This window comes from Mycobacterium sp. (assembly GCF_052145595.1).
Taxonomy (GTDB): domain Bacteria; phylum Actinomycetota; class Actinomycetes; order Mycobacteriales; family Mycobacteriaceae; genus Mycobacterium.
In genome coordinates this window covers 1-56,662 of sequence record NZ_JBKQOI010000315.1, presented here as the reverse complement: position 1 = coordinate 56,662, position 56,662 = coordinate 1, and the positions used below count along the sequence as shown (strand labels likewise).

The window sequence follows — 56,662 nt, the reverse complement described above, 5'->3', positions numbered from 1 at the left end:
GGCCGAGACCGATGGCCAGGCTCCGCACGAAAGCGCATTCCAGCGGCTGCTTACCGGTGAGGGCGGTGACTCCGGCGAGTCGGCTGATGAGGCGGCGGCTCGCTACATGATCGACGAATACCGGCAATTCCCGACCCGCAACGGGGCGCAGCGCGCAGTGCGCCAGGTCATCACGCTGCTGGCCGCCGGGCGCCCAGTGCTCACGCACTGCTTCGCGGGCAAGGACCGCACCGGCTTCGTGATAGCGACGGTGCTGGAGACGGTCGGTGTCGATCTTGACACCATTGTCGCCGACTTTCTGCGCAGCAACGAAGCCGTATCCGAGCTTCGTTCCCGGATCTACGAGATGATCCAGCAACGCTCGGACACCGAACTGACCCCGGAGGTGGTGACCTTCACCGAGGCCCGGCTGTCCGACGGGGTCCTGGGTGTCCGCCCGGAGTACCTTGCCACCGCCCGCCAAGCGATCGACGAGGAGTTCGGGTCGCTGGCCGGCTACCTGAGCGACGCGGGCATCACCAAGGACGACCTGGATCGCCTGCGCAACGAACTGCTCGCCTGAACCGATTGCCCCGCAAGCGATCAAACCCTCACCGCCGGCATCGCGCTGATCCCCTAACGGTTCATCCGGGCACCCAGGCCCCGCGATGGAGCGAAAACGATTGGCACAAAATCCCGCGCACGCTCGGGCAGTCGCTCTAAGCTGGCTGGGTGCCGGCTTCAGCGATGCGCCGGGTCATCGGATTGGCAGCGCCGTCGGTACCAAGAGAACCCCTGCTTGGAAGGGACGGCCGATGACGAGCTTGCTTACGGAACCCCAGCTGATAGCGACGGCTGCATTAGACGCGGCAGGAATTGGTTCGACGATTCGCGCGGCCAAGGCGGCCGCCGCCGTCCCGACTACCGGCTTGGTGGCAGCGGCCGAAGACGAGGTGTCGACGGTCGCCGCGACGCTGTTTGGCGCGTACGGCCAGCAATACCAGGGCCTGCTGCAGCAGGCGGCCGCATTCCATGAGGAGTTTGTCGCGGCGTTGTCCGCCGCCGGGAACGCGTATGCGGGAGCGGAACTCGCGGCATCGAACCTGCTGGGCACCGTCGAAGCCGACGCCCAAGCGTTGCTGGGCGGCGGCGGTGCGGGCCCCGGTGGACTACCGTATGCGGACCCGCCATCGCCGCTGACGGCGCCGACCACCGGTTTGATCATGGGCGGCAGCGGCCTGCCCATACCTCCACCAAGCTACGTCAACGCCGTTCTCAACTACGTCAACCAGAACTTTGCGCCCATCGCCAACCCCCAAGCCCTGTTTACTCCCGAAGGCTACTATCCCCTTATTCTCAAGAGCTTGCCCATCGACACTTCGGTGTCGCAGGGCCTCCAGATTCTCGACAGCGCGATCAAACAGCAACTCACCACGCCCGGGGTAAACAGCGTTGCCGTTTTGGGCTACTCGCAGAGCGCCATCATCTCCTCGCTGGAAATGGAGAACCTCGCGAACCCCGTGCTCAACCCGAGCCCGCCGACTGCAACTCAACTCGGCTTCACCCTGCTGGGTGATCAGATGAATCCCAACGGTGGCTTTTGGGCGCGCTGGCCGGGCTTCCCGGCGGGTCAGCCTCTACAGATCCCGAGTCTGGGGATAACGTTCTACGGTGCGACGCCCCCGAACACCATCTACCCAACCCACATCTACACGCTTGAATACGACGGGTGGGCCGACTTCCCGCAATACCCAATCAACTTCATTTCCGACCTGAACGCCTTTGCGGGCATCGCCTTTGTGCACGGCACCTACCCGGATCTGAATCCGTCGGCGCTTCCCCCTGGCTACGCCATTCAGACATTGCCGACGTCGCCGGGTTACACCGGAGTTACTACCTACTCCATGATCACCACGCCGAACGGTCTGCCGCTGTTGGAGCCGGTGCGGGCGATACCGGTCATCGGCAACCCGATCGCCGATCTGCTGCAGCCGGATCTGACCACGATCGTCAACCTGGGCTACGGCAGCCCCAGCCAGGGCTGGTCGACAGGCTATGCGAATGTGCCCACCTATTTCGGGCTGTTCCCGCACGTCAGCCAAGCCCTCATCGCTCAGGATCTGGTCACCGGGGCCCAGCAGGGGGCCACCGCTTTCGTGAGCGATATGAGCGCAGAAGCCTCGGGTATGTCGATGGCCAGCCTTTCCCACTCGCTGACATCGATGGCGGGAACGGGCGCAGCGGACCTGTCCGCGCTGACGCCCGCGCTATCATCGCCCGACAGCATTATCGAGACCATCCAGGCGGCGAACACCAATATCGCCAACGAGATCTCGTCTACGGCCGCGCGTCTTTACGGAGCTGCGCTGCCGACGGCAGACATCGTGAATGCCGTGGTTACCGTGATCCCGGCCTATGACGTCAACCTGTTCCTGAGCGGGATCCAGCAAGCGCTCGACGGGAACGTTCTTGGCGGATTGGAATATGCACTCGTCGCTCCGTTTGCGGCCTCCACGGGATTGCTCACACTCGCAGGTGGTATCGAGCTTGAAGTGCTGTTGAACGCACTCGGATTGAGTCTTTAGCTCACTGGCACCAGCCCCGCGGTGGCCCGGTAAAAGCACGTGGTCGTGAAGGAATAGCCGATGCCGAGCTTGATCACGCGGCCGCAATTGATCGCAGCGGCCGCAGCAGATGTCGCAGAAGTCAGTTCGGCGATCAGCGCGGCCAGGACGGCCGCCTCGGGCCCGACAACCGGCCTCGCGGCAGCGGCTGCAGATGACGTGTCAGCGTTTACCGCGAAACTGTTTGGCGCATACGGCCAGGAGTAGCAGGCGCTCCTGCTGCAGGCGGCCGCGTTCCACGACCAGTTCGTTGCGACGTTGTCCGCCGCCGGGAACGCCTACGCGGGAGCCGAGGCCAGCGCGTCGAATGCACTGGGCACGCTCGAAACGGACGCCCTTGCGCTGCTGGGAGGCAACGCCGCCCCCGCCGCCAACACGCTGATGGGCATAACGTCAGCGGCCATGGGTCCAGCGATGTCGCCGGGGGACCCGATCTACACATTGGTGTTGGGTGCCAGCGGATACCCGATACCCTCGCAGGAGTACATAGACGGAATCCCGCCCTTATACGCCAACCCGTTTTGGGGGACCGGCACCAACATCGGCATAAACACGCCCGAGGGGTTATATCCGCTTACCGGTGTTATGAGCTTGCCCCTCAACACGTCGTTGAGCCAAGGCCTCACGATCTTGAATAACGCGATCCAGTCATTAGCCACTCCGGGTAACACCATTAACGTTTTCGGTTACTCGCAGAGCGCCATCATCTCATCACTGGAAATGCAGGCGCTCAACCCCACCAATACGCTGGGCGGGAGCTTGCTACCCAGCGGTGTAAACCTGAACTTCACTCTCGTCGGTGATCCGAGCAACCCCAACGGCGGCTTATTCGCGCGCTTCCCGGGTCTGAGCCTTCCCAGTCTGGGCCTGACGTTCGGCACCGCGACGCCTGACAATTCCTTCCCCACGCGCATTGATACGATCGAATACGATGGCTTCGCCGACTTCCCGCAATACCCGATCGACGTCCTGTCCGATCTCAACGCCTTTTTGGGCATCCTCACTTTGCACGGCCAATATCCGTTCCTCACGCCCACGGAGCTCACGAACGCTGTTTCATTGACGAATACGGCCGGCCCCACCCAGACCGAATACTTCATCATCCCAACCTCGGATCTTCTGGCTCCAGGCCTGCAGGGTCTGCCGCTTTTGGATCCGGTGCGTGCAATACCGGTCATCGGCAATCCAATCGCAGACCTGCTCCAACCGGACTTAACAGTGCTGGTCGACTTGGGCTACGGCAGCACCACCCAGGGTTGGTCAACCGGTCCGCCTAATGTTGCCACGCCGTTCGGGGTGCTCCCGCCGGTTCCCTTACACGACGTTCTCAGCGCTCTGGGCACTGGGGCCCAGCAAGGGGTGAGTGCTTTCTGGCACGACATCAGGTATGGGATCCCCAAGACCCTTTCACTGTCCGACGTGACGTCCACGATCGGAACTTTGGGGACGAATGCGTCCAGTTACCTGTCGGCGGGTGTGACGGGGCTGACGTCGGCCCTGTCCTCGCCCGACGGCTTTATCACGGCCCTGCAGTCGGCGAACACCAATATCAGTAATGCGATCTCGGGTTCAGCTTCGGCGGTGTACTCGACTCTGCTTCCGACAGCTGATGTCGTTAACGCGCTCGTGACCTCTGTGCCGTCCTATGACGTCAATTTGTTCCTGAGCGGGGTAGAGCAGATAGCTGAGGGGGATCCCGTTGGGGGCCTTATTTATGCATTCGGCGCTCCGCTGGCTGCGGACACGGCATTGGTGACGCTCTTCGGCGGGTTCGAGGCCCGAGTCTTCGAGCATGCAGCCACACAGATCATTGACGACATCAGGGGCACGGCACCGGCGCCGCCCGGGACGGTGTCGCTGTAGGTTCCTAAGGCTCGAGCACCAGCTTGCCTAGCACACCGCCATCGGCCAGACTCTGCAAAGCCGCCTGGCCTTCCGATAACGGATAGCGTTGCGGCGGAGGCGGTCTCAACCCCAAGAAAACCAATTGGCCTAGCCCAGGAGAACAGGGCCGCTGAACCCGGGACCTTGTTGAGGTACTCGCCCCACGCGACGCCTATCACGCTGACGTTGCGCAGCAGCAGCCGGTTGACCTTGACGGTGGGGATGCCGCCCGCGGCGAAGCCGATCACCAGCAGCTTGCCGTCGATCGCCAGGACGCGAATCGCGTCGTCGAAGGCCGGGCCCATTTCTCTGGCGATCTGGATGGCCGCCGTGCCCACCCACCGGCGGCACCGAGCACCAGCACGGTGTCGCCCGGCCGCATTGCGGCGCGGCGAGCAAGCGCGAAGTACATGGTGTTGTAGTCACCAACAGCGAAACCGCTTCAGCGTCATCGAGTTCCGCCGGGCTGCGGACCACGTGGCCACCGGAAAAGCCACCCGGCTCGGCGTAGCCGCCGAGAACCCCGAACGCCGAAACCCGCTCGCCCACCGGAATCCCGACGTAGCTGGCGCAGACCGGACGACGCCCGCGGTTTCCATCCCGCGAATAATAGGGCGGCAGCAACACGGAATGGGCGGTCGAGATAATCGAGAACAGAGGTAGATCGAAGACATATTAACGAGGTCGCTCTAAGCTACCTAGTGCAGGCACCGCGATGGCCGGGTTCGCCGCGTCATCGGTTTCACAGCGGCGTCGGTATCACAGACGAATACCCCTGGTCGCGAAGGGAACAGCCGATGACGGGCTTGCTCACCGAACCGCAATTGATCAACACGGCCGCCGGGAACGTAGCGGAAATTAGATCGGCGATCGGCGCGGCCAAAGCGGCCGCCGCGGGCCCGACAATCGGTGTGGCGGCAGCGGCCGCCGATGAGGTGTCAGCGGCGGCCGCAAAGCTGTTTGGCTCGTACGGCCAGCAATATCAGGGCCTGCTGCAGCAGGCAGCCGCATTCCACGATCAGTTCGTTTCGGCGTTGTCCGCTGCCGGGAACGCGTACGCCGGAGCCGAAGCCTCGGCGTCTAACCTGCTGGGCACCGTCGAAGCCGACGCCCAGGCATTGCTTGGCGGCGGCGGTGCGGGTAGCCCGGCGGTCACGGCAGTAACACAGGCGGCAGACCCGGCCGTCAATGCCATTTTGATCATGTCGGGGAGCGGCACTGCGACACCGAATTCGACCTTCATGAATAACGTTTTCAGCCGCTACCTGTCCGGTTTGTACGGCGGCCCGATTTTCTCCGGCCCGCTTCAAGCCGTGTCCACGCCCGAGGGTTTATATCCGTTTAGCGGTGTCAAGGACCTGACACTGGATATTTCCCTGGCCCGCGGCGTCACGCAGCTGGACAACGCGATTAACCTGGCGGTTCACCCCGGCACCAACCAGTCTGTTGCCGTCTTCGGTGTCTCGCAGAGCGCGATCCTCTCTTCACTGGAAATGCCGAAACTCCTGGCCGAGGGCTTTACCAATGGCCAAGGGGGGGCGCCGGTGCAGGTGTCCTTCGCCCTGACCGGTGATGAGCTCAATCCGAACGGCGGCCTGCTATCGCGTTTCCCCGGTCTGAGCTTTCCGAGTATAGGTGTCACATTCGGCGGCGCGACGCCTAGCAATGATTTCCCGACCACCATTTGGACGCTCGAATACGACGGCTTCGCCGACTTCCCGCAGTATCCGATCGATATTTTTGCCGACCTTAACGCGGTCCTGGGTATCGCATTCGTGCATGGCACCTACGCAACTCTGACGCCCCAACAGCTTGCTTTGGCTTTCCCGCTAACGCAGTCGGGGGCGCCCTCCATGACCACGTACGAGCTGATCCCCACTCAGAATCTCCCGTTGCTGGACCCGCTGCGCGCGATCCCGGTCATCGGGAACCCGCTCGCCGACCTGGTCCAACCCGATTTGAGGTACCTCGTCAACTGGGGCTACGGCAACCCGAACTTTGGTTACTCGACCGGACCGGCCGACGTGCCGACACCGTTCGGGTTCCTGCCGCCGCTGAGCGCAACCATGGCTCTGGGGCCCGACCTGATCAGCGGTACACAGCAGGGAATCGGCGCTTTCGTCGGCGACCTGTCTGCCCTGGCACCACCACTGCTGCCCGCCCAATCGCTGTCGAGCCTGACCAGCCTGCTTCCGGGAGCAGGATCACCGGGTGGCACCGCACTGACCCTGCCTGCCCCGGCGTCGATTCCGTCCACCATCACCGGCATCATTTCGGGCATCGAGTCGGCGAACACCAATATCTCCAACACCCTGGTGACCGATGTCTCGACCGCTTACGCGACGCTGCTGCCGACGGCAGACATCGGGACTGCGCTTGTAGTGTCACTTCCGTCTTATGACGTCAACCTGTTCCTGAACGGGATCACCCAAGCGGTCGATGGCCAACCAATTCAGGGACTGATCAATGCGTTCGGCGAACCGATCGCAGCTAACATTGGACTGACCACGGTCGCGGGCGGCATCGAATTCTTCGTCATCGAGAATGCGCTCACCACGATCTTGACAGGGACACCACATCCCGGTCCCTTCTGATCGACATGTTCTGCGGCTGAACGCCTCTGGTGGTACACATTGGGGCAGTCGAAGAAGCCATGCTGCGGACACGGCATTGTTCACGCTCTTCGGCGGGTTCGAAGCCCGAGTCTTCGAGCATGCAGCCACACAGATCATTGACGACATCGCGGATACGACACCGGCGCCGCCCGGGACGGTGTCGCTGTAGATTCCTAAGGCTCGAGCACGAGCTTCCCGAGCACGCCGCCGTCGGCCAGGCTCCGCAAAGCGGCCTGGCCCTCCGACAACGGATAGCGTTGCGGCGGAGGCGGTCTCAACCCCAAGAAAACCAATTGGCCCAGCCCCCAGGAGAACAGGGCCGCCGAACCCGGGACCTTGTTGAGGTACTCGCCCCACGCGACGCCTATCACGCTGACGTTGCGCAGCAGCAGCCGGTTGACCTTCAGGGTGGGGATGCCGCCCGCGGCGAAGCCGATCACCAGCAGCTTGCCGTCGATTGCCAGGACGCGTATCGCGTCGTCGAAGGCCGGGCCGCCGATGGGATCGACGACGATGTCCACGCCCCGACCGTGGGTGTACTCACGTACCCGCTCCGCCCAGCCGTCGGACAGCGGCACCACCAGGTCGGCGCCCACGGAAGAGACAAAGTCAGCCGCGGTCTCCCGGTGCACCACGCCTATCACCTTGCTGGCGCCCATTGCCCTGGCGACCTGGATCGCCGCCGTGCCCACCCCGCCTGCAGCACCGAGGACCAGTACCGTGTCGCCCGGCCGCATCGCGGCGCGACGGGCCAGGGCGAAATACATGGTGTTGTAATTCACCAATAACGAAACCGCTTCGGCGTCATCGAGTTCCGCGGGACTGCGGATCACGTTGGGCACCGGAACGGCCACCTGTTCGGCATAGCCGCCCAGGATCCCGAACGCCGAAACCCGCTCGCCCACATGGAAACCCGAGCCTGCCGGCGCCGAACGCACCACGCCCGCGGCTTCCATGCCCGGCACGAACGGCGGCGGCAATTTCAGTTGGTACTCGCCCTTGCTCAGCAGCAGGTCCGGAAAGCAAACCCCGGCGGCCCGAACGTCGATGACGACGTTGTTGCCGTCGCCGCTGACGTCGTCGATATCGGTGTACACCATGCCGTCCGGACCGGACAGCTCTTGTACCACACAGGCTTTCATGGCCCCTACAGCTTGAATCCAGCTTTTTGCGCTCCGGTCAGGTCGGTGATCTCGTTCCAGTGCGCGGCGACATCCTGCACCGACGGCGGCTTGTCGAAGTTGACGCCGTCGTTCTGGAACAGCGCGACGCGCTGTACCTTGCCGCCACCGACGACGAAAACCGATGCGTTGTCGGGGCATTCCTCCATGCACAGGTAGGACACCACCGGCGCGACGAACTCCGGCGTGAGCTTCTCCAGCACCTCGGGCGGCATAATGTCCTGAGTCATCCTGGTGGCCGCGATCGGCGCGACCGCGTTGGAGTGGATGTTGTACTTGGCTCCCTCCAGAGCCAGCGTGTTGATCATGCCGACCAGGCCGAGCTTGGCCGCCCCATAGTTGGTCTGGCCGAAGTTGCCGAACAGCCCGCTAGTGGAAGTGGCGACGACGACCCGGCCGTAACTCTGCTCACGGAAATGCGGCCACGCGGCGCGGATGATGTTGTACCCGCCGTAAAGATGCACCTTGAGCACGGCGTCCCAGTTCTCGAACGACATCTTGTGGAAGGTGCCGTCGCGCAGGATCCCGGCATTGCTCACCACACCGTGCACGGCGCCGAACTCGTCGAGCGCGGTCTTGACGATGTTGGCCGCGCCTTCTTCGGTGGCGACACTGTCGTAGTTGGCGGCCGCGCGGCCACCCGCGTCGCGAATCTCCGCGACCACGTGGTCGGCCATCGCCGATCCGGCGCCCGTGCCGTCGCGGGCTCCGCCGAGGTCATTGACGACGACGCTGGCGCCCTCCCGGGCGAGGGTAAGGGCGTATTCGCGGCCCAGCCCCCCTCCGGCTCCGGTGACGACGATGACACGATCCTGCACTCCGGGCATCAGGTTCCTCTCTAGCTCTTAGGTCTAGCTTTTAGGGAATTGGGCCGATTGTCAGAACAGCCTGCGAGCCAGCTTCAAGGCCCGCTCGGTGTAGGGCGGGTAGGTGAAGCTCGATAGGTCGGGCCGGGTCGGTTTGGTCAGCACCGACTTGCGGTGGCTGAACTCCTCGAAGCCCCACTTGCCGTGGTAGGCACCCATGCCCGACGCGCCGACCCCGCCGAATGGCAGCTTGGCCGTTGACACCTGGAAGGCGAGATGGTTGACCAGCATGCCGCCGGCCGGTACCTCTTTGATGACCCGCTCGCGGGTGTCGCGCGACTTGGTGAACAGATACGCCGACAACGGCTTGGGCCGCGAGTTCACGAAGCGTATTGCCTCGTCCAGGGATCCGACGGTGACCACCGGCAGGATCGGGCCGAAGATCTCGTTGCGCATCAGCGGCCCGTCCGGGTCGGGGTCGACGACGACCGTCGGCTGGATTCGCAGGTTCGACGCATCGCAGCCGCCCCCGACGGTGACCTTGCCGTCCGAGCTGGAAAGGTAACCGCTGAGCCGGTCGAATTGGCGCTGGTTAACGATCCGCATTCCGTTTTGTTCCTTCGAGCGGAACTTGGTGATGGCTGCGCCGATCTTGTTCACCAGTTCGTCGCGGATCTTCGCGTCGGCCAGCACGTAGTCGGGTGCGACGCACGTCTGGCCGGCGTTGAGCAACTTGATCCAGGCGATCCGCTTGGCCGCGACATCCACATCGGCGTCGGCGGCGACGATCACCGGGCTCTTACCGCCCAGCTCCAGCGTGACCGGGGTCAGATGCGGGGCCGCGCCTTCGTAGACCTTGCGGCCGATCTCGGTGCCGCCGGTGAACATCAGCCGGTCGAAGCCCTGCGCAATCAGCTCCTGACTGACCGCGCCGTCGCCTTCGATCACCACGATCGCATCGTTGTCCAGATAGCGGGGCACCAGCTCGGCCATCAGGTGTGAGGACGCCGCCGCGATTTCCGAGGGCTTGAGCACTACGGCATTTCCGGCGGCGATCGCCCCGACTGCCGGACCCAGCGTCAGGTAGAACGGGTAATTCCAGGCGCCGATGATCAGCACCGTGCCGTAGGGCTCGTACTCCACCCAACCGCGGCCGGGCAGCTGCGCCGCCTCGAGCAGCCGGTATTTGCGGCGAGTCCACTTGGCCACCCGCTTGGCCGCGTACTTCGCTTCGCCGGCGGTGGTGGCGATGTCGGCTATGTATGCCTCGAACCGGTTGCGGTCGAGGTCTTCGGCGAGGGCGGCGGAAATCGCGGCCTCATTCTCCTCCATCAACTTTTGCAGCTGCAGCAACTGCTGCTTGCGCCACTCGATGTCGCGGGTGCGCCCGGTGGCGAAGGTCTGGCGGACCCGGGCCACCGTAGCAGCGATATCGACCTGCGCAGCTGCCCCAGACTCCGGCGGGGCGCCGTTTGTGGATTCCGATGATTTCGGTGCAACCGATTCGGTGGTCATCATTGTCCTTCCCGAGCAGAGCTGCTCGCTGTATTGCGGGCGGCCGCTCATCGGTGATAACCGCGATCCTAACCATCCGGTTGGGAGAGCAGTTAGGAAGGATCCGCCCGGGTTCAACCCGCTACTTGACGCAGGGGATGCTCGTCGCGGTCAGCTGGCTCAGGTCGGTCGGTGCGGGCGCACGAGCACCGGTGCCGGTGGCGGCCACGGCGGTCACCTGTCCGGACCCCGACCCGTCGACCGTGGCACCGGGATGGGCGAGGTAGTCGCCCGCGGGGAACCGCGTTCCCACGGTCAGCCGAACGGTTCCGCGCGACAGGGCGTCGTTCGCGGTCGCGGGCAGCCGCAGCCGATCGGCCAACGTTTGCGCACCTTGGGAGCCACCGGGGCCGTATTCGATGACGCTGTCATCCGCGGGGGCCGCGGCGGTGGTGGCGCTGCCTCGGGTAAAGCCATGCCCGGCGAACGCGTCCTCGATCGCGGCGGCCAGTCCGTCGCGTGACGTGGCGTTGACGACGTCAAGGATCGCGGGTTCAGCCAACGGGGGCGGCGGCTGGGTGGTTGCCGGCTCGGCGTCGGGCGCGGCCGGTGTGTCCGAGGAGAAGCGCTCCTGAACGATCCGCCGGATGGTCGGAACATCGACGAGGTTGACGTCGGACCCATTCGCATCCCGGCCGAAATCGGAGATCGGCAGCGTGTAGAACGACAGCGGTCTGTCGGTCAGCTGTGACGCCCGGGCCGCGAAACCGCCAAGGTCCAACCCGGCGTCGACGGCGATATTGTCGTGGGCCACCTGAAGCAATTTGCGCAGCGCGCCAAGGTTGGATAGCACGCCGCCGCGCTGAACCGCTTTGAACAGCGACACCAGGAAAGCCTGCTGCCGCCGCGTCCGGTCAAAATCGGTGAATGAACCGTCGCTTTCATCGCGCCGCTGCCGCACGAAGGCCATCGCCTGCGCGGCATCGATCCGCTGCACACCTTGGTGGAATTCCGCACCCGAATAGCTGTCCACCGTGTCTCCGTTGAGGCACACCGTGATCGGCTCCACGAGCTTCGCGATTTGGAAGAATGCGCCCAACGTGACCTCGACGAAATGATCGACCGAGACACCCAACAATTCGTTCACGGTTCCGATTTCGGCCTTGCGACCGGCCTCGCGGGCGGTCTGCTCGCGAGCGGCCAGATCCGTCACGCCCGCACCGTCCCAATTGCCGCTGGCCTGGGCATTCAAGGCCTGCTGATACGCCAGCCCGTATGCCTGCTTGACCTTGCCCTTGCACACCGATCCCGGGCAGCCGGGCAACTCCACGTAGTCGTCGCGGGGAATCGACACCGCGCTGATGGGTCCGTCACCACCCGAAATGTGCACGAGGATCAACACATTGGCGTTGTAGCCGCCGGAGGTTTCATCGCCGGCGTGCAGCGCCTCATACATCTCCTTGGGCAGCGGCTGACCATTCTGATCCAAGCGACTGTCGAGGCCCATCAGGAGAATGTTTTGGTCGGCGCCGGCCGGGGTGAGTACATTCGGTAGCGCGTGGGAAATGATGATCTTGCCCAGTGCCGTGTGGTAGCCCGTCCACCCGACGCCGGTAATGGCCATCACGAAAGCCGAAGCCAGGCTGGCAATAAGCCGCCCCTTCAACACCACCAGGCGGCGCGGTTCACCAGATCCATAGCTGCTCATAACGACTCACCATTGTTCCCGACCACCCGGCGAATTCCGGGTAAGCGCAACAGCGAGCCACAGGCAAATGCGGCGCTAGGGCTTGGCCGCCGTCACAAAGCTGTTCGCAAACGGCCGATCATCCGAAGTCGGCTCGCGGCCCAATCGCGCCGCCTCGTCGCGAGCGCCGACCGTGCGGGTGGCCCAGCCGTGCGCGGCGAACCATTCCCCGCTGTCGGGGCGGTCCCCGTCCTCAAACCACAGGTCGAACGGGTTGAATGAGGTGTCCTGGCCGCGGGCCTCCCGCTTGGCCTTGAGCCTGGCCCACCTCTCCTCGGCCTCTCGGCGCTTCTCTGGGACCACCCCGAAGTTTTCCACGGCCACCCGGCTGCCCGACCCGCTCAGCGTGTCGACCGAGGCGAACAGCGCTTCCTGCGCCGCCGCCGGCAGGAACGGCAACAGACCTTCGGCCAGCCACGCGGTCGGCTTGTTCGCGTCAAAACCATTGTCGTGCAACGCTTGTGGCCAATCGTGGCGCAGGTCGACGGGCACGGCTCGCCGGTCGGCGATGGGGGCGGCGCCATGGCTGGCCAGCGTCTCGGTTTTGTATTGCAGGACTTTGGGCAGGTCGATCTCGTAGACGATGGTGCCGGCCGGCCAGTCCAACCGGTAAGCGCGCGAGTCCAGACCCGCAGCCAGAATCACGACCTGGCGGATACCGCCGGCAACCGCGTCGGCGAAGTACGCATCGAAGAAATGGGTGCGCACCGCCTGGTAGTTGATCATCTGCTGGGAGTCGACCCTGGAGTCGGGGTCATCGTCATCGGGCTCCGAAGCCCACCAGGCGTGCACCTGCTCGCGGACTCCCTCGAGCTCCGGCGTCGACACCAGGGGCTCGGCGAACTGATCCCGGATCAGCGGGGCGGCGCTGGCGGTCTCGGCGGCACGGGCCAGCGCCACCATCACCGCGGTCGCGCCGACGCTGGTTGCGATGTCCCAGGAGTCGTCCGCGGTGCGCGCCATTACAGCCGCTCCGCGATCACAAAGTCGGAGAACGCGTCCTTGTCGTCGGCCAGCGGGACATTCTCGATCCAGCGGTCCAGCCGGCGCATCTCGTCGATTGAGTGCTGCGCTTTGGCGCGCCAGCCGTGTTCGTTGAGCCAGTCCGCGACGTCCGCGCGGTCGTCGCCGCGATACATCAGCTCCCCGACGTCGACGGTCTGCTCAAAACCGATCTCGTCCGCCACCTTCTTGAACCGCTCGCGCATCTGCTGTCGCCGCTCGTCGGCGTGGTTGGGTGCGGTCTCGGCCGAGACCCGGCTTCCGGGCTGGCTCAGCTCGCCGATCAGGGTGAACAACCGGTCCTGGGCCTCGGCGGGCAGGTACATCAACAGGCCCTCGGCCAGCCACGCGGTGCGCGCCGACGGGTCAAAGCCGGCAGCACGCAGCGCGGCCGGCCAGTCCTGACGCAGGTCGATGGCCACCTCACGGCGATCGGCCGAGGGCGTCACGCCGTTTTCGGCCAACGTCGTGGACTTGTACGCCAAGACCTGGGGCTGGTCGATCTCGAACACCGTCGTTCCGGCCGGCCAGTCCAGGCGGTAGGCGCGGGAGTCCAGCCCCGACGCCAGAATCACCACCTGCCGGATCCCGTCGGCGACGGCATCGGTGAAGAAGGTGTCGAAGAAGTTCGTCCGCACCGCTTGGTAGCCGCGCATGTGGTGGAGATGGGCCGCGGATTCCTCGTCGAGGTCCTCTATCTTGGCCGCGATCTCCGGATCGAGCATGGCCTCCCACAGAACACCGGCCCCGGAGCTGGTGACCAGAAGCTTGGCGTAGGGGTCGCGAATGAGCGCGTCGGGCCGCTCGGTTTCGACGGCGCGGGCCGCGGCCACCATCACCGCGGTGGTGCCGACGCTGGTCTTGATGTCCCAGGTGTCGTCGTGGGTGCGCAGTGAGCTCATCGCGTTGCTCCTTGAATCAATACTTCGTTTGACGGTCCGCCGAGACGCGCCCGCAGCAACGTGCTGCGCACGGCCTCGTCGGCCAGATCTTCGGGCACCGGGCGGCCCAGCCGGGCCATCTCGTCGCGGTTGTTCACGCCGTGTACCTGCCAGCCGTGCTCGGCCAGCCACCCGGCGGCGTCCGAGCGGTCGGGCTCGTGGTAGGTCAACGCTTCGACGTTGACGTCCAGACCGAGTCGCTCCCGCATCCGCCGCCAGCGCTGCGTGTTGCCCCTCGAGTTCATGCCGAAGACCTCGATGGCAACCTGACTGCCCGGCGCGCTGAGGGCGGAGAACATCTCGAAGAGCCGGTCTTGAGCGTCGCTCGGCAGGTAGGGCAGCAGGCCCTCGGCCAGCCACGCGGTCGGCTTGGTGCGATCGAAGCCCGCGGCCGCCAGTGCCGCCGGCCAATCGTCGCGCAGGTCCACCGGGACCGGGCGCCGCCGGGCGGCGGGGACCGCGCCGTGGGATTCCAGAATGGCGGTCTTGTATTCCAGCACCTTGGGCTGGTCGATCTCGTAGACCGCGGTATCAGCCGGCCAATTCAGGCGGTAGGCGCGGGAGTCCAGGCCCGCGGCCAGGATCACCACTTGCCGGATCCCGGCGCCGACGGCGTTGCCGAAGTACTCGTCGAAGAAGTGAGTGCGCACCGCCTGGTAGTCCACGCCGAGCCGATGCACCCGTTGCCCGTGCTCATCGCCGTCGAGCCAGGCCAGCTCGGGATCGGTCAGCCGAGCCCACGCCGGACCTGCCGAGGACACCAGTAATCGGGCGAAATCGTCACGAATCAGCGGTTTGGATCCGGCCGTTTCCACCGCGCGCGACGCCGCGACCCCCAGCGCGGTGGCGCCGACGAGTTCGGTGATCGTCCAGCTGTCGCCGGCGGTCCGAACTGAGGGCGGTAACGAGGCGTCCAGATCAGTCATAGCGGGACCATGCTACCTGAGTAAGTTAGGCAAACTATGCGCTTTGTGCGCCACGTCACTGGCCGCAGACCGACCCCGGACGGGTTAGGCCCGGGGCCGCCAGAGCGCGCCTTCGAGTAACTGCCGCAGCATCTCGGTGACGGCCTCCATCTCTTGGTAGCTCCGCAGATACCCGGCATAGAAACCGACGCCGCAGAGCACGACCAGCAGCGTCTCGACCAACGCGCAGGCATCGACGTCGGGGGCGATCTCGCCCCGCTCGATCGCGTCATCGACGACCCGCGTCAGGAATTCTCTGCTGGTTCGCACCGCATCGTTTTCGGTTCGCTTCAATTCCGGATGCCGCTGCGATTCCAGCACGGCCGTAATCAAAAATGCCGATGCGGAAGGATTTTCGGCGTTCGCACGCATCGCGGCAGAGATGAACGCCGTCAGCCGCCCCATCAGGGTGCTCTCGCACCGGGCCTGTGCGACGCCGGCCGCCATGACCAGCTCGTTGGTTTGGTCCTCCACTTCCCGATACAGCACCCGTTTGCTGGAGAAGTAGTGGTTGATCGCCGGCCTGGTCAGGTCGGCGCGGACCGCGATCGCCTGGAAAGTCGCTCCGTCATAACCACGCTCGCCGAAAACCTGACGTGCCGCGTGCAAGATGCGCTTACGCGTGTGGTCTGCCTTCGCCGCGGGCGGACGGCCCGGCCGGCGACTCGCCGTTGGCGGCATTATTCAAGTGTGCCACCGCCGTGATGCGGCATTAACGCGTTCGGCGGAATACTGCCAAACTTTCCGGCCTGGTAGTCCTGCAGCGCCTCGATCAATTCCGCGCGGGTGTTCATCACGAAAGGTCCGTAATGGAACACGGGCTCGCGAATCGGCTGCCCGCCCAGAATCAGCACATCCATCGCCCCAAGCGACGAATCCCGGGTCCGACGGGCACCCACGGTGATCCGATCGCCGGGCCCGAGCACGGCCAACTGACGTGAGCGAATCGGGTGAGCGACCGGACCGACATATCCGCTTCCGGACAGCACATACACCAGCGCGTTGAAATCGCGCCGCCACGGAATGTCAAGCCGAGCACCATTTTCGATTGTGGCATGCGCCAGCGTGATCGGCGTGTGGGTGACCCCGGGTCCACGGTGACCGTCGATCTCACCGGCGATGATGCGGACCAGCGCCCCGCCGTCGTCGGACGCGAGCAACTTGGCGTCGCCGCCTTCGATGGCCTGGTATCGAGGCGGTGCGAACTTGTCTTTCTTCGGCAGGTTCACCCACAACTGGATGCCGTGGAAAATTCCGCCGCTTTCGACCAGTTCGGCGGGCGGGGTCTCGATGTGCAAGATGCCCGAACCGGCCGTCATCCATTGCGTCGCGCCGTCGGTGATCAGGCCGCCGCCGCCGTGGGAATCCTGATGCGCGAACTTGCCGTCGATCATGTAGGTGACCGTTTCGAAGCCGCGGTGCGGATGCCAATCGGTGCCCCTGGGCTCGCCCGGCTGGTACTCCACCTCACCCATCTGGTCCATGTGCACAAAGGGATCCAGGGCGGCGGTGCTGACCCCCGCGAACGCGCGAACCACCGGAAAGCCCTCGCCCTCGTAGCCTCGCGGGCCCGTGGTGATCGATCGGACCGGCCGCTCGGTGTCGTTGGGACCGGCGGGGCTCACCCGCGGCAACGTAAGCGTGTCTGCGGTAACAGCAGGCATGTTTACCTCCTTAATTGGCAACTACTCCTATAACCGGACCACGGTCCGGTTATTCCCCGGTGTCATAGGATGGCCTGGTGCTTGGGGGACCGCCGCCGCCGTCGCGACTCAGGCCCGCGTCGTGAGCAGGTCGACGGATGGCGAACCCCAGCCCCCGGTGGCCCCGGCTTCAGCGGCCGGCGGCCGGTTCGGGGCGACGATCAGGAAATCGGGCTACCTGCAAAAGTGGTTGCTGCTGGGCGTAACGATCGGTGTCGTCGCCGGCCTCGGAGCCGTCGTCTTCTATCTCGCGCTGAAATACACCGGCGAGTTTCTGCTCGGCTACCTGGCGGGCTACCACATCCCCGAACCCGTCGGGGAGGGCGGCGGCCACGGGTCCACCGGCTTTCACCGTGCGTGGGCGATTCCGTTGGTGACGACGGGCGGAGCGCTGCTGTCGGCATTGATCGTGGCCAAGCTCGCCCCGGAAGCCACCGGCCACGGCACCGACGAAGCCATCGAGGCGGTGCACAGCGATCCCCGCGCCATCCGCTTCCGGGTGGTGCTGGTGAAGATCGTGGCCAGCGCGCTGACGATAGGCTCGGGCGGTTCGGCCGGGCGCGAAGGCCCCACGGCGCAAATCTCGGCCGGCTTCTCGTCTTTGCTCACCCGACGGTTGAACCTGTCCGACGAGGACGGGCGGATCGCGGTGGCGCTGGGCATCGGCGCGGGCATCGGCGCGATCTTCGCCGCGCCGCTGGGTGGGGCGGTGCTGGCCGCTTCGATCCCCTATCGGGACGATTTTGACTATCGCTGCCTGCTGCCCGGTTTCATCACCTCGGGGACCGCGTACGCGGTGCTCGGGGCTTTCCTGGGCTTTGATCCCCTGTTCGGCTACATCGACGCCGAGTATCGCTTCGAAAAGGCCTGGCCGCTGCTGTGGTTCGTGGTGATCGGTGTGGTCGCGGCCGCGATCGGTTACCTGTACGCCCGGACCTTCCACGCCACGGTGCGGCTCACCCACCGGCTGCCGGGCGGGCCGGTGCTCAAGCCGGCGCTGGGCGGACTGCTGGTCGGCCTCCTCGGACTGCTGATCCCGCAGATCCTGAGCAGCGGCTACGGCTGGGCGCAGCTGGCGGCAGACCGCGGATCGCTGATGGCGATCCCGCTGTGGATCATCATCGTCCTGCCGATCGCCAAGATCGTCGCCACCTCATTGTCGATCGGCACCGGCGGGTCGGGCGGACTGTTCGGGCCCGGCATCGTCATCGGCGCGTTCGTGGGAGCCGCCATCTGGCGGCTGGGCGAGCTTTCCGGCCTGCCCGGAGTACCCCACGAGCCCGGCGTTTTTGTCGTCGTGGGAATGATGACGTGCTTCGGCAGCGTCGCGCGTGCGCCACTGGCGGTCATGATCATGGTCGCGGAGATGACCGGATCGTTCTCGGTGGTGCCGGGTGCGATTCTCTCCGTAGGGATTGCAGCGCTGCTGATCGCCCGCACCAACGTCACCATCTACGAGGCGCAGCGGCTCGATCGCGAAACCGCCGCGGCCGAGCGCGAACGTGAGGCGTCCGAAGCCCCTCCGGGCCCGTTCGAAGGGTGAGACAGGCGGGCTAAAGCCGGCTGATCCGCTGCACCGGCAGCCGGGCCCCCCGTCGCGGTTCGTAAGCCAGTCCGCTGGCTTCGAGCAGCCGAACCACCCGGTGGCGGTGCGGTCGCATCGGTTCGAGCAGCTCGAGCATCACCGCGTCATCGACCGGGTGGCCCAGCAGCGTCCAACCGATCATCTTTGGGATGTGGTAGTCGCCCACCGATACGGCATCGGCGTCGCCGAACGCCCGTTGCGCGGTCTCGGCGGCGGTCCACTCCCCCACGCCCGGCAGCGACGTCAACGCTTCGCGCGCCTGCGCCGCCGCCCGCGATACCAGCCGTTCCAGCGAGGTCGCCCGCCGCGCACAACTCACCACGGTCTGAGCCCGCCTCGGGTCGACGTTGGCGCGATGAAACTCCCACGACGGGATGTTCCGCCACGCCTCGGCCGACGGCGGCACCCGCATCCCGGCCGGCGCCGGTCTGGGCGCCGGCGTCCCGTACTTGGACACCAGCACACGCCACGACCAAAAAGCGTCGGCGCCGGGCACGCGCTGCTCGATGACCGCCGGGATCAGGGCTTCCAGCACCAGTCCGGTGCGGCCCAGCCGCAGGTGCGGAACCCGTCGGTGCGCGGCGGCGACCGTCGGGTCCCGCGGCACGAAGTCCGAGGCGTCGTCGTCGACGCCCAGCAACGCGGGCAGCATCTCGACGAACTCCGGCGCACCGCTGCCCCACGCCACGCAATGGGCGGCGTCGGGAGCCGCGCGGCTGATGAGGGCCGCGACGGGTCCGGAAGGCAGCAGGCTGGTGCGCCAGATGGTGCCGTCCCCGGGAACCTGAAAGCACGGGTCCCGGGGCCCTCGGCGCAGTGGCGCCAAGGTGTTCCCGAAGGCTCCCGCCCCGGGGAACGTGACCGTGCGCGCGCTCTTCACCCGATAACTTTCCATTTCCAGGGCCACCGAACCGGTTCAACGGACCGCGCCGATTGACCGCGAACTACCTGCCAAGACAATATTGCGGTGTGATGACGCCGTTCGATGCCCCGCAGGCCGAACTGGCCTGGATGTTCCTGCAGAGCATGACCGCAGACGGTGACCTGGACGAGGGCTTCACGCTGCTCAGCGACGACTTCACCTACTGGAGCCTGTTCACCGGTGTTTCCTTCGACAAAGCGACGCTGCGTCAAGCGCTCGAGCGACGCAGACCGGTCCTGTACCTCACCATCGATCTGCGGCGCTCCATCATCGAAGGGGACACGGTGGTCGTGGAGGCGAACGCCACCGGTGCCACCATCGAGGGTGTCCCGTATGACAGCCCGTTCGTCTGCATCTTCGAGACGCGCGACGGGCTCATCGTCTCGATGCGCGAATACAGTGACACCCGGGCGCAGGCGGCCGTGCTTCCCGCGGACGCCCTATTGGGGTGAGACGCTGATCTCGGCTTTGTTCGGGTAGAAGGCGACGTGCCCGGCGATCGCAGCCACGGCCGGATAGGGCTGCTCATAGGTCCAGATCACGTCGTCGACGATATCGCCGGCCGAGGTCGTCACGCTGTAGTAGCTGGCGTCACCCTTGAAGGGGCAGTGCGTACCGGTGTCCGTGCGGGTCAGCCGGTCCTGAACCACATCGCCCAGCGGAATGTATTGCACCGCAGGCAAAGTGGCCTCGCGCAATTCCAACGCCGCGGTTGTGTCCGCGACGAGCTCGCCGTTGACGCGAACCTGTACCCGTCCCCTCGTCGGCTCGATGGTGATCGGGTGCCCGGCGCTGGGTTCTTTGATTTCCGGGTGGCTCATGGTCGGTACCTCCTAGAGACGCAGATGCCGAGTGCAACGCAAGCCGGCGCTCAACGCTTCCCGATCAGGCCGGACCGAATGCGTAGCGGTGGTACTGGGACATCCCGGCCAGGGCCGGAACCACCGACATGACCCGGCCCGTCACTTGGTAGACGGGTGACAGCCGCTGGAGGGTGTCCGATTCGAGCCACCGCAGCCAGGACAGCAGCCGGGTACCGGGCACGGCCTCGAGGATCTCACCGGGCCCGTCGATGCCCCAGCGCAACGTCGATCCGGTTCGGCGCACCACCGTGTTGATCCACTGCGACCTGATGGCGAACCGGTTGAACGCGTCGAACTGCAACTCGCCGGACCGGAAGCGATCGACGATCCGTCGCAGTAGCGCAATGCCGTCCTTTTCGCTCAGGTACATGGTCAGGCCCTCGGCGATCATCAGCGTGGGCCGGTCGTCGGGTGTCTCCGCCAGCCAGGCCGGATCGGTCACCGACGCGGCCACCACATGGTAGTGGTCCGCGGCGGGGTACAGGCGGGTGCGCAGCTCGGCGACCTCGGGGTAGTCGACGTCATACCACTCGACCTGCGGACTCGGTTGGAGCCTCAAATACCGGCTGTCCAGGCCGCAACCTACGTCCAGGACGACGGCGCTGGAATGCGCGGCAAGAAATTGGCGAACCCAGATGTCGAAGTGCGCCGTTCGGATCGTCACCGACTGCGAATTGCGCGCCGCGATCGCCGTCTTCGTCCAGTCGTAGTCGATCCGCTCGTCGATCTCCTTGGCGTAGCGATCGCCCAGAATCGGATCCGGGAAGTCGGCGTCCAGGGCCTTGGCGTACAACGTCGCCAGCATGGTTTGCGGCGGTCCGTGGAGGTCGACCCGGATGCGTTCCACGTAGCCGAGCCTATTCGGCCTGGGCGGGGGTGCTGTTCTTCCTGACGGTGCGCATCGCGGCCCAGAACCGAGCGGCCTCGCGGATGGATTCCTCGACCGGGCGTGGCTGCCAACCCAATTCGCGGACGGCCTTGCTGTGGTCAACGCGGGCTTCGGCGCGCATCATGCGCACCGATGCCAGGCTGAGTTCGGCGTCCTTGCCGGTGAGCCGGGCCCTCAGGCTGCCCAGCGCGCCGAGCGCGAACAGCATCGGTACCGAAATCGAGCGTCGCGGCGCCGGTACGCCTGCCTCGTCGGCCGCGATCCGCACGACCTCCTTCAGCGCGATCATCCGTTCGGAGATGAGGTACCGCTCGCCGACGCGGCCCCGCTCGGCGGCGAGGATCATGGCCCGGGCGGCATCGTCGACGCCGACGACCTCCAGCTGGATGCCGTCCATGATGAAGGGCAGCTTGCCGAAGACCGCGCCGGCGATGAAGGCACCGTGCGGGGTGCGGCCCCAGTCGCCGCTGCCGTAAGTCGTTGAGACGCACATCGCGATGGCGGGCAATCCGGCCTCGGCCACGTAGCGCATCACCAAATCCTCGGCCTGAACCCGGGATTGGACATAGGTGCTCAGCCCGCGGGAGCCGACGATGACGTCGTCTTCGGTCGCCACGTGCCCGTGTCGCCGGCCCACCGTCGCGTAGGTGCTGGTGAAGATGAACCTGTGCAGGTCGGGCTCTTTGACGGCGACGTCGAGAACGTTGCGCAGGCCCTCGACGTTGGTGCGGAACAGCGGCGACGGGTCGCGCAGCCATGCGCGGGTGTCGACGACGCAGTAGTAGACGTCATCGACACCGTCCATCGCCTCACGCAAGGTGGCGGTATCGAAGACGTCGCCGTGGAACCGGGTGAGCTCGAGGTCATCGATGGCGCGGGTATTGGCGGTCGGCCGCACCATCGCCCGCACTTCTTCGCCGTCGGCGACCAGCTGACGGGTCACATGCGAACCCAAAAAGCCGTTGGCGCCGATAACCAGTTTCGGTTTGGTGCTCACTTACGATCCTCCGTATTGCTGCATCCATCGCGCGGCGTCTTCGTCGAGCGTGCCCAGGGCCTGGGCCTTTCGGCACCATTTCATCCCGGCCCGCAGGAAGCGCAGGGGGTTGTAAATGTCTTCCTGACGGCACCATTGACCGTTGCCGGCGTAGGTGACGATGGAGATGTTCGTCGCGCTGATGACGGTCCCGTCACCGGGGTCGGTCATCGGGTTGTCCAGTTCGCAGATGATCCGCCCGGTGGACTCGTCGATGACCGACCACAACGACGGGAACGCGACCATGTGGCTGCCCGGGAAGGTTGACATCGTTCGCTGAATCCACTCGCGCACCTGATCGCGGCCCCGCATGGTTCCCGCCGCGTGCTCGATGTACTCGACGTCCGGCGTGTACTGGGCGACCCACGCCTCCCAATCTCGTGTTTCGGCCGCCCGGGCGACCGTCTCCTCGAACTTCGCGAAGGCGGTTGACAGTTCGTCACGGGAGAACGTGGGGCGGGAAAGGGGGCCGGAAAAGGGGGTATTCACACGGGCTTCTTCGCGCCGTTACACGTCATCGGCGGAGTGTAGCCTGGGCATCGTTGTGTCCGTTAGGAGGACAAGCTATGACCACCACGCAGAAAGCGATACTCGCCGGCGGCTGTTTCTGGGGCATGCAGGACCTGATCCGCAAACTGCCCGGCGTGGTGTCGACCCGCGTCGGTTACACCGGCGGCGACGTGCCGCACGCGACCTACCGCAATCACGGCACGCATGCCGAGGCCATCGAAATCGTCTATGACCCGTCGCTCACCGAATACCGCACGCTGCTCGAGTTCTTCTTCCAGATCCACGACCCCACAACGAAGAACCGGCAGGGCAACGACCTCGGGGCCAGCTATCGGTCGGCCATCTTCTACCTCGACGACGAGCAGAAGCGAATCGCGCTGGACACGATTGCGGACGTCGACGCGTCCGGCCTGTGGCCGGGCAAGGTGGTGACGGAGGTCAGCCCCGCCGGTGAGTTCTGGGAGGCCGAGCCCGAGCATCAGGACTACCTGGAGCATTACCCCAACGGCTACACCTGTCACTACGTGCGCCCCGGCTGGAAGTTGCCCCGCCGGGCCACCGCCAACCAATAACGGGCCGCGCCCGTCAGCGCCGGCGCACCACCACGCGACCGCCGTCCTTCGGGGTGAACGCGACACCCCGGCAGTGCGCTCGCTCTCCCGGCGCCGTCGTGGTCTCGATGGTGAAGTGGCGCAACACCGTTCGAAGCACCACGTCCATCTCCATGTTGGCGAACGCAGCCCCCACACACCGGCGGGTGCCGCCGCCGAACGGGATCCACGCGAAAGCCGGCGGTTTGGCTCCTACGTACCGTTGCGGATCGAAGCGCTCCGGGTCGGGGAAAACGTCGGCATTGCGGTGTATCTGCGAGATGCAAACGAGGATCGAATCCCCTTGCGGAATCACCCATTCGCCGAGTTGGAAGACCGGTGGATAGACGTGGCGAGCGGCGAAATCGATGACCGTCCTGGCGCGCTGCACCTCCAGGATCGTCGCCTGGCGCAGCTCGTTGCCGCCATCCTCACCGGCGCTGTCGGCCTCCTCGACCAACGCCGCAAGCACATCGGGGTGCCGGCTCAGCCGCTCGAACGCCCACCCCAGCGTGGCGGCGGTCGTTTCGTGCCCGGCGGCCAGCAGCGTGAGTAGCTCATCACCAATGTCCTTGCGCGACATGGCCGAACCATCGTCGTAAGTGCTGCGCAGCATCAGCGCGAGCACGTCGGTGCGATCGGCGAAGTTCGGATCCGCCAGCTCCGCGTCGATCAGCGTGTCGACGACGACGTCGTACTGGCGCCGCCACTCGTCGAGCCGTCCGAACGGGCTGAAGCGGCCATAGTCCCGTTTGGGTTTCGGCAACGCCGCCAAACGCGAGCCCAGGGTGACCCACGGCGGGATGATCCGGCGCAGCTCGTCGAGTTCGGCGCCTTGGGCCCCGAAGACGGCACGGAGGATGGCGTTGAGGGTGATCCGCATCATCGACGACAAGGTCGCGAAAGGCTTGCCCTCAGGCCAGCCGGCGATCTCGCGGAGGGTCTCTTCTTCGATGATGCCCTCGTAGTTCTTCATGCTCTTGCCGTGGAACGGCGGCGCCAACAGCCGTCGCCGCCGGCGGTGATCTTCGCCCTCGAGCGCGAACACCGAGCCGGAGCCCAGCAGCCGGCTCAGGTTGGGCTGGATGTTGCCGAGCTCCTCGGGGCTGGTGGTGAACACCTGCCTGGCCAGTTGCGGATCGGTGACCACGGCGACGCGGCCAAAGACCGGGAGGTTCAGCGTGAAGGCGTTCCCGTGCCGGCGCACCATGCGTTGCATCAGCGAGCGTCGAGCCGTCGCGAAGGCGAGACCCTGGACCAGCTTGGGGACGCGCGCCTCCGGAGGCATCCGCACCGCAGGGGGCGCCGGTGGGGCGGTGACTACTTCGCTCATGGCGGTAATGCTCCCATTATCTGCCCCGGGTCGGGGGTGGTACGACCGTGTACCGCAGACCTTTGGGGGTACGGTACTCTGTAGTACCAAACCTGACAAGGGTGTCGTATTAACCAAAGGGGGTGCCGGCCTTGACATCAGCGCTGACGCCAACCGCTGGCGACGCGGTGCTCGGCGACCCACTGGCCGAACCGGAGCCGTTTCGGCTCAGGCTGCTCGGCGGCCTCGCCACCTCGATCGGCGAGCGCGGCTACCGCGCCAGCACGGTCGCCGACATCGTGCGGCACGCGCGCACGTCCAAGCGCACGTTCTACGACCAGTTCGCCAGCAAGGAAGAGTGCTTCCTGGAGCTGCTACGCACCGACATCGAGAAGCTCGGCGAGAGCATCGCCGCAGCGGTCGATCCCGAAGCCGATTGGCAGCGGCAGATTCGTCAGGCGGTCGAGGCCTACGTCGGATACATCGAGTCGCGGCGGGCCATCACGCTGAGCTGGATTCGTGAACTCCCGTCGCACGGCGCCGTCGCTCTTCCCGTCCAGCGCCGCGGGTTGCAGTTGTTGTCCAACTTGCTGATCGACCTCAGCGCCAGCCCGGGGTTTCGGCGTGCCGGGCTGCCGCCGCTCACCGCACCGCTGGCCGTGATCTTGGTGGGTGGTCTGCGTGAACTGACCGCGTTGGCCGTCGAAGACGGCAGGGCCGTCCGAGACGTCGTCGAGCCGGCGGTGGACGCATCCGTAGCCCTGCTGGGCCCTCGACACTAGGCTCATCGCAGACCCTAGACACGGAGGAGTGCGATGCGGCTATCGACTCGGAACCAGCTCAAAGGAACGATCACCGAGGTCGATCTCGGCGCCGTGATGGCAATCGTGAAAGTGAAGCTCGACGGCGGCGATCAGATCGTCACGTCGTCGGTCACCAAGGACGCCGCGTCGGACCTCGGCCTCAAAGTCGGACAGCCCGCGACGGTGTTCATCAAGTCCACGGAAGTCACCATCGGCGTCGAGTGAGCGCGCCTGCCGCGACACTTGCACTACGCACACGACACGCCGAAAATCACCGTGCACCAGCATCACCGCCGGGCCGTCGGCGGGTCCCGCGTCGGCGACGTGGATGGTGACGCCGACGCCGAGATCCACATACCTGTGTTCCACACCGTCCAGGGCGGGCATAGTGACCATGTTTGAAAAGGTAGTGGAGCCTGCCTAATTCAGGAACCTCTCGACATAGGGCGCGAAGCGCGCCCGCAGATCGTCCGCCTTCAGCCCGAACATCTCGTACGACGTTTCGACATTCCCCAGTCGGCCGCGCTGATGGCCCGCCAGGTAGCCGGTGATCGCCGCGCGCACTTGGTCGGTGAACGGTTCACCGGCCAGCGCGTATACCTTCTCGGCAACCCCGGGTTCGTCGGCCATGAAGCCGTCGAAGCGGATGTCGATCGAACGGTCCGGACCGACGGTGTCACGGTCGCGGACGAGTGCGTTGAGCATCCGCTCGAGCCGGTCGATCCAGTAATCCGCGATCCGTTTCACCGGCACCGGCGAGCGGTGCATCCGGGCGGAGTAGGTGATCATCGCGATCATCGACAGCGCCACCGGCACCGGGTCGCGATGTGTGAACACGACGATACTGCCCGGGAAAACCCGATCCAAAACCGGCACCTGCTCGAGATGCTGGGGTGACTTGAGCAGCCAGCGCCGCGCGCCGCGCAGAAACTGCATCGCCTTGAGCTGCCCGGCGAGATATTCGTAGTGGGGCGTCTGGTCGTGGGCCTGGTAGTAGTCGCGCCAGCGGGGCACGTCGGCGAGGGTCTCGAACAGCATCGTCGAAAAGTCGTTGGCGAGCAGCTGGATTTCCTCGTGGACGTGATCGGTGGTCATCTCGTGCATCAGTGGGAAATAGGGCATCACGGTGTTGATCAACCCGACCGCGACCTCCATCCGCATCCGACGTGGATCCGGTTCGACCCCGGCCTCCTGCGGCAACGGAAACGGCTCGACGCTTTCCCAGTACGGCATGCTGCGGAAGGTCGGCGGCGCCGCCAGCAGGTTGTGCAGGTGGGTGGTGCCGGTGCGGGGCAGGCCGGCGATCACCACCGGTGGTGGCAGTTCGATGTCGTCGATCTCGGGATGCCGGCTTAGCAGGTCGGTGAACAGGAGCCGGTTCTTGAGCAATTGCAGTAGTTGCCCATAGAAGTTGACCACTCCGGCCGGGTGCAGCCCGTCGATTTCACGCAGCGCGGCGAGGTAGACGTCGAGTCGCTCGCGGTAGTCCTGCGCGCCGAAATCATGCAGGCCCGTGTCGGCACTGGCGTGCGCGTGCAGCGCGTCGGCATCCAACGGACAGCTGGGCGCCATCGTGGCCATCATGTCGAGGAGCTGCTGCGCCTCCGCGCTGAACCGCGGCTCGGCCAGGTCGTCAAGGCGAACGAGAGTCACGGCGACTTATGTTACTCTGAGTTACGTAATGGTAGTTGATTTTGGCCGGCCCCGTGACCCACGTATCGACGCCGCGGTGCTTAGCGCGACGGTGGAACTCCTCGCCGAAACCGGTTATCCCGGGCTCCTGGTCTCCGCCATCGCCGAGCGGGCCGGCACCAGCAAGCCCGCGATCTACCGGCGCTGGCCGAGCAAAGCGCACCTCGTGCACGAGGCGGTGTTCCCGATCGGTGCCGCGACGGCCATTCCCGATACCGGGTCGCTGCCCGAGGACCTCCGCGAAATGGTGCGCCGCACAATGGCTTTCCTGACGACACCGGCCGCCCGCGCGGCGCTGCCAGGGCTGGTCGGCGAGATGGCGGCTGATCCGACCCTGCATTCGGCGCTCTTGGAGCGGTTCGCCGACATCATCGGCGGTGGGCTCGCTGAGTTGCTGCAAAGAGCCGCGGCGCGGGGCGACGTCCGGGCCGACGTGACCGCCGCCGAACTAACGGAAGCCCTGGCCGGCATCACGCTGCTCGGCCTACTCACCCGCGTCGCCGAACTCGACGATGCGTGGGTCGACCGCACCACCACGTTGCTCCTGAAAGGAATCAGCGCATGACCGAGCACGAGTCGACGGCCGCCTGGCGAGAGCTGCTCGCGACCATCGGGGAACTCGACCGCTGTTTCCTCGAGGGCGACCGTGCGGTCACCGACGACCGGCACATCGCCGACGGCTACCGCATGCTCGCCGCCACGCTGGGCGTGGCGTTCGACGCCTATCTGTTCCCCGAGCCCGGCCGGCCGCAGTTCGTCGCGGTGAACGCGCCGTTCCGGCGCGACCGCCGGTGGGGCGGCGACAACACCGACGCCTATTACTTCATGTGCCCGGTCGATCCGAAGCGGCGCTACCGCATCAGCGGCAACAGGGGCGACAGCGTGTACTTCTCGGTGACCGCCTACAACGAACCATCGCCCGGCGCGTGGTCGGACCGCGTCGTCGCGATCGTCCGGGACACCGACCTCGACGTCGATGCCGACGGCAACTTCTGCTTCGAATTCCCTGCGACGCCCGACGCCGCCGTGCTGATGACCCGTGACTACCAGGCCGACCCGCTGACCGGCCGCCCGATCGTCTGGCGCATCGAGGCGCTCGACGAGCCGGACCCGATACGACACGGCGACACCGAGACCGCCGCAAGTCTGCGGGCGACCGCCACCTGGTTGCGCACCATGTTCGCCATCGTGCCGCTGGCCGTCGGGAAACGGATCGACGATAAGCACGCGCTCGGGCACGAGACCGCACACGCCGCAAATCAATTCGCGGATCCCTACCAGGTCCCCGACGCCAACTTCGGCTGGTCGGCGCGCGATGCGTGCTATTCCTACGGCAGTTTCGTGCTCGACGACGACGAGGCGCTGGTGATCACGCATACGCCTCCGTCGTGCAGGTTCTGGAACCTGGTGGTGTGGAACCAATTCATGGCCACCTACGGTGCCTCTGAGGGTCCCGATGCCCGTTGCTCCATCAACGGCCACAGCGCCGTGCCCAACGGCGACGGCTCCGTGACGATCGTCTTGTCCCGCGGGATGACGGCCCACCCGAATTCGCTGACGACGCTGGACTATCCGCGCGGCAACCTCGCCTTCCGGTGGTTCCTCCCCGACGGCGTGCCGCCGCGGCCCGAGGTGAAACTGGTGAAGATCTCGGACGCGCCGACGGACGTGTACTAGCACCGCGAGTCGGGCCGCCGAGTGTGGGCCCTATGCACGGAAACCGTCGTGAATTCGTGCATAAGCCCCACACTCGGGCCGCTCAGACCGGTCAGCCAACCTCGCGCACCAGCTCGATGGCCCGGCCCAGGGTGGCGAGCTTGGCGTCCAGCGTGTCGCCGGCGGGATACAGCCGCACGGTGTTCACCCCAGCGTCGCGCCAGACCGCAAGCCGTGAGCGGACCATCTCCTCGGTCCCGACGAGCGTGGTGGCCAGCACCATGTCGTCGGTCACCAGCCCGGCCGCGCCCTCGCGGTCACCCCGCTGCCAGCGCCCCCGCACCTCGGCGGCAACATTGGCCCAACCCTGCCGGCTGTAGGCCCGGTTGTAGAAGTTGGTGCTCGACGATCCCATGCCACCGAGGCTGAAGGCGAGCTCCTTTTTGCGTCCGGCAACCATGCTGCGCAACTCGTCTTCGTCGGAGGCGAACGCGACTTCGGCGCCCTGACAGACGTCGATATCGGCGCGGGTGCGACCAGCCTCCGCCAGCCCGTCGTCGAGGTGGGCGAAGTAGGCGCCGCCGGCACCTTCCGGAACAAAGCTGGTACCCAGCCAGCCGTCGGCGACCCGTCCGGTCAACCGCAGCATCGCCGGGGACAGCGTGGCCAGGTAGATCGGGATGGTGTGCTCGGGCCGGGTCGACAACCGCATCGGTACCGCCTCACCGCCGGGGCGAGGGATCTGAAATTCTTTGCCGGAGTAGGAGATTTTTCCTCCCGCGAACACCTGCCGCACGATGTCGACGGTTTCGGAGATGCGTGCCAGCGGTCGGCTGAACGAGACACCGTGCAGGCCCTCGATCACCTGTGGACCCGACGCGCCCAGCCCGAGCAGGAACCGCCCGTTCGACAGATTGGATAGCGTGATCGCCGTCTGGGCGACCAGGACGGGCGAGCGGGTTCCGACCTGCAGCACGCCGGAGCCGAGCAGCATCCGCTCGGTCCGCGCCGCTAGGTAACCCAGCGCCGACGGCGCGTCCGAACCCCATGCCTCGGCGACCCAACAGACGTCGAGACCCAGCTTTTCCGCCTCGACGACGAGGGTGACGACGTCATCGGCGGCGCCGGACAACTCGACCGTCGTCGCGGTCCGCATCAACGCACCCCATGTTCAGCCAGCCTCTTGATGGCCGCCAGGGTCTTGCCGATCGCGGCCTCGAACTCCCGCAGCCGCACGAACACGATCTTTTGTTCCTTGTCGGGCATCGCCTCGATCGCCACCGACAACCCCGACCGTCCCGGTCCCATCTGCATCCAGTAGTTCAGGGAGGTTCCGCCGTCTCGTGGCGTCAGCCGGAATCGCCAGGTCGCCGCGGGGTTATCGGGTTCGCCTACCGCCCAGGCGAATTCGCGCGGCTCGTCGTAGGCGACTATCTGCGAGCTGGTGCTCCATTGGCCGAACGCCTGGTGTTCGTTGTGACCGACGAAGCGAGCGCCGATCCGGGGCCCATCGGCGCCCTCGGCCCACTCCACCGATTGCAGCTCGTTGCTGAGGGTCGGCATCAGCTTGATGTCCGAGACCAGACTCCAGACCCGCTCGGGATCGGCGTCGATCCACGTCGAGGCCTCCACCGTTGGGGTATCCGCATAGCGTGCGCCGGTCCATTCCACGCACCCCATTGTCCCCCGCCGGTCCCGTCGCGTCTGCCCCGGCTTAGTAGGGATTCGAGGTCATACATCGAGACTGCGTCCAGTGCTATCCGACCTCGAGGAGACGCACGCCGCGCGCAGGCTCGGCGCCGTCAGCGCAGGCTCATGCGGCGGCCGGCACTCGATCGGCCGACTTATCGGCCCATGGTTTCCGCAGCAGCGAGTCCGGGAAGGTCAGCCTGGCGATCTTGCGGACGACGGTGCCGAACTGTCGCAGCAGCGGGCCGCGGTTGTAGGGGATGCCGTAGCGCTCGCAGATCTCTTGCACTTCGGGCGCGATCTCGGCATACCGGCGGGCCGGCATGTCCGGAAACAGGTGGTGTTCGATCTGGTGCGACAGGTTGCCGGACAACAGGTGAAAGACCTTGCCACCGGTGAGATTCGCCGACCCGAGGACTTGGCGGAAGTACCACTGCCCGCGGGACTCGTCCTTGGTTTCCTCGACGGTGAATTCCAGGGTGCCGTCGGGGAAGTGACCGCAGAAGATGATCATGTACGACCACACGTTGCGCATCAGGTTGGCCGAGAGGTTGCCCGCGACGACGAATGGGGCGAGCGGCCCGGCCAGCAACGGGAAGGCGACGTAGTCCTTGAGGGTCTGCCGGCGCGTCTTCTTCCAGATCGCCCGGAGTACCTCAAGCTTGTCGGCCACCCTGATCTCCCCAGAGCGAATGCGCTCGGTTTCCAGCTCGTGCAGCGCGACGCCGTACTGAAACAACACCATCAGCAAAAACGCGTAGAGCGGGTTGCCGATGAAGTACGGCTCCCAGGGCTGGTCTTCGCTCATCCGCAGGATCCCGTAGCCGATGTCGCGGTCCATGCCCACGATGTTGGTGTGGGTGTGGTGCAGGTAGTTGTGTGAATGCCGCCATTGATCGGCCGGGCAAGCCGTGTCCCACTCGAACGTGCGACCGGAGATTGCCGGATCGCGCATCCAGTCGTACTGGCCGTGCATGACGTTGTGGCCGATCTCCATATTGTCCAGGATTTTCGACAGGCCCAGCATCGCGGTGCCCAACAGCCAGGCCGGCGGCAGGTAGAGCAGTCCGCGGCCGCCGACTTCCAGCGCGCGCTGGGCTTTGATGACGCGGCGGATGTAGTCGGCGTCTTCCTCGCCGAGGTCCGCCATTACCCGTTCTTTGATGGCGTCGAGTTCGCGGCCGAATGCGTCGGCCTGCTCGGGTGTGAGGGTGATCTTGTTCTGTGACATAGCTTTTCCTCCAAAGTTTGGTGGCTAGAGGGACAGATCAACGTCACCGACCGGGACGGACACACAGATCTGCACGTCCTCGTCGGGCGTTGTCGAGACGGCGCCGGTGACCAGGTTGCGCACCGTGCCGGCGGTCTTGCGGCGGGTGCAGGTGTGGCAGATGCCCATCCGGCATCCGTTTGCCGGCGTCAGGCCAGCCGATTCGGCCTGTTCCAACAGCGGGCGTCCGTCGTCAACGACGTCGACACCGCTGTCGGCGAACGTTATTCGCCCGCCCAATGGGTTGGCCGACGGCTCGAACACCGGCGGCACGAAGCTTTCGGTGTACACGTTGTCGCAGTGCGACCGGACCGCCTCGACCAAAGCGGTTGGCCCGCAGACGAAGACCACATCGGGTGCGGGCATGGCGGCCGCCAGGTGCTCGGGCCCGAACCGGCCGACGAGGTCGCCGGCGTCGGATCGGGTGTAGCCGTGCAGCACGCGGACGCCGCGCTGATCCTTGTGGGCGGCAAGTTCCACGCGATAGCACGCCTCGGCGGCGGTTCGCGCGTAATGCACAAAAGCGATTTCGCCCTGATGGCCCTCGGCGAGCAGCGTGCGCAGCATCGCCATGACAGGCGTGATGCCGCTTCCGCCGGAGACAAACAAGATCCGCCGCGGCCGCGCAACCGGCAGCACGAAGTCGCCGCCGACACCGGCCAGCCCGACCACCATGCCGCGACGGGCACGCTCGTACAAGTAGTTCGACACGAGCCCGCCGTCGTGGTGACCGATCGTCAGCTCGAGGTCGGCGCTGCCTTCGGCGTTGGCCGGCGAGTAGCAGCGGGTGTGCCGACGACCGTCGATGTCGATCGTGAGGTTGACGTACTGGCCGGCCCGGAGGACGTGGGCGGACGTGAAGGTCTCGTTGGGAGCCAGCGTCAGGGTCACGCTGCGCGGTGTGGTCCTGCGCACGTCGACGACCTTGGCGCGGGCCTCGCCCAGCGTCCAGGTCGGCGCCACCAGTTCGGTGTAACGGTCCACGCCGTGGGGACCTGTGAGCAGGTCTAGCAGGTCCGACCCCAGGACTCGCTTGCGCAGGGTTTGCGCAAGATTCTGGGTAGCATTCTGAGTGAACATATGTACACTGTGCTACCGCGATCCGCAGGTAGTCAAGGGTTTAACGCAGGTTTGTGGTACGGTTCACATAGTGAACAGCCGTGCTCCTAGCTCACGGCCGCACCGGTCTGGCCGCGAGCGCTCACACGAAAGTCCGTCGCGTGAGCAGCGCAAGGAGGCAACCCGCCGCGCCATCATCGCCGCGGCGCTCAAGCTCGCGCACGACCGCAGCTTCAGCAGCCTGAGCCTGCGCGAGGTGACCCGGGAGGTCGGGATCGTACCCGCGGCGTTCTACCGCCACTTCGAGTCGATGGAGGCCCTCGGGCTGGTGCTCATCGACGAATCGTTCCGCAGCTTGCGCGACACGCTGCGCGAGGCACGCGCCGGCAAGCTAGACCCGAACCGGGTGATTGAGTCGTCCGTCGAGATCCTGATCGGCAGTGTCGCCGAACGACGGGAGCACTGGCGTTTCATCGGCCGGGAGCGCAACAGCGGGCTGAGTGTGCTGCGCTACGCGATCCGCACCGAGATCCGGTTGATCACTTCCGAGCTGGCCACCGACCTGGCGCGCTTCCCGGGGCTCAACGCGTGGACCACCGAGGACCTCAATGTCCTCGCGACGCTGTTCGTGAACGCGATGATCGTCATCGCGGAAGCGATCGAGGACGCGCAGAGTGCCGAGGCACTGGAAGATATCCGGCGGATCGCCGTCAAGCAATTGCGGATGATCGCCGTCGGCATAGCCGGCTGGCGAAGCAGTCCGTGACGCTCGCCGAGGGGTTCGCCTTCTCGCTCTTGGCGCGCCTCAGATGGCGAGCGGGTAACCGCCGCTGACCTTGAGGGTTTCCCCGGTGATGAACGACGCGTCTGCTGAACAGAGATAGAGCATGGCCGCCGCCACGTCGTCGGTGGTGCAGATCCGGCGCACCAACTGCAATTCCTGAACGAAGTCGTCGACCATCGAAGGCGGCAGGTCGGCCAACGCGCTCTCGGTGTTGGTCAGGCCCGGGGCAATTCCGTTGACCCGAATCAGGTCAGCGGACAACTCGGCCGCGAAGGCGATGGTCAACCCGCGCACCGCGAGTTTGGACACCCCGTACGGAGTGCCGCTCAGAAAGCCTGCCGCCGAGGAGATGTTCAGCACCACGCCGCCACCGCGTGTGCGCATCGAATCACGGCACGCCAGAGTGCAATTGACGACGCCCATGACGTTCACGTCGAACAAACCGCGCACGTCGGCACGGGCAAGCGCGCCGAAGGGCTGGTTGTACTTCATCAGATGGCGGCCGGCGTTGTTGATGAGGATATCGATCCCGCCGAACTTCTCTATCGTTGCGGCGACGGCGGCGTCTACCTGATGCTCGTCGGCGACATCGCAACCCACCGCGATCGCCTGAGCACCGTGTGACGTCAGCTCGGCGGCGGTCCGGTCGGCACCCCCGGTATCGATGTCAGCGATCGCGACGGCGGCCCCCTCGCGGATCAGTGCTCGGGCGAATGCCCGCCCAAGCCCGACCGCACCGCCGGTGATGAAGACCGTCTTACCGTCAAATCGCATACTCCTACGGTATCGCTCGCCGCAGCCGTTACCGCGGCTTCCGCCACATTGTCCACATCGTTGGGCCATCGTCGGGCAGCACGACCTCACGAATTACCGTGAAACCGAAACGCTCGTAATACGGCACATTTTCGAGCTTCGAGGATTCGAGATAGGCCGGACAGTATTCGGCGTCGCAGCGGTCCAGCCGTGACCGCATCAATGCTTGTCCGAAGCCTTTGCCACGTACAGACGGATCACTTCCAATGACGGCCAGATACCAGTGCGGTTCTTCGGGGTGCGCGCGCTTCATGTGTTCCTGTACCGCACGTCCTTTCATCGAACGGTGGCCGAACACCCGGATGAACGTCGGCGTCATCGCGAGCTGTCCTCGGCGCGTTTCCTGCCACTGATTCGGCGGATCCCACAGTGCCGCCGCGCCGATACCCGGTCCATCGCAGGCCACCTCGACGCCGCCGCGGGCAAGATGGTGGTGACGGGTCATGGTCGCAAACAACCGGTATAGATGCGCGGGCCGCGCCTTCTCATCGGGCAGCAGCCAGATCATCACCGGGTCGTCAAAAAACGCCCGGGCCAGCATGCGCGAGAGTTCGCGGACATCGTCTTTGCGCGCCGGGCGCGCCTGCGGGGTCACCTACGTCAGGCTAGTGCGTGATGCCGCGGCAACCGTCGGTCCCGCCACGAGGGAACCCCAGGAGGCGGACTGGTACGAATAGTCCCGGACAGTCATGATGAAGCCCAGGACAACGGCGATGGTAGCCAGGACATCGATGACGATCAAAAGCGTCTCGCGGCGAGCGTTTGGGCGGATGGCCCTCGGCGCGGGCATGCTCGGCGCCGCCGGACAATCCGCAGGTTGCGGAAAACCCGGAGCCGACCAGGGCAGGCCCGCCAGTCCCCCGCCACCCGCGGGTAAAGGTGTGGGGGTCGTGCTCTCGCACGAGCAGTTCCGCACCGATCAGCTGGTGGCGCAAGCCCAGGCGGCCGAGCAAGGTGGCTTTCAGTACGTGTGGGCCAGCGACCACATTCAGCCGTGGCAGGACAACGAGGGCCATTCGATGTTTCCTTGGCTAACCCTGGCGCTGGTGGGCAACAGCACCAACCGCATCTCGTTTGGCACCGGAGTGACATGTCCTACATACCGGTATCACCCCGCCACCGTGGCACAGGCATTCGCCTCTCTGGCGATCCTGAGCCCGGGACGGGTGTTTTTGGGACTGGGCACTGGCGAGCGACTCAACGAACAGGCCACCACCAACGCGTTCGGCAACTACACCGAGCGCCACGACCGTCTGGTCGAGGCGATCGAACTGATCCGCCAGCTGTGGAGCGGTTCACGAATCTCTTTTTCCGGCCGCTATTTTCAGACGAACTCCTTGAAGCTCTACGACACCCCGACCACGCCGCCGCCGATCTTCGTGGCCGCCAGCGGCCCCAAGAGCGCGAAACTGACCGGTCAATACGGCGACGGCTGGATCACCCAGGCCCGCGATGTCACGAACCCGAAATTGTTGGCAGCGCTCAGTGCGGGCGCACAAGCCGCCGGGCGCGATCCCGCCACCCTGGCCAAGCGCGCGGAAATGTTCGCGGTCGTCGGCGACATCAACGAGGCGGCCCGCGCCGCCACCTTGTGGCGCTTTACTGCCGGGGCCGTAGACCAGCCGAATCCCGTCGAGATCCAGCGCGCCGCCGAGTCGAATCCCAACGACAAGGTGCTCGCCAATTGGACGGTCGGCGCCGACCCCACCCCCCACATCAATGCCGTGCAAAAGGTTCTCGATGCCGGCGCAATTCCGTTTCTGCACTTCCCCCAGGACAACCCCGTCACCGCCATCGACTTCTACCGCACCAACGTCTTACCCAAGCTGCACTGAAGTTGCCGCACATTGCCGTTTGTCAGGCCGTTTGTCAGGCCTTTTGTCAGGCCGATTCAGAAGACCAACGGTCCGCCGCCATACTTGAACCCATGCCGCAGGCTCCTCCGGGCCCGTTATCTGCTGCGCGCCAAAGACCTCGCCGACGCCCGTTACGCCGAGCCGATCACGGTCGATGATTTGGCCGCTGCCGCCGGGCTCTCGCGCGGCCACTTCAGCCGCATGTTCACTCGGACATTCGGTGAATCACCGCGCTCCTATCTGCAGACGCGCCGGTTGGAACGAGCTGCCGCGCTGCTGCGTTTCACCGACCGTTCTGTCGCCGACATCGCCGTCATGGTGGGTCTCCGGAGCGTCGGTTCGTTCACCACCACCTTCGGCCGCATGTATGGGTTGCCGCCCGCCGCCTACAGGGCCAGCCTCCCATCGGCGTCGGTGCACGCTCGGGTGCCGAGCTGCATCCTGCGGCGGGATACCCGGCGGCCCTCCGACAGCCGCGTCAAGACAGCACACAGGAAGAAGACGGACGACGTAGACAGCCCGTAGCGTCGTGCCCATGTTGAAGATCGCCAGCGCCCATTTGTGGGTGCATGACCAGGACGTGGCACTGAAATACTGGACCGAAAAGGTGGGCATGGAGGTGCGACAAGATGTTTCGTTGCCGGAGCTCCAATTCCGGTGGCTCACGGTCGGCCCACCGGGACAGGATGACGTGTCTATCGTCTTAATGGCGATACCAGGTCCGCCGGTGATGGACGACGCGACCCGTAATCAGGTGAGCGAAGTAATGGCGAAGGGTTTCGCCGGCACGGTGTTCCTCACCACCGATGACTGCCAGGCCACCTACGACAAGATGAAGTCCCGAGGCGTCGAGTTCACCGAGGAGCCGCACGAGATGCCATACGGCATCGACTGCGGTTTCCGCGACCCATCCGGTAACAGTGTTCGGCTGACCCAGTTGGCCGACATCGGCGGCTGACCGCGACAACCCACGGCGCGCGGCCGCATCTAGGATGGCTCCAGCTCGCTATATCTAAGATGCCGGTGCGACGGCGCGCCGGGGAACGGTGGCCGACGGTGTGGGACTTCGAAACGGACCCGGAATACCAGGCGAAACTGGACTGGGTCGAAAAATTCATGGTCGACGAACTCGAACCGCTCGATCTGGTCGCTCTTGACCCGTACGACAAAAAAAACGCCGAGATGATGGCCATCCTGCGGCCGTTGCAGCAGCAGGTGAAGGACCAAGGACTGTGGGCCGCGCATCTGCGGCCCGAACTCGGCGGCCAGGGCTTCGGTCAGGTCAAGCTCGCGCTACTCAACGAGATCCTCGGTCGCTCCCGCTGGGCACCCTCGGTGTTCGGCTGCCAGGCGCCGGACTCGGGCAACGCCGAGATTCTTGCGCTGTTCGGCACCGACGAGCAGAAGGCCCGCTATCTGCAGCCGCTGCTCGACGGCGAGATCACCTCCTGCTATTCGATGACCGAACCGCAGGGTGGTTCGGACCCCGGGATGTTCGTCACCGCCGCGACCCGTGACGGTGACGACTGGGTCATCAACGGGGAGAAGTGGTTTTCCAGCAACGCCAAGCACGCCTCGTTCTTCATCGTGATGACCGTGACCAAGCCCGACGCCCGCACGTACGACAAGATGTCGCTGTTCATCGTTCCCGCCGAGACACCGGGCATCGAGATCGTCCGCAACGTTGGGGTGGGAGGCGAGTCGAGCAAGCACGGCTCGCACGGCTACGTCCGCTACAACGATGTCCGGGTGCCGGCCGACCATGTGCTGGGCGGCGAGGGCCAAGCGTTCATGATCGCGCAGACCCGTCTCGGCGGTGGCCGGATCCATCACGCTATGCGCACGATCGCGTTGGCACGCAGTGCCTTTGACATGATGTGTGAGCGCGCGGTGTCGCGGAAGACCAGACATGGGCGACTGGCCGATTTCCAGATGACCCAGGAGAAGATCGCCGACAGCTGGATTCAGATCGAGCAGTTCCGGTTGCTGGTGCTACGCACCGCGTGGTTGATCGACAAGCACCACGATTACCAGAAGGTGCGCCGCGACATCGCGGCGGTGAAGGTCGCCATGCCGCAGGTGCTGCACGATGTCGCGCAGCGGGCCATGCACCTGCACGGCGCGCTCGGCGTCTCCGACGAGATGCCGTTCGTCAGGATGATGGTGGCCGCCGAGTCACTGGGCATCGCCGACGGTGCCACCGAGCTGCACAAGATGACGGTAGCCCGCCGCACCCTGCGTGAATACCAGCCTGTGACAACACCTTTCCCGTCTGCACACATACCGACCCGGCGCGCCGAGGCCCAGGCCCGACTCGCCGAACGACTGGAACACTCGATCGCCGAATTCTAACTGGCCGAACGTCGACTTGTTGGGCTCAAATCCTAGGTTTTGGCCCCAACTAGTCGACGCTCGGCGCGCTGTATCAGCAGACGTAGCGAACGATGCTTTCGGCCACACATGCGGGTTTGGGCGAGCCGTCGATCTCAACAGTGGTCGACACCGTCGCCTGCGTGGCGCCGCCGCCGACGTCCTCGACCCCGAGCAGCGAACTAGTCGCCCGCACCTTGGAGCCAACCGGAACCGGCGCGGGGAAGCGAACCTTGTTCAGGCCGTAATTGATTGCCAGCTTGACGCCGTTGACGGTGTACATCTGATGCTGCAGCCGCGGCAGCAGCGCCAGGGTCATGTACCCGTGGGCGATGGTCGTGCCGAACGGACCCGCCGCGGCCCGCTCCGGGTCGACGTGGATCCATTGGTGGTCGCCGGTCGCGTCGGCAAACAGGTTGACATCTTCCTGGGTGATGATCACCCAGTCGCTTTGCCCGATGGTCTCGCCCGTGGCTGCGGCGAGGTCGGCGACTGACTCGAAGGTGCGCATGGGTCTCTCCTCTGGTCGTGGGTAAGCATAGAACCCGTGAGGCTGCTACTAATTGCCGATACCCATGTCCCGAAACGCGCGCGCGACCTGCCCACGCGGGTATGGGACGAGGTCGGGAAGGCAGATGTCGTCATCCACGCCGGCGACTGGGTGGCGCCCGAGTTGCTCGACACGCTGGAATCCCGGTCCGCTCGGCTGGTCGCATGCTGGGGAAACAACGACGGACCCATCCTGCGGGCGCGGCTGCCGGAGCGAGCGGACGTGACGCTGGCGGGCGTGCGTTTCACCGTTGTGCACGAGACCGGTGCCGCGAGCGGCCGCGAGGCCCGGATGTCGCGACTCTACCCGGACAGCCAGGTGCTGGTGTTCGGACATAGCCACATCCCATGGGATACGACGACGAAGACCGGGTTGCGCCTGCTCAATCCGGGCTCGCCGACCGACCGCCGCCGGCAGCCGTTCTGCAGCTACATCACCGCGGTCGTCGACGACGGGTCGTTGACGGATGTGACCCTCCACCGGCTCGACAAGTAGCTGAGGGACAGGTCAGACATAGCTTGCACACATATATAGCTCGTAAACAGAGGTATATATGCAAGCACTGAAGTCACGTACCGATGTGGTCGCCGATCTGTTCGGCGTAGTAGGCCGATTCCGCCGCCAACTCCGCCGGTCCGTCGGTCGCGGTTTCGACTCCGCCCGACTCACCGAGTCACAGTCGGAGCTGCTATGGCTGGTGGGTCGGCAACCGGGGATTTCGGTCCGCGCCGCGGCCGCCGAGCTCGGGCTGGTGCCCAACACCGCCTCGACCCTGGTCTCCAAGCTGGTAGCCAACGGCCTGCTCACGCGGACCGTCGGCGCTACGGACCGTCGCGTCTGCCAGCTCCGGCTCGCCGCGCCCACGCAGCAGATCGTCGACGCGTCGAGGACCGCACGGCGAGCGCTGCTGTCCGACGTGCTCGGCGAACTTGACAACGATGAACTTGATTCTCTGACAAAGGGGTTGGAGATCCTCAACAAGGTGACCCGACTATTGCAGGAGAGATGATGATGACCGAATTACTACCCATGGCGATCGACTGCCGGCACCTGACCTATCGCTACGGCCAGTTCACCGCCGTCGATGATGTGACGTTGCAGGTGCGGCGCGGCGAGACGATGGGCCTGCTGGGACCCAACGGCGCGGGAAAGACGACCCTGGTGCGGATGCTCACCACGCTGTCGGGAATCCAGCGCGGGGAGTTACGCATTTTCGGATTGGACGCCCGCCGTCAGACGGTGGACATCCGCAGCAACATCGGCTACGTACCACAACAACTTTCGATCGAGCCCGCACTGACCGGCCGGCAGAACGTGGAGTGGTTCGCACGGCTGTACGGTGTGCCTCGCACCGAACGTGCCGAGCGCGTCGAGCAGGCGCTGGTCGCCATGGACCTGATCGACGTGGCCGATCGGCTGGCGGGGTCCTACTCCGGTGGCATGGTGCGCCGGCTGGAGGTGGCCCAGGCGCTCGTCAACCGTCCGTCACTGTTGGTGCTCGACGAACCGACCGTCGGGCTCGACCCGATCGCCCGCGACGGCGTCTGGACGCAGGTGCAGAGCATGCAGGCACAGTTCGGCATGACCGTGTTGCTGACGACCCACTATATGGAAGAGGCGGACGCACTCTGCGATCGCGTCGCGCTGATGCATCGCGGCGTGTTACGCGCGGTCGGCACGACCGCAAAGCTGAAGGCCGAGGTATCCAAGGTGTCGCCCGGCGCGACGCTGGAGGATGTGTTCCGTCACTATGCCGCATCGGACTTGTCGGATCAGACGGAATCGTCCGGTTCGTTCCGCGAAATCCGTTCCAGCAGAAAGGTTGCCAGCCGTGCTAGTTGATCACGCCCCGAATGCTCCGGCGGGCACGCTGGTTCGCGCACCTCGCGGGTGGAGACGAATCAGCGCGACGTTGAGCCGCGTCGGGGCGTTCGCAATCGTGGAATTGCAGAAGCTGCAACACGATCGGACCGAACTCCTCACGCGGATGGTGCAGCCGGCACTGTGGCTGCTGATCTTCGGCACCACGTTCAGCCGCTTACACGTCATCAAGACCGGCTCGGTGTCATACCTGGCGTTCCTGGCCCCGGGAATCATCGCGCAGTCGGCGCTGTTCATCTCGATCTTCTACGGGATCCAGATCATCTGGGATCGAGACGCCGGCATTCTCGCCAAGCTCATGGTGACACCGGCGCCCGCGTCGGCGCTGATCACCGGCAAGGCATTCGCTGCCGGCGTGCGATCGGTCGCCCAGGTCGTGGGTGTGATGGCGCTGGCCTACGTGATGGGCGTCGGCCTGACCGTCAATCCGTTACGGATCCTGGCGGCGATGGGCATCGTCATGCTCGGTGCCGCGTTCTTCGCGTGTCTGTCGATGACGCTGGCCGGACTGGTTCGCAGCCGCGACCGTTTGATGGGGATCGGGCAAGCCATCACGATGCCGCTGTTCTTCGCCTCCAACGCGCTCTACCCGGTCGACTTGATGCCGTCGTGGCTGCACGTGCTGAGCACGGTCAATCCGCTGAGTTACGAGGTCAATGCCCTGCGTGCGTTGTTGATCGGCACCCCGCTGGACCCCCTGGACCTCTTCGTGCTGGTGCTGGCGGCAGTGATCGGAATCGCCACGGCGTCAAAGCTTTTGCGCCGCCTGGTCTCCTGAGGGGACGCCTTTGCAGATATCGTTCCCACAGCGAATCGTGACCTGATCGCTACGAGTCCTGGCCGACTCCCAATCGTTAGCCAACCGCGATCTCGCACTGCGGCCGCGACAGACGAATTACGCCCTGCCCCTGTGTTTCACTCGCCCAGAACAGATTCGACCGCACCCATGCGGCACCTAAGAGTCGATGAAAGTTGGGATGGGTAGAGAGCTATGTCGTTCTTCGAAGGGGTTCGGAAGTTGCGTGGCGCAACGGCAAGTATGCCGCGCCGGCTGGCTATCGCGGCCGTAGGGGCTGCCCTGTTGTCCGGTCTGGTCGGTGCCGTCGGCGGCACGGCTACCGCGGGGGCGTTCTCAAAGCCGGGTCTTCCAGTCGAATACCTGCAGGTGCCATCACCGTCGATGGGCCGCAACATCAAAGTCCAATTCCAGGGGGGCGGACCGCACGCGGTCTATCTGCTCGACGGTCTGCGGGCACAGGACGACTACAACGGTTGGGACATCAACACCCCGGCCTTCGAGGAGTACTACCAGTCCGGGCTTTCGGTGATCATGCCCGTCGGCGGCCAGTCCAGCTTCTACAGCAACTGGTACCAGCCGTCGCAGGGCAACGGCCAGAACTACACCTACAAGTGGGAGACGTTCCTGACCCAGGAGATGCCCGCGTGGCTGCAGGCCAACAAACAGGTTTCGCCGATCGGCAACGCCGCGGTGGGGCTGTCGATGTCGGGCGGCTCCGCACTGATCCTGGCCGCGTACTACCCCCAGCAGTTCCCCTACGCCGGTTCGCTGTCGGGCTTCCTCAACCCGTCCGAGGGCTGGTGGCCGACGCTGATCGGTTTGGCGATGAGCGACTCGGGCGGTTACAACGCCAACAGCATGTGGGGCCCGTCCACCGACCCGGCCTGGAAGCGCAACGACCCGTTGGTCCAGATTCCGCGGCTGGTCGCCAACAACACCCGGATCTGGGTCTACTGCGGTAACGGCACGCCCAGCGATGTCGGGGGCGACAACGTGCCGGCGAAGTTCCTGGAAGGCCTCACACTGCGCACCAACCAAACCTTCCAGAACGATTACGTCGCCGCGGGTGGACGCAACGGGGTGTTCAACTTCCCGACCAATGGGACACACTCGTGGCCCTACTGGAATCAGCAGCTGGTTGCCATGAAACCCGACATCCAGCAGGTGCTCAACGGCGGCAACAACAACAACGCCTAGGGCACCTGAGAACACCAAAAGCCGGCATCGGCAGCAGCGCACCGGTCAGCGCTGCTGCCGATGCTTTTTGGCTGACCCGCTAATCCAGCAGCGCCCGGCGGTCCTGGCGGAAGTACGTGTAACCGGTTGTCAGCGCGCACATGACCGAGGCCACCACCAGCATCCATGTGCCATTGACGACCAGGCTGATGCAGCCACCAATCGCGGCGCCCAAAAGGAAGCTGGTGAACAGCAGAAAGTAACCCAGCCAGTCCGCGGCTTTTCCACCGGCGATGTGGCGTTCGATACCCTGGCCCAGCTTGACCAGCGTGCCGGTCACATAGCTGAGGGGCACCGACACCTCGCCGTCCTTGACGAACGACGTGTTCAAGGCGCCAATGCCGAAGACCACCAACATGATTGGCGGGAAATCGAGATAGTTTTCTTCCCAGCCCTCGTCGAGAACGTCCAGGGCGGTGGCGGCCAGCAGGCTGAGGGTCGTCAGCACGATCGGGCCGTGCGGATGCTCCGCCCAGAAACGTCGCCGACACATCGACGCGACCACCACGCCGGCGACGAAGCACAGGAGGAGTACCCCCGCGGTGACCGACACCAACGCCTCATGCCGGAAGTACCCCAACGCGGCGCGTTGGGCGTTCCCGGTCATGAACGTCACGAAGTATCCCGCGGAGTGGGTAAAGGCGGTCGCGCCCAGCACTCCGGCCAGCACCGCCAGCACCCACGACAATCGAGCTTCCCGATCGAAAATCCCACTTGCCACGCGGACATGCTTTCAGACACCAGCGGTGCCCGCAGCACGTGATCTAGGCGGCGGTCAGGCGGGCGATGGAACGCAGCGGGATCGGCAGCCATCCAGGCCGGTGCCGCGCCTCGTAGCCGGCCTCGTACACGGCCTTGTCCAGTTCGTAGGCGGACAGCAGCTGAGCCGAATCCCGTGGGTCGATCCCGGACACGGCCGTGTAGCCGTCACAGAACGCCGTGCAATTGCGCTCGACCCATTCCCGGGCGCGGGCGGCCAGCTGCTTGTCGGCCGCCTGGTCCACCAGTTGCCCGTAGGCGGCGTACTCGAAGGAGCGCAGGACACCGGCCACGTCGCGCAGCGGTGAATCTGGCGCCCGGCGCTCGTCGAGCGGCTGGCCCGGCTCGCCTTCGAAGTCGATCAGCAGCCAGCTTTCCGGGGTACGCAGCACTTGTCCCAGGTGCAGATCACCGTGCACCCGCTGAACGGTGATCGTCTCGCCCGCGAGCTTTTGGTATCGCTCTTCGATCGTTGGCGCGTACTCCGCCAGTTGAGGAACCTTTGCCACGGTCGACGAGAGGCGGGCCAGCACGGTTTCGACCGGGAACGCTTCCCGCGCCGTACCCAGGCACTCCGCCAGGGTGGCGTGCACGGAGGCGACGGCTTCGCCGAGCCGGTTGGCCTCGCCGGCGAAGTCCCCGCCGACTTCATAGGCATACAGGTCACCCTCCGCGAACAGGTCACGAACGCTGGCGGTGGCCATGGCCCAGCCTTCGGCGGCATTGGACGCGAACTCGGTCACCATGCCCAGGGGAGAAGCCTCGCCGCGGTCCGGTGCGGACATCTCGTAGGTGCCCAGCAGTCGGGCCACGTGCGGGTTACCGGCGCGGCCGAGCACCCGATTCAATTCGATATCGGGGTTGATGCCGCCGCTGACCCGACGAAAAACCTTGAAGGTGGCGCGCCGATCGAAGATCACACTGGTGTTGCTCTGCTCGGCATCGGAGACGTGCGGCGCGGCCTCCAGCGGCAACTCGGCGTCTGGTTCTCTGGCGAATCTCACTTCGGTGCCGGACGAACCGCGGACGGCCGACGAGTCGATCAACGACAGCAGGAATCGCGGCGCACCGGTGTCGTACAGGGCGTCAAAGCCGGTCCGATCGTCTGCGGCGCCGATCGTGGCGACGGTGCTGTACTCGGAGAGCGGCGCGGAATCCCATCCGACGATCACCTGGTAGCGCTCCGAGGAACCATCGGCGTAGTCGGCGTCGACCAGTACCAGGTCGAGGTCGTCGCGGAGCGGGACGACGACGCTTGCCGCGGCGTTGGACAGCTCGCGGTTGCGTCCGGCGTACCAACGTTGCTGTGGCAGCCAGTCAGACCACGGCAGCTTGGCCGGCAGCTCGGTTGGGGAAGTCATGCATTCTCCTCAGATGCGGACAACTGGAACCAGTAGAACCCGTGTCCTGGCAGTGTCAGCAGGTAGGGCAGGTGGCCGATGCGCGGGAATTCCACGTGCCCGGTCAGCTCCACCGGGGTGCAGCCACTCCAATGCTGCAGGTTCAGCTCGATGGGCTGCGGGAACCGGGACAGGTTGTTGACGCACAGCACGGTGTCGCCGTCATCTGCCGCGTGGCGGATGAAAGCGAGCACCGACGGATTCGAGCCCCCTAATTCCTCGAAGGTACCGATGGCGAAGGCGTGATGTCGGCGGCGCACGGACAGCATCGTCCGGGTGAAGTGGAGCAACGACGTCGAGGTGTCGCGTTGCGCCTCCACGTTGACGGCCTGATGGCCGTAGACCGGGTCCTGGCTGGGCGGCAGGTAGAGCCGTCCCGGGTTGGCTTTGGAGAAGCCGGCGTTGCGGTCGGGTGTCCACTGCATCGGGGTGCGCACCCCGTCGCGGTCCCCCAACCAGATCACGTCGCCCATGCCGATCTCGTCACCGTAATAGAGGACCGGCGAGCCGGGCAGGGACAGCAGCAGCGCGGTGAACAGCTCGATCTGGCTGCGGCCGTTGTCTAGCAGCGGCGCCAGCCGGCGGCGGATTCCGACGTTCGCCTTCATCCGCGGATCCTTGGCGTACTCGGAATACATGTAGTCGCGCTCTTCGTCGGTGACCATTTCCAGCGTCAGCTCGTCATGGTTGCGCAGGAAGATCCCCCATTGCGCCATGTCCGGGATCTCGGGCGTCTGGGCGAGGATCTCCGAGATCGGAAATCGCGACTCGCGCCGCACCGCCATGAAGATGCGCGGCATCAGCGGGAAGTGAAACGCCATGTGGCACTCGTCACCGCCGGTGCTGGCGTCGCCGAAGTATTCGACAACATCGCTCGGCCACTGGTTGGCCTCGGCGAGCAACAGCCGCCCCGGGAACTCGTCGTCGACGACCTTGCGAACGCGCTTGAGGAAAGCGTGCGTCTCGGGCAGGTTCTCACAGTTGGTGCCCTCCCGCTCGAACAGGTACGGCACCGCGTCCAGTCGAAACCCGTCGATCCCGAGGTCGAGCCAGAAGCGAATGACGTCGATCATTGCCTCTTGAACGGCCGGGTTGTCGTAGTTCAGATCTGGCTGATGAGAGAAGAACCGGTGCCAGTAGAACTGGCGGCGCACCGGGTCGAAGGTCCAGTTCGACTCTTCGGAGTCGATGAAAATGATCCGGGCGTCGGTGTACTTCTCGCTGGTGTCGCTCCACACGTAGTAGTCGCCGTACGGTCCATCCGGGTCGTGGCGTGACTCTTGGAACCACGGGTGGGACTCGGAGGTGTGGTTCATCACCAGGTCGGTGATCACCCGGATGCCCCGCTGGTGAGCGGCGTCGAGCAGGGCGACGAAATCGTCGACTGTGCCGAACTCGGGCAGCACCTTGTAGAAGTCTCTGATGTCGTACCCACCATCACGCAGCGGTGAGTCATAGAACGGAGGCAACCAAATGCAGTCGATGCCCAACCACTGCAGATAGTCCAGGCGTCCCATCAGCCCACGCAGGTCACCCGAACCGTCCGCGTTAGCGTCCAAGAAGGCTCGGACCAGCACCTCGTAGAACACTGCGTGCTTGAACCAGGTCGGGTCGGCGGGCAGCGCGGCGGCTTGGCCGAAGTCCTCGGCGTCCGGGTGCTCGACCACACCATCCTCGACGCGGCTGCCCTCGGCGGGATCGTGTTCGACAGGGTCGCTTGCGTGGTTCATCGATTCCACGATGCCACGGGTACCCGAGGCGGGACACCGGGAATCTCGCCCGCCAGCAAAGGAATTGGCTGGGAGGCGAACATTATCCCGGGCGATGTCAGGCCGGAGGTCCGTCCGCCAACGTCACGTTCGCCGTGCGGTCGCCGCCGTCTCTGGAGCGCCAGTGCAGCGCGATGGTGTCACCCGGGTGGTGCGGGACGAGTACTTCCGTCATCGAGGTGGCCCCGTTGATCGGCACGTTGTCGACCCCGGTGATGACGTCACCGGGGGATATCCCGGCCGCCGCGGCGGGACCGCTCCCGACCACACGTTCGACCCGCGCGCCGTTGCCGCCGTTGTCGGTAACGCCCAAGCCAAGGAAGGCGGTCGGGCCGACATGCACCGTGTTCGAACTGGCACCGGAGCGAATCTGGCCGGCAACGCCCATCGCAGTACCGATCGGAATGGCGAAGCCCTGCCCGCCGGACATCTTGTAGCTGTCGGTGGCCGCGGTGTTCATGCCGATCACCTGCCCGCCGCTGTTGACCATGGGACCGCCCGAGTCGCCCGGCTTGATCGCGGCGTCGGCCTGGATCAACCCGCCCAGGTTCTCTTCGGCGCCGGTCAAGGTATCGGTAGCAGAGACGGTCTGGTTGAGCGCGACGACTCTGCCCGCCACGGCACTGGGCGTTCCGCCCTGGCCACCGGCGTTGCCCAGCGCGACGACCGGGTCGCCGACCGCGACGCCGCCACCGATGTTGGCGCTGGGCAAGCCTCCTCCGCCGCGAAGCTGCAGGACGGCGACATCCGCGGCTCGGTCGTAGCCGATCACGTCAACGGCGTACGTCTGGCCGTTGCCGACTGCGAACACGCTGATATCGGTGGCGCCCGAGATCACGTGGTTGTTGGTTAGCACCACGCCGCCCGGATCGATGACAATGCCGGTTCCGGCTCCTACCGCGTTGTTGTAGCCGAATTTGGTGCTGATGTCGACCACCTGCGGCCCGACCTGGCCGACCATCGCCGAGGGGTCGAGCGGTGCCGCGGGCCGGTCGCTGAGCCGGTCGAGCGCCAGGGTGGACGGCCCAGAAGTAGTGGCGGACACCGGCACCGTGGTCAGGCCCAGGCCCAGGCCGACCACAGCCAGCACGCTGACTAACCATGACCACCAGACTGAGCGTTGGTGCCATTTGCCCATCCCGTAACCTCCTGCATCGCGTTGACAACCAGAATTGGCCCAGTCTCCGGGTCTGGGCGGCACGACATGATCTGTATAACCGTAATCCAGGTAGCTATTCACCACTGTGGTCAGGGCTTGATTGGCCTCAGGCTCCTCCGGTCGGCGTAATCGGATAAGCCAGGTGGTGGCTGACGTCACCGACCATGTCGATGAGGGTGAGGTCGCGGTAGGAGAACCGCCACTGACCGTCGACGCGTTCGAATCGGTCGTGGTAGCGGCCGGTGACAATGGTCTGTAGGGGGAAGTCGTCGGTCTGCTGCAACACCGTGTAGTAACTGCGGCAACTCGCACTGCCCGCGGCCTCATCGATCTCGATGATCGGATTGGTGGTCACGTGCTTGGTTCGCGGTGTCCCGTCGGGATGGAGCATGATCAGCGACTTCCATATCCCCAGCCACCGGGCCGCATCGATACTGTCCTCCGGACCGATCCGGATGCGCGCGTGGTCGAAGAGCGCGGCCGCCGCCACCAGGTCGCCGGTGTCGATGCACTCGGCATAGCGATAGAGAAGGGTCGTGATCTGCGTCTCCGCCAGCATGCGGTCAACCTAGCGCGGCGACCCCGATCTTCCGAGCGTGCCGCGTAGCGGCGGGAGGAGGAGCCGGGCAATGCGGCCCGCCCCCTAAGCTGGCGGTGTGGGCGAATTCGACCCCAGGGTCAGGTTCACACGGTCCCCGATAGCCCGACTGGCTACGACGACACGCGACGGGATACCGCACCTGGTGCCGGTGGTGTTCGCGTTCGACGGCGGCTCGCAGGATGGCCACGGCGTTGTCTACACGGCCATCGACGCGAAGCCGAAAACGACGCGATGGCCGCGTCGCCTGGCCAACATCGAAAGCAACCCTGAAGTCTGTCTGCTCGTCGACCACTACGCCGACGATTGGACGCGGTTGTGGTGGGTCCGCGTCGACGGTGTCGCCGCGATTCATCAGGACGACGAGATAATGGACACCGGCTATCGGCTGTTGCGCGCGAAATATCCTCAGTATCAATCGGTTCCGTTGGTCGGCCCGGTGATCGCGGTTAGTGTGCGCCGCTGGTCCAGCTGGCACGCCTGAGCCGGCGGCTCATCCGGGCGCGCACGTCGGAAAGCACGCGAATCGTCAGGCGGCAACGGTCACCGCCGTCGTGTGGTGCTTCCGGATCCATCGATCCGGGCCGCCGGTCTTGTGGTGAACCGTTGTTGGGTGAATGGTAGCTAGGTAGGTGTACAGCGCGGTGCGCCCGGGGAAAGTTGGAGGAAAGTCATGGCGGACAGGACGAATACTTCCCAGGGCGCGGGAGTGGCGCCCACCGCGGACGGTCCGGGCGACATTCGAAACGTGGTCTTGATAGGACCGTCGGGGGGCGGCAAGACCACACTTGTGGAGGCCCTGCTGGTACCGGCGGGGGTGTTGTCGCGGCCGGGTTCGGTTACCGACGGCAGCACGGTCTGCGACTACGACGATGCGGAGATTCGGCAACAGCGGTCGGTGGGCGTTGCCGTGGCCTCCCTGTCACACGACGGCATCAAGATCAACCTGGTTGACACACCCGGGTACGCCGACTTCGTGGGCGAGCTGCGGGCCGGGCTGCGAGCCGCGGATTGCGGGCTTTTCGTGATCGCGGCAAACGAAGGCGTCGACGAGCCGACCAAGTCGCTCTGGCAGGAATGCAGCCAGGTCGGCATGCCCCGCGCCGTGGTGATCACCAAGCTCGACCACGCCCGGGCGAACTACGCCGAAGCGCTGGCCGCCGCACAAAACGCGTTCGGCGACAAGGTTTTACCGCTTTACCTGCCGACGAGTGACGGCCTGATCGGATTGCTGTCGCAGAAGCGCTACCAGTACTCCGACGGCAAGCGGACCATGCATGCGCTGGATCCATCGGACGCCGACCCGATCGAGGAGGCGCGGGGCACCCTGATCGAGGGGATCATCGAGGAATCCGAGGACGAGTCCCTGATGGAGCGTTACCTCGGCGGTGAGTCGATCGATGAGTCCGTGCTCATCGAAGACCTGGAGCGGGCCGTTGCCAGGGCTTCGTTTTTCCCGGTGATCCCGGTGTGCAGCAGCACCGGGGTGGGCACCCTGGAATTGCTGGAGGTCGCCACGCGCGGATTCCCGTCTCCGATGGAACACCCGCTGCCGGAGGTCTTTACACCGGTGGGCGCTCCGCACGCCGAGCTCGCCTGCGACGTTCAGGCACCGTTGCTGGCAGAGGTGGTCAAGACGACGTCAGACCCTTACGTCGGCAGGGTCAGCCTGGTCCGGGTGTTTTCCGGGACCATCAGGCCCGACACGACGGTTCATGTGTCGGGCCATTTTGCGTCGTTCTTCGGGGCGGCCGGCGGGAATGGAAATACCCACCCCGACCACGACGAAGACGAACGCATCGGAGTCCTCTCCTTCCCGCTCGGTAAGCAGCAGCGTCCCGCGCCGGCCGTCGTGGCGGGCGACATCTGCGCGATCGGCAAGCTGAGCCGGGCCGAAACGGGCGACACTCTCTCGGACAAATCCGAGCCGCTCGTACTTAAACCGTGGACAATGCCCGAGCCGCTGCTGCCGGTCGCCATTCAGGCGCATGCCAAGACCGACGAAGACAAGCTGTCGGTCGGGCTGGGACGGCTGGCCGCCGAAGACCCGACGCTGCGGATCGAGCAGAATCAGGAAACCCACCAGATCGTGCTCTGGTGCATGGGCGAGGCCCATGCCGGCGTCGTGCTGGACGCGCTGGCCAACCGGTACGGTGTGACCGTCGACACGGTTGAACTGCGCGTGCCGCTGCGAGAAACCATCAGCGGCAAGGCCAAAGGCCACGGCCGCCACATCAAGCAGTCCGGCGGGCACGGCCAGTACGCGGTGTGCGATATCGAGGTGGAACCGCTACCGGAGGGCTCCGGATTCGAGTTCGTCGACAAGGTGGTCGGCGGAGCGGTGCCACGGCAATTCATCCCGAGCGTGGAGAAGGGCGTGCGCGCGCAGATGGAGAAGGGGGTGCACGCCGGTTACCCCGTGGTCGACATCCGGGTCACGTTGCTCGACGGCAAGGCCCACAGCGTCGACTCGTCGGATTTCGCGTTTCAGATGGCGGGGTCGCTGGCGTTGCGCGAGGCGGCGGCGGCGACGAAGGTGGCATTGCTCGAGCCCATCGACGAGATATCGGTGTTGGTGCCCGACGATTTCGTCGGTGCCGTGATGGGCGACCTCTCGGGTCGTCGCGGCCGGGTGCTCGGTACCGACACCGCCGGCCACGAACGCACCGTGGTCAAAGCCGAGGTGCCTCAGGTCGAGCTGACACGCTATGCAATCGACTTGCGCTCACTGTCGCATGGGGCCGCGTCGTTCACCCGTTCGTTTGTCCGCTACGAACCCATGCCCGAATCCGCAGCCGCCCGGGTGAAAACCACCGTCTGAAAACGCCTGAGATGACTGGAGATTGGCACCGATGTCCACCTTCAACGGTCTTCCCGCGCACATCCTGCTCAACCATTTCGTTGTCGTCCTGGCTCCCCTGACAGCGGTCTTGGCGATCCTGTGTGCGTTGTGGCCCGCGGCGCGCCGGCGGCTGATCTGGCTGGTTCTGTTGCTCGCCGTGGGCACGCTCGTCTTGACTCCCTTGACGACCAGCGCGGGGGCGTGGTTGGAGACTCGGGTCGATAAGTCGCCGGCGCTCACCATGCATGCACAACTCGGCGAAACCTTGATCTACATCGTGGCGGCGCTGGTGGCCACCGTCACGATCCTGGCCGCCGTCCACATCCGGCAGGCGCGCGGACGCACGGTCACATTCGCGCTGCGCTCCGTGGTCGGGGTGCTGGTGATCGTCGCCGCCGTGACCACCCTGGTGCAGACCTACCGCATCGGCGATTCGGGTGCGCGAGCCGCGTGGGGAAACCTGACGTCATCCGCTCAGTGAGCGGCTGTCGACAAACCCGCTGCCGCGCAGACCTTCTCGCGTCGATGATCCCCTCACGCCCCGCGGCCGAACTGGTCGGCCACGGCGCGGCGGTCCAGCGAGCCTTTTGCGGTATGCGGCAGCGCGCTGGCCTCCTGGAAGGTGGCCGGCACATCGAAGGCCGCCAGCCGGTCGCGGCAGAACGCCGCAAGCTCGGCCGGGGTCGGCGAGGGGGATTCCCGGGGAACGACCACCGCGCCCACCGCCTCGCCGTACAACTTGTCCGGCACGCCGAACACGGCCACCTCCAGAACGTTGGGATGGGTGGCCAGCACGCCCTCGACGTGCTCCGGCGAAATCTTCTCGCCGCCCCGGTTGATGAGTTCCTTGATCCGGCCGCGGATGCTCAGGTCGCCGGCCGCCGACAGTGACCCCAGATCGCCGGTGCGCAGCCATCCGTCGGTGAAGTTGGCGGCGGTTATCGCCGGGTCGCCGAGGTAGCCGCGCACCACGGTGGGACCGTGTAGCCGGACCTCCCCGACGGCTTCCGCGGGCAGGGGCTGACCGTCGGACCCGACGATCCGGATTTCCGGTCCAGTGGAGCGGCCCACCAGGCCGGCTGTCTCAGCGGGGTTTTCGTTTCGATCGATGCCTGTTGTAGCCACCTGATGAGTGGCCTCCGTCATGCCGAAGGCACACACCACCGGTGCTGAGAACGTCTCTTGCAGCGCCTGCGCTGTTTCCGGGGTGAGCGGGGCGCTGCAGCTGCGGATAAAGCGCAACGCGGCACGATTGCTCCCGGGCTGGCCGGTCTTGGCGCGCTCCAGCAGGATCTGGTGAATCGTCGGGACCGCCGTGTACCAGGTCGCCCCGACGGCATCGATGTCGTCCCAGAACGTGTGCGCCGAGAATCGCCCGCGCGCGGGCACCAACACCGTGCCGCCGGATGCCAGGGTCGCCAGCAGCGCGGCGAGCAGGCCGTGACCGTGGTAGAGCGGCATCACCGCGACCGTCGCGTCCTGCGGGCCGAGCCCGTACCCGGCGACGATCGCCCGCACCGAACTCGCGATGTTTCCGTGAGTCCACGGGACCATCTTCGGTACCCCCGTGGTGCCGCCGGTGAACATGATCATGGCGTCGTCGTGCCGCAGCCCCTCGGGCGTCGAGACGTCTCGCTGGGGCGCCGTGACGGCGTTCAGATTGACCGCCGGGGCACCGTCCTGGGGGCCGATGGTCACCGCGATCGGCCACCACGGCAGGTCCGGCTCCCGCCGGGCCTCGCTGCCCTCAGGGCCAATGCCGTCGACGAGCACCGCCCGCGCTCCCGCCGCCCCACTTCGGGCGCGCTGCTCGCTGACGGGCAAGGCCGGGTCCAGCGGGACCACGATCAGCTCCGCTCGCGACGCCGCCAACAGGCCGACCACGAATTCGGCGTTGCTACCGGCACGCAGCGCGACCCGGTCACCCGGCTGCAGGCCACCCTGCTTCAGCTGTCCGGCCAGGCCGTCGGCCAGTCGCATCAGGTCGCGGTAGCTGATCGGTGTGCGATCGGCAGTGACGACGAGCGCCGGCGCCTCCGGCACCCGCGTTGCCAACGCCGCGATTAGATCGGCGATGCGCGGGGATTCGCCGATTCGCTCCGCCGACGGGACAACCTGCTGGGTGACCGACTCAGACATCGCCGTGGTCCTTCCGCTTTTCCTAATGTGTAACAGCACCTGGTTGCACCATGCCGAGAAACCTGCCGGTTAGTCCAATACTCTTCTGCTCACGATCGATAATCGGTAGCTATTGAGCTTGCGTCACGCCGCTGACCAGCGGTTGATAACCGGCGTGAATCGCTGTATAGCGGCTTGGTCTTGGACACCGGCGGACAACCCGGACGACAGTGATGGACAAGAGGCACCGACACGCACGCGAGGAGTCGAGACATGACGACAAGCACCTCCCTGACCGACGGCTTTCACCTGGTCGTCGACGCCCTGAAGGCCAACGGCGTCGACACCATCTACGGGATAGTCGGCATCCCGATCACCGACCTCGCCCGCGTCGCGCAGGCGTCAGGAATGCGTTACATCGGGTTCCGGCAAGAGACTTCTGCCGGCAACGCGGCCGCGGCCGCCGGGTTCCTCACCCGGCGCCCCGGCGTCTGCTTGACGACATCGGGGCCCGGATTTCTCAATGGCCTGCCCGCGCTGGCCAACGCCACCACGAACTGCTTCCCGATGATCCAGATTTCCGGCTCGAGCAATCGAGCGCTGGTCGATTTGCAGCGCGGCGATTATCAGGACCTCGACCAGCTCAGTGTCGCAAAGCCTTTGGTGAAAGCGGCGTACCGCATCACCCGGGTCGAGGACATCGGACTCGGCGTCGCACGTGCCATTCGCACCGCGGTCTCCGGGCGGCCGGGCGGCGTCTACCTTGACATTCCGGGTGACGTGCTGGGCCAGGCGCTGGAGGCCTCAGCCGCCGCCACCACTATTTGGCGGGTCGTCGACCCCGCTCCCCGACAGCTGCCCGCGCCGGAGGCGGTCGATCGCGCACTGGACGTGCTCACCCGGGCGCAGCGCCCGTTGATCGTGCTCGGCAAGGGCGCAGCGTATGCACAGGCCGACACCGTGATCCGAGAGTTTGTGGAGACCACCGGCATTCCGTTCCTGCCGATGTCGATGGCCAAAGGGCTGCTGCCGGATTCGCACCCGCAGTCCGCTGCGGCCGCGCGCTCGCTGGCGATCGCCCGTGCCGACGCGGTGCTGCTGGTTGGTGCCCGACTGAACTGGCTGCTCGGCCACGGCGAGTCACCACAATGGTCCGCCGAGGCCAAATTCGTGCAAATCGACATTGTGGCAACGGAGTTCGACAGCAACCAGCCGATCGTTGCGCCGCTGGTGGGCGATATCGGGTCGGTGATGTCGGCGCTGTCCGACGGCCTGGCGACTCATCCCATCGTGGTACCCGCGGAGTGGACCAACGAGCTGGCCGACCGCAGGGCACGCAACGACGCAAAGATGGGTGAGCGCTTGGCCGAAGACCCACAGCCCATGCGGTTTTACAACGCGCTCGGTGCCATTCGCACAGTGCTGCAGGAAAACCCGGACGTCTACGTCGTCAACGAGGGGGCCAACGCACTGGACCTGGCCCGCAACGTCATCGACATGCAGCTGCCGCGCCACCGGCTCGACACCGGAACCTGGGGCGTGATGGGCATCGGGATGGGCTACGCCATCGCCGCCGCGGTCGAGACAGGCAAGCCCGTCGTCGCGATCGAGGGTGACAGCGCATTCGGCTTCTCCGGCATGGAAATCGAAACCACCTGCCGCTACCGGCTGCCGGTGACGGTCGTCATCCTCAACAATGGCGGCGTCTACCGCGGCGACGAAGCGCCAACCGGTAACGATCCGGCGCCCACCGTGCTCAACGCTCGTGCGCATCATGAGTTGATCGCGGAGGCGTTCGGCGGCACGGGATATCACGTCACCACGCCGTCGGAGTTGCAGTCGGCACTGGCCGAAGCAATCGCCTCCAACGGGCCGTCGATCATCGACTGCGAGCTCGACCCGGCGGCGGGCGTGGAAAGCGGACATCTGGCCAGCCTCAATCCGACCAGCGCAGCCAAAGCGCCTGCTGCGGTCAGCGTCGGCGCGTGATTCCGAGCAGCTGCGCGTCGAAGAACTCGTTCAGCGCGAGCTCTTGCGCAGATGTGCTCAGCGCCCGGGCAATTGGCGATCCCGGCCCGGCAGAGTTGGTAGCGAGGGCGATCTCTGCTTTGAGCACCGGATCGACCATCTCGACGGCGCGGATTTCTCCTTTCAGCGGCGATGTCCACAGCCAGGTGTGTGGAGTGATGCACGCCCAGTTTCCCGTAGCCACCTGTGCCAATAGCGAAGCGACGGAGTCTGTCTCAACCTGCGGGGTGACCGTGATGCCGTGGCCTGCGAAGGCTTGGTCGATGATCTGGCGGTCGCGCATCTCTGCCGTGGGCAGTGCCAGTGGCAGCTGCGCGGCCTCGGACCACGTCAGCGTCGACGCACCGGAGGCCAACATGTCCGCCGACGACAGCAGCACGTAGCGCTCCTCATAAAGCGGCACCAGGTCCACATCGTGGGCGTCTTCGGGCGCGGCGTGCACAATGGCGGCGTCCAATTCGAATTCACGCACCCTGCGGTACAGCTCCGTGGCGGCCAGCCGGGAAAGGATGTGCACCTTCGCCAGCGGATGCGCCTAACAGAACGCCGACAGAACCAGGGACGCTGTCGTTGAGGCGGTTGGAACGGTGCCCAGCCGAAGCGTTCCCGTGATGCCGGATTTCACGGCATGTACCTCGGCCTTGAACGCATCGTGTTCGGCAAGAATCCGCTTCGCCCACACGACCAATCGATCCCCTTCGGGCGTGAGGCCCTCAAAGCTGTGCCCGCGATTGATCAGCGTGACGTTCAGCTCTCGTTCCAGCTTGGCGATCGCGGCGGACAGTGCGGGTTGCGAGACGTAGCACTTCTCGGCCGCCCTGGCGAAGTGGCGCTCCTGGGCGACCGCGACAAAGTACTCCAGCTGCCGGAAAAGCACCCGCAC

General features: G+C 65.6%; 53 protein-coding genes and 5 pseudogenes (1 of these 58 cut by a window edge). 26 read left to right on the top strand and 32 right to left on the bottom strand.

Going from position 1 to position 56,662, the window contains the following annotated elements:
• The 4 genes and pseudogenes from ACLP4W_RS26725 to ACLP4W_RS26710 all read left to right on the top strand — a co-directional run.
• On the top strand, positions 1-562 hold the 3' portion of the coding sequence (locus ACLP4W_RS26725; protein WP_442390382.1) for a tyrosine-protein phosphatase. Its footprint begins 278 nt before the window's first position; the window shows 562 of its 840 coding nt (coding positions 279-840); its start codon lies beyond the left edge, outside the window; it ends in the stop codon at positions 560-562.
• A gap of 232 nt (positions 563-794) precedes the next feature.
• Positions 795-2,564: a PE family protein gene (locus tag ACLP4W_RS26720; RefSeq protein ID WP_442390381.1), complete on the top strand. Its 1,770-nt coding sequence runs from the start codon at positions 795-797 to the stop codon at positions 2,562-2,564.
• Between the two features lie 60 nt (positions 2,565-2,624).
• Positions 2,625-2,891: pseudogene (locus ACLP4W_RS26715) on the top strand (PE family protein); the annotation flags it as partial.
• Between the two features lie 93 nt (positions 2,892-2,984).
• Positions 2,985-4,466 carry a PE-PPE domain-containing protein gene (locus ACLP4W_RS26710; RefSeq protein ID WP_442390398.1) on the top strand — a complete coding sequence of 494 codons (1,482 nt, stop codon included), beginning with the start codon at positions 2,985-2,987 and terminating at the stop codon, positions 4,464-4,466.
• A gap of 4 nt (positions 4,467-4,470) precedes the next feature.
• Here the strand turns inward: ACLP4W_RS26710 and ACLP4W_RS26705 are convergent.
• Positions 4,471-5,101 (bottom strand): annotated as a pseudogene (locus ACLP4W_RS26705) (NADPH:quinone oxidoreductase family protein); the annotation flags it as partial.
• A 183-nt stretch (positions 5,102-5,284) separates the two neighbouring features.
• On the opposite strand from ACLP4W_RS26705, the gene ACLP4W_RS26700 reads away from it, so the two are divergent.
• On the top strand, positions 5,285-7,081 hold the full coding sequence (locus tag ACLP4W_RS26700) for a PE family protein (protein WP_442390380.1): 1,797 nt from the start codon (positions 5,285-5,287) through the stop codon (positions 7,079-7,081).
• A 194-nt stretch (positions 7,082-7,275) separates the two neighbouring features.
• Here the strand turns inward: ACLP4W_RS26700 and ACLP4W_RS26695 are convergent, their stop codons facing one another.
• From ACLP4W_RS26695 to ACLP4W_RS26655, 9 genes are all read right to left on the bottom strand, one after another.
• Entirely contained in the window at positions 7,276-8,244 is a 969-nt protein-coding gene (locus ACLP4W_RS26695; protein ID WP_442390379.1) for an NADPH:quinone oxidoreductase family protein, read from the bottom strand.
• Between the two features lie 5 nt (positions 8,245-8,249).
• Positions 8,250-9,110, bottom strand: a complete 861-nt coding sequence (locus tag ACLP4W_RS26690; protein WP_442390378.1) for an SDR family oxidoreductase — start codon at positions 9,108-9,110, stop codon at positions 8,250-8,252.
• A 51-nt stretch (positions 9,111-9,161) separates the two neighbouring features.
• Complete coding sequence (locus ACLP4W_RS26685) at positions 9,162-10,607, bottom strand: aldehyde dehydrogenase family protein (protein ID WP_442390397.1); 1,446 nt, start codon at positions 10,605-10,607, stop codon at positions 9,162-9,164.
• A gap of 118 nt (positions 10,608-10,725) precedes the next feature.
• A complete protein-coding gene (locus tag ACLP4W_RS26680; protein ID WP_442390377.1) occupies positions 10,726-12,291 on the bottom strand; it encodes an LCP family protein in 1,566 nt (521 codons plus the stop codon).
• A gap of 75 nt (positions 12,292-12,366) precedes the next feature.
• Positions 12,367-13,293: an SAM-dependent methyltransferase gene (locus tag ACLP4W_RS26675; protein ID WP_442390376.1), complete on the bottom strand. Its 927-nt coding sequence runs from the start codon at positions 13,291-13,293 to the stop codon at positions 12,367-12,369.
• On the bottom strand, positions 13,293-14,225 hold the full coding sequence (locus ACLP4W_RS26670; RefSeq protein ID WP_442390396.1) for a class I SAM-dependent methyltransferase: 933 nt from the start codon (positions 14,223-14,225) through the stop codon (positions 13,293-13,295). Before ACLP4W_RS26670 ends, ACLP4W_RS26675 begins: the two co-directional genes overlap by 1 nt.
• A 5-nt stretch (positions 14,226-14,230) precedes the next feature.
• Positions 14,231-15,199, bottom strand: a complete 969-nt coding sequence (locus ACLP4W_RS26665) for a class I SAM-dependent methyltransferase (protein ID WP_442390375.1) — start codon at positions 15,197-15,199, stop codon at positions 14,231-14,233.
• An 84-nt stretch (positions 15,200-15,283) separates the two neighbouring features.
• Positions 15,284-15,919, bottom strand: a complete 636-nt coding sequence (locus ACLP4W_RS26660) for a TetR/AcrR family transcriptional regulator (RefSeq protein ID WP_442390374.1) — start codon at positions 15,917-15,919, stop codon at positions 15,284-15,286.
• Positions 15,919-16,902, bottom strand: coding sequence for a pirin family protein (locus ACLP4W_RS26655; protein ID WP_442390373.1), 984 nt, complete (start codon positions 16,900-16,902; stop codon positions 15,919-15,921). The genes ACLP4W_RS26660 and ACLP4W_RS26655 overlap by 1 nt, the downstream gene beginning before the upstream one ends.
• A 121-nt stretch (positions 16,903-17,023) precedes the next feature.
• Between ACLP4W_RS26655 and ACLP4W_RS26650 the strand changes: the two genes are divergently transcribed.
• On the top strand, positions 17,024-18,484 hold the full coding sequence (locus ACLP4W_RS26650) for a chloride channel protein (protein ID WP_442390372.1): 1,461 nt from the start codon (positions 17,024-17,026) through the stop codon (positions 18,482-18,484).
• A 10-nt stretch (positions 18,485-18,494) separates the two neighbouring features.
• On the opposite strand, the gene ACLP4W_RS26645 is transcribed toward ACLP4W_RS26650, so the two are convergent.
• Positions 18,495-19,421, bottom strand: a complete 927-nt coding sequence (locus tag ACLP4W_RS26645; protein ID WP_442390395.1) for a DNA-3-methyladenine glycosylase family protein — start codon at positions 19,419-19,421, stop codon at positions 18,495-18,497.
• 74 nt (positions 19,422-19,495) lie between these two features.
• Between ACLP4W_RS26645 and ACLP4W_RS26640 the strand changes: the two genes are divergently transcribed.
• On the top strand, positions 19,496-19,900 hold the full coding sequence (locus ACLP4W_RS26640) for a nuclear transport factor 2 family protein (protein ID WP_442390371.1): 405 nt from the start codon (positions 19,496-19,498) through the stop codon (positions 19,898-19,900).
• Here ACLP4W_RS26640 and ACLP4W_RS26635 read toward each other — a convergent pair.
• From ACLP4W_RS26635 to ACLP4W_RS26620, 4 genes are all read right to left on the bottom strand, one after another.
• Positions 19,889-20,269 (bottom strand): DUF427 domain-containing protein, encoded by a 381-nt coding sequence (locus tag ACLP4W_RS26635; RefSeq protein ID WP_442390370.1) that lies wholly within the window; start codon positions 20,267-20,269, stop codon positions 19,889-19,891. The genes ACLP4W_RS26640 and ACLP4W_RS26635 overlap by 12 nt on opposite strands.
• Positions 20,270-20,333: 64 nt before the next feature.
• A complete protein-coding gene (locus ACLP4W_RS26630; RefSeq protein WP_442390394.1) occupies positions 20,334-21,149 on the bottom strand; it encodes a class I SAM-dependent methyltransferase in 816 nt (271 codons plus the stop codon).
• 19 nt (positions 21,150-21,168) lie between these two features.
• Positions 21,169-22,197, bottom strand: a complete 1,029-nt coding sequence (locus tag ACLP4W_RS26625; RefSeq protein ID WP_442390369.1) for an NAD-dependent epimerase/dehydratase family protein — start codon at positions 22,195-22,197, stop codon at positions 21,169-21,171.
• A complete protein-coding gene (locus ACLP4W_RS26620; protein ID WP_442390368.1) occupies positions 22,198-22,725 on the bottom strand; it encodes a nuclear transport factor 2 family protein in 528 nt (175 codons plus the stop codon). It lies immediately after the preceding gene.
• 77 nt (positions 22,726-22,802) lie between these two features.
• Between ACLP4W_RS26620 and msrA the strand changes: the two genes are divergently transcribed.
• Positions 22,803-23,318, top strand: coding sequence for a peptide-methionine (S)-S-oxide reductase MsrA (gene msrA / locus ACLP4W_RS26615; RefSeq protein ID WP_442390367.1), 516 nt, complete (start codon positions 22,803-22,805; stop codon positions 23,316-23,318).
• Between the two features lie 13 nt (positions 23,319-23,331).
• On the opposite strand, the gene ACLP4W_RS26610 is transcribed toward msrA, so the two are convergent.
• Positions 23,332-24,669, bottom strand: a complete 1,338-nt coding sequence (locus ACLP4W_RS26610) for a cytochrome P450 (RefSeq protein WP_442390366.1) — start codon at positions 24,667-24,669, stop codon at positions 23,332-23,334.
• Between the two features lie 167 nt (positions 24,670-24,836).
• Here ACLP4W_RS26610 and ACLP4W_RS26605 point away from each other — a divergent pair, with 167 nt between their 5' ends.
• Complete coding sequence (locus ACLP4W_RS26605; protein ID WP_442390393.1) at positions 24,837-25,430, top strand: TetR/AcrR family transcriptional regulator; 594 nt, start codon at positions 24,837-24,839, stop codon at positions 25,428-25,430.
• Positions 25,431-25,463: 33 nt separating this feature from the next.
• Positions 25,464-25,676, top strand: coding sequence for a TOBE domain-containing protein (locus ACLP4W_RS26600; protein ID WP_442390365.1), 213 nt, complete (start codon positions 25,464-25,466; stop codon positions 25,674-25,676).
• Between the two features lie 48 nt (positions 25,677-25,724).
• On the opposite strand, the pseudogene ACLP4W_RS26595 reads toward ACLP4W_RS26600, so the two are convergent.
• Both ACLP4W_RS26595 and ACLP4W_RS26590 read right to left on the bottom strand, forming a co-directional pair.
• Positions 25,725-25,847: pseudogene (locus tag ACLP4W_RS26595) on the bottom strand (alpha/beta fold hydrolase); the annotation flags it as partial.
• Positions 25,848-25,871: 24 nt separating this feature from the next.
• Entirely contained in the window at positions 25,872-27,035 is a 1,164-nt protein-coding gene (locus ACLP4W_RS26590) for a sulfotransferase family protein (RefSeq protein WP_442390392.1), read from the bottom strand.
• Positions 27,036-27,132: 97 nt separating this feature from the next.
• Here ACLP4W_RS26590 and ACLP4W_RS26585 point away from each other — a divergent pair, with 97 nt between their 5' ends.
• Both ACLP4W_RS26585 and ACLP4W_RS26580 read left to right on the top strand, forming a co-directional pair.
• Entirely contained in the window at positions 27,133-27,708 is a 576-nt protein-coding gene (locus ACLP4W_RS26585) for a TetR/AcrR family transcriptional regulator (protein ID WP_442390364.1), read from the top strand.
• A complete protein-coding gene (locus ACLP4W_RS26580) occupies positions 27,705-28,820 on the top strand; it encodes a DUF1214 domain-containing protein (RefSeq protein WP_442390363.1) in 1,116 nt (371 codons plus the stop codon). The genes ACLP4W_RS26585 and ACLP4W_RS26580 overlap by 4 nt, the downstream gene beginning before the upstream one ends.
• Before the next feature lie 91 nt (positions 28,821-28,911).
• On the opposite strand, the gene ACLP4W_RS26575 is transcribed toward ACLP4W_RS26580, so the two are convergent.
• The 4 genes from ACLP4W_RS26575 to ACLP4W_RS26560 form a co-directional block, all read right to left on the bottom strand.
• Positions 28,912-29,955 (bottom strand): LLM class flavin-dependent oxidoreductase, encoded by a 1,044-nt coding sequence (locus tag ACLP4W_RS26575; RefSeq protein ID WP_442390362.1) that lies wholly within the window; start codon positions 29,953-29,955, stop codon positions 28,912-28,914.
• Positions 29,955-30,479 carry an SRPBCC family protein gene (locus ACLP4W_RS26570; RefSeq protein ID WP_442390361.1) on the bottom strand — a complete coding sequence of 175 codons (525 nt, stop codon included), beginning with the start codon at positions 30,477-30,479 and terminating at the stop codon, positions 29,955-29,957. Before ACLP4W_RS26570 ends, ACLP4W_RS26575 begins: the two co-directional genes overlap by 1 nt.
• Before the next feature lie 133 nt (positions 30,480-30,612).
• Positions 30,613-31,719 (bottom strand): fatty acid desaturase family protein, encoded by a 1,107-nt coding sequence (locus tag ACLP4W_RS26565; RefSeq protein WP_442390360.1) that lies wholly within the window; start codon positions 31,717-31,719, stop codon positions 30,613-30,615.
• A gap of 24 nt (positions 31,720-31,743) precedes the next feature.
• Positions 31,744-32,838, bottom strand: coding sequence for a ferredoxin reductase (locus ACLP4W_RS26560; protein ID WP_442390359.1), 1,095 nt, complete (start codon positions 32,836-32,838; stop codon positions 31,744-31,746).
• A 70-nt stretch (positions 32,839-32,908) separates the two neighbouring features.
• Here ACLP4W_RS26560 and ACLP4W_RS26555 point away from each other — a divergent pair, with 70 nt between their 5' ends.
• Positions 32,909-33,583, top strand: coding sequence for a TetR family transcriptional regulator (locus ACLP4W_RS26555; protein WP_442390358.1), 675 nt, complete (start codon positions 32,909-32,911; stop codon positions 33,581-33,583).
• Positions 33,584-33,622: 39 nt separating this feature from the next.
• Here ACLP4W_RS26555 and ACLP4W_RS26550 read toward each other — a convergent pair whose 3' ends face one another.
• Complete coding sequence (locus ACLP4W_RS26550; RefSeq protein WP_442390357.1) at positions 33,623-34,375, bottom strand: SDR family NAD(P)-dependent oxidoreductase; 753 nt, start codon at positions 34,373-34,375, stop codon at positions 33,623-33,625.
• Positions 34,376-34,403: 28 nt separating this feature from the next.
• The gene (locus tag ACLP4W_RS26545; RefSeq protein ID WP_442390356.1) at positions 34,404-35,009 is read right to left on the bottom strand and encodes a GNAT family N-acetyltransferase; all 606 of its coding nucleotides are present in this window, start codon (positions 35,007-35,009) and stop codon (positions 34,404-34,406) included.
• A gap of 142 nt (positions 35,010-35,151) precedes the next feature.
• Between ACLP4W_RS26545 and ACLP4W_RS26540 the strand changes: the two genes are divergently transcribed.
• The 4 genes and pseudogenes from ACLP4W_RS26540 to ACLP4W_RS26525 all read left to right on the top strand — a co-directional run bounded on the left by ACLP4W_RS26540 (position 35,152) and on the right by ACLP4W_RS26525 (position 38,622).
• Positions 35,152-36,249: a F420-dependent hydroxymycolic acid dehydrogenase gene (locus tag ACLP4W_RS26540; RefSeq protein ID WP_442390391.1), complete on the top strand. Its 1,098-nt coding sequence runs from the start codon at positions 35,152-35,154 to the stop codon at positions 36,247-36,249.
• Between the two features lie 92 nt (positions 36,250-36,341).
• Positions 36,342-36,795: pseudogene (locus ACLP4W_RS26535) on the top strand (helix-turn-helix transcriptional regulator).
• A 10-nt stretch (positions 36,796-36,805) separates the two neighbouring features.
• On the top strand, positions 36,806-37,228 hold the full coding sequence (locus ACLP4W_RS26530) for a VOC family protein (RefSeq protein WP_442390355.1): 423 nt from the start codon (positions 36,806-36,808) through the stop codon (positions 37,226-37,228).
• 98 nt (positions 37,229-37,326) lie between these two features.
• Entirely contained in the window at positions 37,327-38,622 is a 1,296-nt protein-coding gene (locus tag ACLP4W_RS26525) for an acyl-CoA dehydrogenase family protein (protein ID WP_442390390.1), read from the top strand.
• Between the two features lie 73 nt (positions 38,623-38,695).
• On the opposite strand, the gene ACLP4W_RS26520 is transcribed toward ACLP4W_RS26525, so the two are convergent.
• Positions 38,696-39,151 (bottom strand): MaoC family dehydratase, encoded by a 456-nt coding sequence (locus ACLP4W_RS26520; RefSeq protein WP_442390354.1) that lies wholly within the window; start codon positions 39,149-39,151, stop codon positions 38,696-38,698.
• 36 nt (positions 39,152-39,187) lie between these two features.
• Here ACLP4W_RS26520 and ACLP4W_RS26515 point away from each other — a divergent pair, with 36 nt between their 5' ends.
• From ACLP4W_RS26515 to ag85C, 5 genes are all read left to right on the top strand, one after another.
• Positions 39,188-39,685 (top strand): metallophosphoesterase family protein, encoded by a 498-nt coding sequence (locus tag ACLP4W_RS26515; RefSeq protein WP_442390353.1) that lies wholly within the window; start codon positions 39,188-39,190, stop codon positions 39,683-39,685.
• A gap of 58 nt (positions 39,686-39,743) precedes the next feature.
• Positions 39,744-40,199: a MarR family winged helix-turn-helix transcriptional regulator gene (locus ACLP4W_RS26510; RefSeq protein WP_442390352.1), complete on the top strand. Its 456-nt coding sequence runs from the start codon at positions 39,744-39,746 to the stop codon at positions 40,197-40,199.
• 2 nt (positions 40,200-40,201) lie between these two features.
• Positions 40,202-41,032: an ATP-binding cassette domain-containing protein gene (locus tag ACLP4W_RS26505; RefSeq protein WP_442390351.1), complete on the top strand. Its 831-nt coding sequence runs from the start codon at positions 40,202-40,204 to the stop codon at positions 41,030-41,032.
• Positions 41,022-41,849, top strand: a complete 828-nt coding sequence (locus ACLP4W_RS26500; protein WP_442390350.1) for an ABC transporter permease — start codon at positions 41,022-41,024, stop codon at positions 41,847-41,849. Before ACLP4W_RS26505 ends, ACLP4W_RS26500 begins: the two co-directional genes overlap by 11 nt.
• Before the next feature lie 213 nt (positions 41,850-42,062).
• Complete coding sequence (ag85C, locus tag ACLP4W_RS26495; RefSeq protein ID WP_442390349.1) at positions 42,063-43,067, top strand: diacylglycerol acyltransferase/mycolyltransferase Ag85C; 1,005 nt, start codon at positions 42,063-42,065, stop codon at positions 43,065-43,067.
• A gap of 79 nt (positions 43,068-43,146) precedes the next feature.
• Here the strand turns inward: ag85C and ACLP4W_RS26490 are convergent, their stop codons facing one another.
• The 5 genes from ACLP4W_RS26490 to ACLP4W_RS26470 form a co-directional block, all read right to left on the bottom strand.
• On the bottom strand, positions 43,147-43,827 hold the full coding sequence (locus ACLP4W_RS26490; protein WP_442390348.1) for a YoaK family protein: 681 nt from the start codon (positions 43,825-43,827) through the stop codon (positions 43,147-43,149).
• A 43-nt stretch (positions 43,828-43,870) separates the two neighbouring features.
• Positions 43,871-45,226 (bottom strand): maltokinase N-terminal cap-like domain-containing protein, encoded by a 1,356-nt coding sequence (locus ACLP4W_RS26485; protein WP_442390347.1) that lies wholly within the window; start codon positions 45,224-45,226, stop codon positions 43,871-43,873.
• Complete coding sequence (treS, locus tag ACLP4W_RS26480; protein WP_442390346.1) at positions 45,223-46,995, bottom strand: maltose alpha-D-glucosyltransferase; 1,773 nt, start codon at positions 46,993-46,995, stop codon at positions 45,223-45,225. Before treS ends, ACLP4W_RS26485 begins: the two co-directional genes overlap by 4 nt.
• Positions 46,996-47,092: 97 nt before the next feature.
• Entirely contained in the window at positions 47,093-48,172 is a 1,080-nt protein-coding gene (locus ACLP4W_RS26475; protein WP_442390345.1) for a S1C family serine protease, read from the bottom strand.
• A gap of 127 nt (positions 48,173-48,299) precedes the next feature.
• Positions 48,300-48,752 carry a nuclear transport factor 2 family protein gene (locus ACLP4W_RS26470; protein ID WP_442390344.1) on the bottom strand — a complete coding sequence of 151 codons (453 nt, stop codon included), beginning with the start codon at positions 48,750-48,752 and terminating at the stop codon, positions 48,300-48,302.
• 97 nt (positions 48,753-48,849) lie between these two features.
• Here ACLP4W_RS26470 and ACLP4W_RS26465 point away from each other — a divergent pair, with 97 nt between their 5' ends.
• The 3 genes from ACLP4W_RS26465 to ACLP4W_RS26455 all read left to right on the top strand — a co-directional run bounded on the left by ACLP4W_RS26465 (position 48,850) and on the right by ACLP4W_RS26455 (position 52,114).
• The gene (locus ACLP4W_RS26465) at positions 48,850-49,275 is read left to right on the top strand and encodes a TIGR03668 family PPOX class F420-dependent oxidoreductase (protein WP_442390343.1); all 426 of its coding nucleotides are present in this window, start codon (positions 48,850-48,852) and stop codon (positions 49,273-49,275) included.
• A gap of 189 nt (positions 49,276-49,464) precedes the next feature.
• Positions 49,465-51,612 carry an elongation factor G-like protein EF-G2 gene (locus ACLP4W_RS26460; RefSeq protein WP_442390342.1) on the top strand — a complete coding sequence of 716 codons (2,148 nt, stop codon included), beginning with the start codon at positions 49,465-49,467 and terminating at the stop codon, positions 51,610-51,612.
• 31 nt (positions 51,613-51,643) lie between these two features.
• Positions 51,644-52,114 (top strand): DUF2231 domain-containing protein, encoded by a 471-nt coding sequence (locus tag ACLP4W_RS26455; protein WP_442390341.1) that lies wholly within the window; start codon positions 51,644-51,646, stop codon positions 52,112-52,114.
• A gap of 53 nt (positions 52,115-52,167) precedes the next feature.
• On the opposite strand, the gene ACLP4W_RS26450 is transcribed toward ACLP4W_RS26455, so the two are convergent.
• Positions 52,168-53,772 carry a FadD7 family fatty acid--CoA ligase gene (locus ACLP4W_RS26450; RefSeq protein ID WP_442390340.1) on the bottom strand — a complete coding sequence of 535 codons (1,605 nt, stop codon included), beginning with the start codon at positions 53,770-53,772 and terminating at the stop codon, positions 52,168-52,170.
• 252 nt (positions 53,773-54,024) lie between these two features.
• Between ACLP4W_RS26450 and oxc the strand changes: the two genes are divergently transcribed.
• Positions 54,025-55,740 (top strand): oxalyl-CoA decarboxylase, encoded by a 1,716-nt coding sequence (gene oxc, locus ACLP4W_RS26445; RefSeq protein ID WP_442390339.1) that lies wholly within the window; start codon positions 54,025-54,027, stop codon positions 55,738-55,740.
• Here oxc and ACLP4W_RS26440 read toward each other — a convergent pair.
• Positions 55,724-56,656, bottom strand: a pseudogene (locus ACLP4W_RS26440) (LysR family transcriptional regulator). The gene oxc and the pseudogene ACLP4W_RS26440 sit on opposite strands and share 17 nt — an antisense overlap.
• Positions 56,657-56,662 lie beyond the last annotated feature (6 nt).

Coding starts and splice junctions, on each gene's coding strand:
- ACLP4W_RS26530 (WP_442390355.1), top strand. CDS start 36,806: ATGTTGAAGATCGCCAGCGCCCATTTGTGGGTGCATGACCAGGACGTG.
- ACLP4W_RS26560 (WP_442390359.1), bottom strand. CDS start 32,838: ATGTTCACTCAGAATGCTACCCAGAATCTTGCGCAAACCCTGCGCAAG.
- ACLP4W_RS26680 (WP_442390377.1), bottom strand. CDS start 12,291: ATGAGCAGCTATGGATCTGGTGAACCGCGCCGCCTGGTGGTGTTGAAG.
- ACLP4W_RS26460 (WP_442390342.1), top strand. CDS start 49,465: ATGGCGGACAGGACGAATACTTCCCAGGGCGCGGGAGTGGCGCCCACC.
- ACLP4W_RS26600 (WP_442390365.1), top strand. CDS start 25,464: ATGCGGCTATCGACTCGGAACCAGCTCAAAGGAACGATCACCGAGGTC.
- ACLP4W_RS26485 (WP_442390347.1), bottom strand. CDS start 45,226: ATGACTTCCCCAACCGAGCTGCCGGCCAAGCTGCCGTGGTCTGACTGG.
- ACLP4W_RS26475 (WP_442390345.1), bottom strand. CDS start 48,172: ATGGGCAAATGGCACCAACGCTCAGTCTGGTGGTCATGGTTAGTCAGC.
- ACLP4W_RS26565 (WP_442390360.1), bottom strand. CDS start 31,719: ATGTCACAGAACAAGATCACCCTCACACCCGAGCAGGCCGACGCATTC.
- ACLP4W_RS26510 (WP_442390352.1), top strand. CDS start 39,744: ATGCAAGCACTGAAGTCACGTACCGATGTGGTCGCCGATCTGTTCGGC.
- ACLP4W_RS26710 (WP_442390398.1), top strand. CDS start 2,985: ATGGGCATAACGTCAGCGGCCATGGGTCCAGCGATGTCGCCGGGGGAC.
- ACLP4W_RS26470 (WP_442390344.1), bottom strand. CDS start 48,752: ATGCTGGCGGAGACGCAGATCACGACCCTTCTCTATCGCTATGCCGAG.
- ACLP4W_RS26585 (WP_442390364.1), top strand. CDS start 27,133: ATGGTAGTTGATTTTGGCCGGCCCCGTGACCCACGTATCGACGCCGCG.
- ACLP4W_RS26580 (WP_442390363.1), top strand. CDS start 27,705: ATGACCGAGCACGAGTCGACGGCCGCCTGGCGAGAGCTGCTCGCGACC.
- ACLP4W_RS26690 (WP_442390378.1), bottom strand. CDS start 9,110: ATGCCCGGAGTGCAGGATCGTGTCATCGTCGTCACCGGAGCCGGAGGG.
- ACLP4W_RS26550 (WP_442390357.1), bottom strand. CDS start 34,375: ATGCGATTTGACGGTAAGACGGTCTTCATCACCGGCGGTGCGGTCGGG.
- ACLP4W_RS26590 (WP_442390392.1), bottom strand. CDS start 27,035: ATGATGGCCACGATGGCGCCCAGCTGTCCGTTGGATGCCGACGCGCTG.
- treS (WP_442390346.1), bottom strand. CDS start 46,995: ATGAACCACGCAAGCGACCCTGTCGAACACGATCCCGCCGAGGGCAGC.
- ACLP4W_RS26695 (WP_442390379.1), bottom strand. CDS start 8,244: ATGAAAGCCTGTGTGGTACAAGAGCTGTCCGGTCCGGACGGCATGGTG.
- ACLP4W_RS26520 (WP_442390354.1), bottom strand. CDS start 39,151: ATGCGCACCTTCGAGTCAGTCGCCGACCTCGCCGCAGCCACGGGCGAG.
- ACLP4W_RS26570 (WP_442390361.1), bottom strand. CDS start 30,479: ATGGGGTGCGTGGAATGGACCGGCGCACGCTATGCGGATACCCCAACG.
- ACLP4W_RS26700 (WP_442390380.1), top strand. CDS start 5,285: ATGACGGGCTTGCTCACCGAACCGCAATTGATCAACACGGCCGCCGGG.
- ACLP4W_RS26685 (WP_442390397.1), bottom strand. CDS start 10,607: ATGATGACCACCGAATCGGTTGCACCGAAATCATCGGAATCCACAAAC.
- ACLP4W_RS26675 (WP_442390376.1), bottom strand. CDS start 13,293: ATGGCGCGCACCGCGGACGACTCCTGGGACATCGCAACCAGCGTCGGC.
- ACLP4W_RS26665 (WP_442390375.1), bottom strand. CDS start 15,199: ATGACTGATCTGGACGCCTCGTTACCGCCCTCAGTTCGGACCGCCGGC.
- ACLP4W_RS26450 (WP_442390340.1), bottom strand. CDS start 53,772: ATGTCTGAGTCGGTCACCCAGCAGGTTGTCCCGTCGGCGGAGCGAATC.
- msrA (WP_442390367.1), top strand. CDS start 22,803: ATGACCACCACGCAGAAAGCGATACTCGCCGGCGGCTGTTTCTGGGGC.
- oxc (WP_442390339.1), top strand. CDS start 54,025: ATGACGACAAGCACCTCCCTGACCGACGGCTTTCACCTGGTCGTCGAC.
- ACLP4W_RS26720 (WP_442390381.1), top strand. CDS start 795: ATGACGAGCTTGCTTACGGAACCCCAGCTGATAGCGACGGCTGCATTA.
- ACLP4W_RS26575 (WP_442390362.1), bottom strand. CDS start 29,955: ATGCGGACCGCGACGACGGTCGAGTTGTCCGGCGCCGCCGATGACGTC.
- ACLP4W_RS26610 (WP_442390366.1), bottom strand. CDS start 24,669: ATGAGCGAAGTAGTCACCGCCCCACCGGCGCCCCCTGCGGTGCGGATG.
- ACLP4W_RS26455 (WP_442390341.1), top strand. CDS start 51,644: ATGTCCACCTTCAACGGTCTTCCCGCGCACATCCTGCTCAACCATTTC.
- ACLP4W_RS26660 (WP_442390374.1), bottom strand. CDS start 15,919: ATGCCGCCAACGGCGAGTCGCCGGCCGGGCCGTCCGCCCGCGGCGAAG.
- ACLP4W_RS26655 (WP_442390373.1), bottom strand. CDS start 16,902: ATGCCTGCTGTTACCGCAGACACGCTTACGTTGCCGCGGGTGAGCCCC.
- ACLP4W_RS26645 (WP_442390395.1), bottom strand. CDS start 19,421: ATGGAAAGTTATCGGGTGAAGAGCGCGCGCACGGTCACGTTCCCCGGG.
- ag85C (WP_442390349.1), top strand. CDS start 42,063: ATGTCGTTCTTCGAAGGGGTTCGGAAGTTGCGTGGCGCAACGGCAAGT.
- ACLP4W_RS26635 (WP_442390370.1), bottom strand. CDS start 20,269: ATGAGCCACCCGGAAATCAAAGAACCCAGCGCCGGGCACCCGATCACC.
- ACLP4W_RS26505 (WP_442390351.1), top strand. CDS start 40,202: ATGACCGAATTACTACCCATGGCGATCGACTGCCGGCACCTGACCTAT.